Consider the following 54,362-nt stretch of genomic DNA (forward strand, 5'->3'; position numbering starts at 1 on the left):
GTTTCCGACCGGCGGCGTGACCGAGGAACGCGCCGCGCCGGGGTCGATCAGGTCGCCCAACGAAGCCAGGTCGCCCGATCCCGGTTGGCGCTTCGCCTGCTGCAGGGCCAGGGTCCAGGCGGCGTCGCGGCGCTGATAGCGATCACGGTCGACGGCGGTGATGACACGGCGCCAGTCGCTGAGCACCGCGCCGCCGGGCGCGCCGGCGACGGTCGAAGGCGGCGGAGGCGGAGGGGGCGGCGGCGTGGTCGCGCACGCCGTCAGCAGGGCGGTCGCCAACACGCTCAGAATGGGCGCGCTCGGAATCAGGATGCGGGAAGCCGCCGCCATAAAACGCGAATTGCAGGCCGACGAACGTGACATGGGCTTTCCCTCGCACAGGGTCGAAAAGCCCCCCTTGCTAGGAAGCCCTCCCGGCGCGCCGCGTCAACCCCGGGCGAAGACCGCCCCTTCCCCTGACGGGGTCAGGCGGCGCGCGCCGCAGGCGTCGCGCGTCGGCGAAGCCCCCGATCAACCTTCGTCGGCGGCGGGTTCCACCTTGCGACGCGGAGCGCGACGCTTGGGCGCGGGCGCCTCATCCGACGCCGCTTCGTCCGCCGACGGGGCGGACGGACGCGTCAGGAAGCCGGGCAGGCCCATGCCGTCGCTGACGTTGGCGTCGGCCTCGGCGGGCACGCTGCGCTCGGCGCGCGGACGGCGCGGCGCGCGGGCGGGACGAGCGTCGTGTTCTTCGGCCTCGACCGGCGCCGGGCTGGCGGCCGCGTCGTCCGAACCGGCTTCGGGAACATATTCGGCCTCGGCCAGGGCGCGGGCTTCGTCCTCGGGCGTGGCCTCGCCGGCCTCGAAGCGACGGTTGCGTTCCTCGCGGCGACGCTCCCAGCGCTCGCGGCGGGTTTCGCGACGGCCGCCCTCGCGGGTCTCGCCTTCAGCGCGCGGTTCGCGGTCGTCAGCGCGAGGCTCACGCGGTTCGCGCTCGGCGCGGGGTTCGCGCGGTTCCCGATCCCGGTCGCGGTTGTTGTCGCGATCCCGATTGTTGTCGCGGTTGTTGTAGTCGCGGTCGCGGTTCTGCTCGCGTTCGGCGCGCTCGGCCTGACGGCGGGCCTCATCGTCGATCTTCTGCTGTTCGGCCTGAGCGGCGGCGATGATGGCGGCGGCCTGAGCGCCCGACTCGTCCTCGAAGTCGATGTCGAAGCCCTGGCCGGCCAGTTCGCGCTGGGCGATCTCCGAAACCGGACGCTGCGGCTGCAGGGCGCGCAGGACGCGGAAATAGTGTTCGGCGTGCTGGGTGTAGTTCTCGGCCAGCACCCGGTCGCCGGCGGCCGAGGCGTCGCGCGCCAGCTGCATATAACGCTCATAGACCGTCTGGGCGTTGCCGCGGACCTTGATGTTCTCAGGGCCCTGCGAATCCCACGACCGGTTCGGATTGGTGGCGTTGGCGTTGTTGCCGCCGCCGCTACCGGGCTTCCGGTTGCGTCCGCGCTGACGCTTCATGCCCTTGAAATCTCTCATCGGAGCTTACCGTGCTGGTGCGGGCCGCCGTCGGGTGAGGACGGGCAGGACCCAGTTCGTCGTTCCGTTCGGTCGGGGCCAATCCCCGTATCGATGTGCTCGGAAAACCGTTTGCCGCCCTGTGGTCCGCCAGACCAACTAGGCCCGACCGTCACTGGCCCCGACGCGCTTGAGCGAGCAAACCTGCCCGAAAAGGATGCGTATGAGTGGGAGACAAGAAACGACTTAGCGCGCGATGACGCGGTTTCCAAGGCTTTTGTTGCGCGGCTGCATCCGCCTTCCGGTCACGCTTCCGGGATGGGATCGACGCGCGGGTCCGGCCCGTTGGTGACGACACGGTCGCGGTCGCCCAGGTCCTTGACCACCTTGACCCCGGTGAAACCGGCCGCCTCGAACAGGGCCTTGACCTGCGCGCCCTGGTCCCAGCCGATCTCGACGGCGAAAACGCCTTCGGGGCGCAGGATGCGGGCGATCTCGGGGGCCAGGTCGCGATAGGGTTGCAGCCCGTCCGGGCCGCCGTCCAGCGCCAGATGCGGATCGTGCTCGCGCACCTCCGGGTCCAGACCGGCGATGTCCGCCGTCGGGATATAGGGCGGGTTGGACACCACCAGGTCGAAGCTGTGGTCGGCGAAGCCGGTCGCCCATTCAGTGCGGATAAAGGTGCAACGACCGTCCAGGTCGAGGTTTGCGGCGTTCTCGCGCGCCACGGCGATGGCCTCGGTCGAGATGTCGGCGCCCACGCCACGCGCGTTGGGACGCTCGACCAAAGTGGCCAGCAGGATGGCGCCCGAGCCGGTGCCCAGATCGATGAAGTCGAAGGCGCGCTGCGGGGCAAAGGCGCGGACGATGACGTCCAGCAGGGTCTCGGTGTCGGGGCGCGGGCTGAGCACGTCGGGCGTGACGTTCAGCATGATCTTCCAGAAGCCCTTCTTGCCCAGGATGCGAGACACGGGTTCGCGCTTCAGGCGGCGCTCGACCATGGCGTCCAGGGCCGCAGCCTTGTCGGCGTCGATGACGCGGTAGGGATCGGTCAGGATATCGACGCGGCCCGCGCCGGTCGCGGCCTCCAGCAGCAGGCGGGCGTCGATCGACGGGCTGTCGATGCCGGCGGCTTTCAGGCGGGCTTGCGCGCCCTTCCAGGCGGTGAGCAGGGTCGGGGCGGCGGGGGCGTTATCGGACATGACCGCTGATTGGCGCTTGCTGCGGGCGATTTCAAGACGGAACGCAGAGCGAGCGTGGCCGTTGAGGGACGGATGGGGATGCGGAACCTTCTGAAACCGGCGGGGCGGACGCCCGCCAAAGGCGGCGCCGTCTGGCGCTTTCTGGGCGCGGCGGCGGGCGGGCTGGCGGCCGGCGCCACGGCGGCGCATCTGCTCTACACTCAAGGGCACCGCTTCGGCCTCGAACTGCGCCCCAAGCGGCCCGAGCCCCTGCCGCCGCGCGAGCCGACGCCCGAAGACTATGACGCCAAGGAGCCTGGGCGCGGACGACTGGCCCAGCACCCGGCCCATATCCCGCGCAAGGGCTGGATCGACATCATCTGGCGCACGGGCATGGGCTATTTCGGCGACCGGGTCGGCTTCGTCGCCGGGGGCGTGACCTTCTTCATGCTGCTGGCCCTGTTCCCGACGCTGGCCGCCTTCGTCACCATCTATGGCCTGTTCGCCGATCCCGCCGACGCCTGGGGGCGCCTGAGCTTCCTCTATGCGGTGCTGCCGTCCAACGTGGCCCAGTTCCTCGGCGCCGAGATGTCGCGGCTGGCCGGCGATTCCACCGGCCAACTGACCTTCACCCTGGTCTGGACCCTGGCCCTGTCGCTGCTGGCGGCCAACGGCGGGGTGAAGACCCTCTTCTACGGCCTGAATCTCGCCTATCACGAGGTCGAGCGACGCAACATCATCACCTACAACCTGCTGTGCATGGGCTTCACCGTCACGGCGATGGCGGCGGTGCTGATCAGCGCGGCCCTGGTGGTGGGCGTCCCTGTCGTGCTGAAGCTGCTCGGCCTCGAGCAGGAATGGGCCCATCTGGCGCCGCTGCGCTGGCCGCTGCTGTTCCTGGGCTATGTCGGGGCCCTGGCGGTCATCTATCGCCACGGACCGTGCCGGGCGCGGGCGCGCTGGCGCTGGCTGACGCCGGGCGCCCTGTTCGCGGCCAGCCTCAGTCTGCTGGTCTCCTTCCTGTTCAGCTGGTTCCTGAGCCATTTCGTCCGCACCGACTCCTATGGTCCGCTGGCGGCGGCCATGGGCTTCCTGCTGTGGACCTGGTTTTCAGTGCAGGTGATCCTGATGGGCGCGCGGCTGAACGCCGAGATCGAGCATCAGACGGCCATCGACACCACCATCGGCGCGCCCCGGCCGATCGGCGAGCGCGGCGCGGTGATGGCCGATTCCGTCGGGCCGCGCCGGGGCAATCCGGCGGCTCTGGCGTTTACGCTGAAATACGCCGAGGCGCTGGGGGACAAGGTGCTGAGACGGCGAAAATAGTATCCTTCTCCCTCAAGGGGAGAAGGGAAAATCAGCCGAACTCGGCTTCCAGGTCGGCCAGGCGGGCGGCCTGGTCCTCGGCGATCAGGGCGTTCAACAGGGGGTCGATGTCGCCTTCCAGAATCTGCGGCAGGCTGTGCAGGGTCAGGCCGATGCGGTGGTCGGTCACGCGGCCTTGGGGGAAGTTGTAGGTGCGGATGCGTTCGGACCGGTCGCCCGAGCCGACCTGCGACTTGCGCGCGTCCGAGCGGGCGTTGTCCTTCATCTGGCGCTGCATGTCGTAGAGGCGGACGCGCAGATTCTTCATCGCCTTGTCGCGGTTGACGTGCTGCGACTTCTCCGACGACGTCACCACGATGCCCGAGGGGAAGTGGGTGATGCGCACGGCCGAGTCGGTCTTGTTGACGTGCTGGCCGCCCGAACCGGAGGCGCGGAAGGTGTCGATGCGGATGTCCTTGTCCTGAATGTCGATCTCGACATCCTCGACCTCGGGCAGGACAGCGACGGTGGCGGCCGAGGTGTGGATGCGGCCCTGCGTCTCGGTGGTCGGCACCCGCTGGACGCGGTGGACGCCCGACTCGAACTTCAGCCGACCAAAGACGCCCTCCCCGGTGACGGTGGCGATGATTTCCTTGTAGCCGCCGGCCTCGCCCTCGGTCGTGCTGTCGATCTCGACGCGCCAGCCGCGCGTGGAGGCGTAGCGTGAATACATGCGGAACAGGTCGCCGGCGAACAGGGCCGCCTCGTCCCCGCCCGTGCCGGCGCGCACTTCCAGCACGGCCGAGGCGTTCTCGTCGGCGTCGCGCGGGGCCAGCAGCAGGGCGACCTCGCGTTCCAGTTCGGGCAGGCGCGCGTTCAGGACGTCCAGTTCGTCGGCGACCATGGCGGCCATTTCGGGATCGGCGGCCATGGATTGCAGGTCCTCGACCTCGACGCGGGCGCGGGCCAGGGCCTGCACCGCGTCGGCCACCGGCTTCATCTCGGCGTGCTCCTTCGACAGGCGCACGATCTCGGCCCCGTCCGAAGCCGCGCCCATGCGCGCCTCCACCTGGTGGAAGCGGTCAAGTACCTGATCGAGCCGGGCCTGGGGCAGTCGCAAACGACAGTCTCCGAAGGAAGGTCGGCTTCTCTACGGCAGAGAGCCGACCCAAGTCCATCGTCGATCGCCTAGGGCGCGGCCCCGGGAAAGGCGACGACGGCGCGGCCGTAGCGCCCCTGGCCCAGCGGCCGGCCGAGCGCGAAATCCGACATCAGGGCGTAGTAGCCCTCGGTCTGCCGGGTCTCGGTGCGCGTGCCGTCCGCAGTCTGAATGAACTCGGCCATGCCGTGGTCGGTGTCGGGGAATTCGGCCAGGGTGATGGCCTCGCCCTCGGCCTGGAGCGTTGTCAAAAGGGCGCGCGTGGCCTCCGGCGGCGCGTCGCGGTCGGCCCCGGCGAGGACCCACAGGACCGGCACGTCGAGCGCGCGCAGCGGCGGCAGCGGGTCGTGGCGCCAGGTGGTGCCCTTGTCGCGCCGCGGCCCCATGAGCCTCAGCGCCGCTTCGGGGTATCGGGCCAGGTCGCCGGTGAACTCCCCCTTGGCGTGGGCGAACCAGGGCTCCTTGCGCCATTGGCGCTTCAACTGGTTCAGTTCGGCGAAGCCCGAGCGGAAGCCCGAAGCGATCACCTCGCCCGCGGCATCGGCCAGCAGGCCCGCCTTGCGCTGGGCCTCGGCGTCGAAGCCGGCCTCGGCGACGTTCAGCACCGTCTGGGCGCGGTTTTCCTCCAGCGGGCTGACCGCCAGGCCATAGCCGACGATGATAAAGTCTACCGGCGCCTGGGCCGCGGCCAGGGGCGCGACCCAGCCGCCCTGGCTGATGCCGCGCAGGCCGACGCGCCCGGCCCGGTCGCCGGCCAGGCGGCGGGCCTCGCGCACGGCCGCGGCGGCGTCGGCGGCCAGCAGGGCGAAGTCCTGGGTGTAGGTCCCGGTCGACGCCCCCGTGCCGCGCTTGTCGTAGACGAACAGGCCGACACCCGAGGCCGGGTCCAGGTGCTGCATGGCGTTGAAGTCGAGCGCGCTGTAGTCGCCCGAGCCATGCACCTCGACCAAAATGGGCGCGGGATCGACGCCCTGAGGCAGGATCAACCGCCCGGCCAGGGTTTCGCCCGCCCCCTGGAAGCGCGTTTCAATCACGTCAAAGCTGAGCCGCTGGGCGGCCTGGCCGTCGAAGGACGTCAGCCCCTGGGCGCAGTCGCCGAGCTGGAAGGGCGTGGGGTCCGGCTCCTGGGTCCAGCCGCGCGTGGCGCGCGCCTCGGCGCCCGCGCCGCTGATCAGCGCCGTGCGCCCGTCGACGGTGCGCCAGCGCAGCTTGCCGCTGACCGTGCCCCAGACCGAGACGACGCGGCCGTCGGCCAGCCGCGAGACGCCGGCCCCGCAGGCCGTGTCAGGCGAAGCGGCGAGCGCCTGGCCGTCGCCCGCCGGGACGCAGGCCGCTACGCCCGCCAGTGCGCCGGCCAGACCGAGCGCGCGCAAGGAACTCATGATCACGTCGAACCCCTCCCATAATTATGCCGCATTCAGGATAGCGGCGTCATGCGAGGACGAAAAGGGAGCGCTATCGCGATTGTGAGCGGTTCTAACAATGCCGTCAGCACGGTTACGTCGCACCCGCAAAAGCCGTAGCTCGACAGCGGCTGAAACAACATCGGGAACACGACATGGCTTATGACGCCGCGGCTCAAGGCACGTCTGGCGGCGTGTCGGGCGCCCATGTGGAGCGGCTGTGCGCCGCTTACGACTGCCTCCTGGAGCCGAGCGGCGCCGTCTCAGCCGAGGCCGAGCTGGAACTGAAGGCCCTGGCCCGCATCTTCGATCTGGACGCCGACCGGCCGGCCGGCGAGCTGTGGCCTTCCGTGCGCGCCGTGCTGGTGCGCCAGACCCCCGCCGCAGCGCCCGGCGCGGACCCGGCAGCCGCCCCCGCGTTCGAGCCGATGACCATCCTGCTGGTCGAGGACGACGCCATCGCAGCGGCCGACCTGACCGCGGCCCTGGGCGACGCCGGCCATCGGGTGGTCGGCCCCTTCCACAGCGCCGAGGCGGCCGAGGCGGCCACCGCCCTCTATCCCATCGATCTGGCGCTGCTGGACATCAACCTGTCGGGCGAGGCCACGGGCGTCGACCTGGCCCGCAGCCTGAAGGCGCGCTGGGGCGTGCCGGTCATCTTCCTGTCCGGCGATGTGACCGCGGCAGCCCGGAACGCCGAACTGGCCGCCGCCATGGTCATCAAGCCCTATACCGGCCGCGACGTGCTGGACGCCATCGCCCGCATCGGATCGCCCGGCGCGGCCGTCCGCTGACAGGTTCAGATCAGCAGCGTCTTGCGCAGCACGGCGCCGTCGGCCGCGTGGCCCTCCGTGCGCACCAGAACCTGGGTCTCGCGGGCCAGCCAGAAGCGGGCGGGCGGCGTCTTGTCGGTGTTGTAATCCGTCTCGACCACCCAGCAGTCGATCGACCGGCCGTCCGGGGCGGCCAGGGCCTCGACGCCCGTGACCCGCCACAGATAGCGCGCCGCCGTCTGGCTGCCCGGATGGTGGAAGGGGATGGAGACGGCGTAGCCCTCGGCCAGGGGCAGGGTCTGGAGCATCTCCATGTCGGTCTCGAAATTATACATGGGCTCGGGAAAGGCGAAGGAGAGGGCCGCCTGGCTGTTGTCGGCCAGACCTTCCAGGCCGCTGATCCGATCGGGCGCGAAACGGAACCCTTCGACCAGGCGCGCCTCTTCGCGCGTGCTGACGCGCACATGGGTCAGAGGACGGAAACTGCCGACCTCGAACAGGGAATCCCGCTCGACCAGGCCGACCGGCGTGCCCGCGCTGTCCCAGCGCTGGACGATGCGCAGCCGGGGCTGGCCGTCGATGGTCTCGAACCGTGTCTCGCGACGCCAGATGTCGATCGCCGTATGGCGGCCGTCCTTCTCGCGCGAACGCAGATAGGTCCGCACGCCGGGCTTCAGCCAGTCGAACCGCGCCAGAGGCTGACCGACCGCCAGCCGCTGCGGCTCTGCGGCCAGGGCGCGTCCGGCGGCGGCGACCCCGGGGACCGAGGCGAAGGCGCCGACAAGGGCGCGGCGCGAAAGGAGCGGCGGCAAGCGGGCCTCCTGCGGCTGATCGGGACTGAGACCCTAGACCGCAGCCCGCAAAACGCTCCAGTTAAGGTTCGGCAACATTTCCAGCGTCGGCGGCGTTGCGATCTGGGCAGGAGACGGGGCGCACGTGGACAGTATTGAGACCTTTCTTCTCTTCCTGGTCGTCGGCCTGCTGGCCCAGGCGGTCGACGGCGCCCTGGGCATGGCCTACGGCGTCATCTCGTCCTCGGTGCTGCTGGCGCTGGGGGTGCCGCCGGCGACCGCCTCGGCCAGCGTCCATGCCGCCGAGGTCTTCACCACCGCCGCCTCGGCCGGCAGCCACGCCTGGCACCGCAACGTCGAGTGGCGGCTGTTCCTGCCGCTGGCGGTCGCGGGCGTCATCGGCGGCGTGGTCGGCGCCTATGTGCTGACGGGGATCGACGGCAAGGTCATCAAGCCCTTCATCATCGGCTATCTGGCGCTGATCGGGGTGTGGATCCTGTGGCGGGCGGGTCATGACATCAAGCCGCGCCGCCTGCCCACCTGGTTCACCGCGCCTCTCGGCCTCGTCGGCGGCTTCCTGGACGCGGTCGGCGGCGGCGGCTGGGGACCGACGGTCTCCTCGACCATGGTCGGGGCCGGCCACGACCCGCGCAAGGCCATCGGCACGGTCAACACCGCCGAATTCTTCCTGACCGTCGCCGTCTCGGCCACCTTCGTCTGGGCGCTGGTCAGCGGCCACTGGAAAGACGCCGCCGCGCTCCAGAGCCACGCCGCCGCCGTCGGGGGCCTGGTGGTCGGCGGCCTGATCGCCGCGCCGTTCGCGGGCCTGATCGTCAAGAAGATCTCGCGCCGGGTGCTGACCTATGCAGTCGGCGTCCTGCTGCTGTTCCTGGCCGGGTTCCAGGGCCTGCAACTGGCCGGATTGATCGGTCGATAGAACAAGGGCGGGACCGGCCTGCGCCCGTCCCGCCCCTGTGCCTTGATCCCGAGATGGATCAGACCGGGGCGGTCGCGGCGAAGCTGGGGCGTTGCTCCAACGCGGCTTGCAGGGCGACCAGATGGGGGCGACCGGTCTTCCAGTCGTAGTCGGGATGACGGAAATCGAGCCAGCTGACGGCGACGCCCGCCGTCAGAACGCCCATGTCGAAGCGGCCCGCGTCCGGGGCGGCGGATTCCAGGGCGTCCAGCGCGCGCCCCATGTTGACGGTCCAGCGAGAAATCCAGGTCGGCGAACGCTCCTGCTCGGGGCGGCGCTTCTCCAGCACCAGCTTGACGCCCATCTCCAGCGCCGCATTGCCCAGGGTTTCCAGACGCCGCACGCGCAGACGCTCAGGCCCCTCGGCGGGCAGCAGGCGCGGGCCCGAACCGATCGCATCCAGATATTCGCAGATGACCGGGCTGTCGGTCAGCGGCAGACCGTCTTCGGCCACCAGGGTCGGGACCTGCACCACCGGATTGGTCGCCAGCAGTTCGGGCGCGTTGGCGTAAGGGTCGACCGCAACCTCCTCGATCCGCTCGGACAGGCCTTTCTCACGGGCGACGATGCGGACCTTGCGCGCGAAGGGCGACGGGGTGGTGATGTAGAGCTTCATGTTCACTCGGCGGCTTTGCGGGCGGCGTCCAGTTCGGCGGCCTTCTGTTCGACCAGTTCGACGATGTGGTCGATCATGCCGTCATTGGCCTGTTTGCCGGCGATCTTGCCGTTCAGATAGACCATGCCGGCGCCCTTGCCGCCGCCGGTGAAACCGACGTCGGTATAGAGGGCCTCGCCCGGGCCGTTGACGACGCAGCCGATGATCGACAGCGACATCGGCGTGGTCACATGGGCCAGCTTTTCTTCGAGGATGCCCACCGTCTCGATGACGTTGAAGCCCTGACGCGCGCACGACGGGCAGGCGATGATGTTCACCCCCCGGTGGCGCAGGCCCAGCGACTTGAGGATGTCGAAGCCGACCTTGATCTCCTCGACCGGATCGGCCGCCAGCGAGACGCGGATAGTGTCGCCGATGCCCGCCCACAGCATGTTGCCCATGCCGATGGCCGACTTGATCGTGCCGGTGCGCAGCGGCCCCGCCTCGGTCACGCCGAGGTGGAGCGGGCAGTCGATGGCCTCGGCCAGTTGCTGATAGGCGGCCACCGTCAGGAAGGGGTCCGACGCCTTCACCGAGATCTTGAACTCGTGGAAGTCGAGGTCCTGAAGGATGCGGGCGTGGTTCAGCGCGCTCTCGACCATGGCGTCGGGACAGGGCTCGCCGTACTTCTCGAGCAGCTCCTTTTCCAGCGAGCCGGCGTTGACGCCGATGCGCATGGAGCAGCCGTGGTCGCGGGCGGCCTGGACGACCTCTTTCACCCGCTCCATCGAGCCGATGTTGCCCGGATTGATGCGCAGGCAGGCGGCGCCGGCCTCGGCGGCCTCGATGCCGCGCTTGTAGTGGAAGTGGATATCGGCCACGAGCGGCACGCGCGCTTCGCGGGCGATGGTCCTGAAGGCGGCGGTCGAGTCCTCATCGGGGCAGGAGACGCGGACGATGTCGGCCCCGGCCTCCTCCAGCTGACGGATCTGCTCCAGGGTCGCCGCGGCGTCCGAGGTCAGGGTGTTGGTCATCGACTGGACGGTGATCGGGGCGTCGCCGCCGACAGGCACCGAGCCGACCATGATCTGGCGGCTCTTGCGGCGCTCAATGTGGCGCCAGGGACGGACGTGGCCGAGTTCGGAACTATGGTCGCTCATGTCGCACGGACCATAGGCGAGGAACGACGGCAAAACCACGACATCCGGCGGCGTCCGCGACGATTCACCTCGCGGGCGGCGGAGCGGGCGACGTCGGCGCGACCGGCGCAGGGGCGGCGGCCAGCGCCGCAGCCGCCTGGGCGGCGCGGGCGCGGGTCTGGGCTTCGACGGCGGCGGCGGCGCGCGCCTCGGACTGGCGCTCCAGGGTCTGGGCCCGGACGTTCAACTGGCCCAGCGGCGTCTCCTTGGCCGGCAGGACGCCGCTGTGCTCGCCGTTCAGATAGACGTCGATGACGGCGGGGTCGGACACGTCGACCGTAGCCGACAGATTGGGCGGGGCGCGCCAGGCCTCGCCCGCCGCCAGTTGGCGCGCGAACAGGACCCGGCCGTCGCCCTGACGGATCACCAGGCTGGCGGCCTTGCGCGCCTGCAGGATGACCTGGGAGGCGGTGGCCGAGGCGCCGTAGATGGCGCCGCGCGGGTTGAAGGCGGCCTGGACCGGCAGCGCAGGCGGCGGCGCGGCGTTGGGGTCGGCGGGATCGATCCCGGTCAGTTGGGCCTCCAGCCCCGGGGTGACATAGAGTGCCGGGGTGGTCTGGTCCGGCGGGGCGTCGCGCGGCGCCCCCAGATAGAGGGGCCGTTCGGCCTCGGCGTCGGCCTCGACCGCCCAGTTCTTGGGCACGCCCGCCAGGTCGGACGGATGCGGCGGCTCGATGCGGACGACGCGCTGGAAGACGTTCCAGCCGATCACGGCCAGGACCACCGCCGCGACCACGGCCAGAATTTTGGGCGAGCTGCGGCGCATCTGCTGGACGGCGGCGCCGGTCGGGGCCTGAAGCGGCACGGCCGCCTCGGGGAATTCGCGCTTGAACCGCTCGACCGCCGTCAGTTCGTCCAGACCCAGGGCGCCGGCGTAGGCGCGGACATAGCCCATGGAGAAGATGCGCGACGGCAAGACGGCGAACTCGCCCTGCTCCAGCGCCGTCAGATAGCGCGAATGCACCCGCGTCATGGTCGACAGTTGGGCCATGGAACGGCCTGAGGCGAGACGCGCCGCGCGCAGGGCCGCGCCCAGCGTCTCGGCGTCCTCGAGGGACGGCGCGTCGTGCCGATCCTGATCCATGCAGCCGGGGTTCCGTTCGTGCGGACGCAGATGCGCCCTCCCTTTCGCTTAGACGAGGCCTGTCCTGCGGGCAACGCGGGAAAGCGGCTCCGCTTGGATCGGACCGCCGTCAGACGATGACGTTGAGCTTGCGCGCCAGGGACTCGATCTCACCCCGCACCGACCCCGCCGAGGAGCCGAGCAGGACGTTCATCCCACGGCGGGCGGCGGGCAGGTCAGCCGACAGGATCATCCGCTTGACCGGCCCCACCCCGCCGGCCGGCGCCGACAGCCGAGTATAGCCCAGGGTGATGAGGGCGAAGGCCTCCAGCGGACGACCGGCCAGTTCGCCGCAGACCGAGACCGGCGTGGCGCTGTCGGCGCATTTCTGCTGGATCTCGGCCAGAGCCCGCAGGGCGGGCGGCGACAGCGGATCATAGCGGTCCGACACCAGAGGATTGGTCCGGTCGGCCGCGAACATGTACTGCAGCAGGTCGTTGGTGCCGATCGAGACGAAGTCGGTCAGCGGCAGCAGGGCGTCGAGGTGCCACAGCAGGCTGGGGCATTCGACCATGGCCCCGACGCGCAGCAGCGACGGCAGAGGCCGCCCGCGGCGCCGCGCCCAGTCGCACTCGACATCGACCAGTTCACGCGCGGCGCGGAACTCGTCCACCGTGGCGATCATGGGGAACATGACGCGCAGTTCGCGCCCGGCGGCGGCGGTCAGCAGGGCGCGGATCTGCATCCGCAGCAGGGCCGGACGGTCGAGGCCCAGACGGATGGCGCGACGCCCCAGCGCCGGGTTCTCTTCGCGCTCGTTGTCCAGATAGGGCAGGACCTTGTCGCCGCCGATGTCGAGGGTGCGGAAGGTGACGGGCCGGTCACCCGCCGCGTCCAGCACCAGCTTGTAGAGCGCCGTCTGCGCGTCCAGACGCGGCAGCTCGTCCGAGACCATGAACTGGAACTCGGTGCGGAACAGGCCGATGCCCTCGGCCCCGGTCGCGTCCAGGTTTTCCAGATCCACCGCCAGACCGGCGTTGGTCAGCACGGTGATCCGCGTGCCGTCCCTGGTGACGGCGGGCGTATCGCGCAGCAGGTCGAACTCGGCCCGGCGCTGCGCGCGCACGGCCATACGGGTCTGGACCGCGGCCAGCATGTCGGGACGCGGGCGCAGATAGGCTTCGCCGGTCTCGCCATCGACGATGACCTGATCGCCCTCGGACAGGCGGTCGCGCAGACCCTGAAGACGACCGACGCAGGGGATCTGCAACGCGCGGGCGACGATGGCGGCGTGGCTGGCGGCCGAGCCTTCTTCCAGCAGCAGGCCGCGCAGCTTGTGGCGCGGATATTCCAGCAGGTCGGCGGGGCCGAGGTTTCTGGCCACCAGGATGGCGTCGTCGGGCAGGTCGCGATGGCCGGGATTGTCGCCCGCCAGCACCCGCAGCAGCCGGTTGGCCAGGTCCTCAAAGTCGTGCAGCCGCTCGCGGATATAGGGATCGCGGGCGTTGGCGAAGCGGGCGCGGTGCTCGTTGCGCACCCGGTCGACGGCGGCCTCGGCGGTCAGGCCCGAGCGCACCGCCTCCTCCAGCGACCGGTTCCAGCCCCGGTCGTCGGCGAACATGCGATAGGTTTCCAGCACCTCGAACGAGACGCCGCCCAGCTTGGTCTGCCCGCCCTCCAGCATCAGGTCGATGCCGGCCTTGAGCGCCCGCAGGGCCTCGGCCAGACGCTTTTCCTCGGCGGCGGGATCGTCGGACAGCAGTTGTTCGGGGGCCAGGGGCGCCTCGTGCTGGACGACGACGCCATAGGCCAGGCCTTCGGCGAACTTCTGCCCCTTCAGCCGCTCGGGCCGGTGGGGGGCCACCTCGACGTCGCGCAGTTCGTCCTGGGCCAGAAGCTCGCCCGAGGCGACCGTCTCGGCCAGGACCATGGCGATGGTCTGGATGTCCTCGACCTCTTCCTCGTCATAGCGACGAGCGGCGCGGTTCTGGACGACCAGCACGCCGATGGCCCGGCCGCCGCGCAGCAGGGGCGCGCCGAGGAAGGCGTGGAAGGGATCTTCGCCCGTTTCCGGACGATAGGAGAAGCTGGGGTGGGACGGGGCGTCCGACAGGCTGATCGGCTGGGCCAGCCGGGCCACCTCGCCGACCAGACCCTCGCCGGGACGCAGCCGGGTTTTGTGCACGGCCTGAGGGTTCAGGCCCTGGGTGGCGAACAGCTCCAGCTCGCCCGAGGCGCGCCGCAGATAGATGGAGCAGACCTCGGCGACCATCGACTGGGCGATGGTGCGCACCACCATGTCCAGCCGGTCCTGGGCCGGACCGCCGCCGGCCATGGCTTCGCGGATCTGGCGCAGGAGGTTGCGCGGCCCCCTCGTCGTCAATCCGCCCTTCACCATGATCGCTCCCGCCTTGCCGCCCGCTTGGCCGCCCGTCTGGCCTCACCAGATAGGGCGGCGTTGCCGTTCATCCTATAGCGCGTCGAGCCCGTAGGCCGAATGCAGCGCCCGCACCGCCAGTTCGGCGTAGGCGTCGTCGATCAGCACGCTGATCTTGATCTCCGACGTCGAGATGGCCTGGAACTTGACGCCCTTGTCGGCCAGGGCCCGGAACATGGTCTGGGCCACGCCGGCATGGCTGCGCATGCCCACGCCGATGACCGAGATCTTGGCCACGTCGTCGTCGATGCGAAGCTCCTCGAAGCCGATCTCGGCCTTGGCGGCGGTCATCATCTCGGCCGTGCGCTGGGCGTCGCGGCGTCCCGTGGTGAAGGTCAGGTTGACCGCGCCCTCGGTGCGGGCCTGGCTTTGCACGATCATGTCGACATTGACGTTGGCCTCGGCCAGACGCGTGAAGACGTCGGCGGGGGCGTCGGTGCGGTCCGACAGGCCCAACAGCGTGATCCGGGCTTCGTCCCGGCTCATGGTCACGCCGGAAACGATGCGCTTTTCCACGATCTCATCCTCGTCGCAAATCAGGGTGCCGGAGGCTTCCGGCAGAATTCCGTTTTCATCCGGCTCGATGAAGCTGGACAGGACCCGCACGGGGACCTGCTTGGCCATGGCCAGTTCGACCGAGCGGGTCTGCAGCACCTTGGCCCCCAGGGAGGCCATTTCCAGCATCTCCTCGTAGGAGACCTTTTCCAGGCGCCGCGCGCGGCTCTCGATACGCGGGTCGGTCGTATAGACGCCGTCCACGTCGGTGTAGATGTCGCAGGGCGCTCCCAGGGCGGCCGCCACGGCCACCGCCGAGGTGTCGGAGCCGCCGCGGCCCAGGGTGGTGATGCGGCCGTCGCGGGTCACGCCCTGGAAGCCGGGCACAATGGCGATCTGGCCCGTGTCGATGGCGGCGCCCAGGACCTCGCCGGGCACGTCCTCGATGCGGGCGCGGCCGTGGGCGTCGTCGGTCAGGATCGGGATCTGCCAGCCCATCCAGCTGCGGGCATTCAGACCCATGTTGCGCAGGGTCAGGGCCAGGAGCCCCGACGTCACCTGCTCGCCCGAGGCGACCACCACGTCGTATTCGTCGTCAGACAGGGACAGGCCGGCGGCGGCCGGTCCCGCGCCGTCGGTCCAGGCCACCAGCTCATTGGTCTTGCCCGCCATGGCCGAGACTACGACCGCGATCTTCTTGCCCTTGGCGGCTTCGGCGGCGACGATCCGCGCCGCACGGCGGATGCGCTCGAGGTCTCCCATGGAGGTCCCCCCGAACTTCATCACCAGTCGTGTCGTTTCGGGCCGCGTCATCGTGGCGTTTCGTCCCCTGCTTGCATGGGCGGCCAAGGCGGTTCATGCCTGCGGCCATGTCCGCTTCTAACGACAGCCTTGATCCGCGCAAACCCCAAAGCGAAGAGGGTTTTTCACCCTTGGTGACCGATCGTGCCGAGGGGCCCAGCATCGATCCTGCCGACGTGGCGCGCTTTTCCGCCCAGGCGGCGGAGTGGTGGGACCCGAAAGGCCCCTTCGCCCCGCTGCACCGCTTCAACCCGGCGCGGCTGAAATTCGTTCGCGACCGCGCCGCCGAGCATTTCGGCCGCGATATTCGGGCGCGCGCGCCGTTCACGGGCCTCAGCCTGATCGACATCGGCTGCGGCGGCGGGCTGATCGCCGAGCCGATGCGGCGCATGGGCTTCGAGGTCACAGCACTGGACGCCTCGTCCGAGAACATCGGCACGGCCCGCGCCCATGCCGAACAGATGGGCCTCGACATCGCCTATCGCGCCGCCACGGTGGAGCAGATGGTGGAAGCGGGCGCGGGGCCCTTCGACGTGATCCTGACCATGGAGGTGATCGAGCATGTCGCCGATCCCGAGGCCTTCGTCCGCGCCTGTTCCAGGCTGATCAAGCCCGGCGGCCTGATGATCGTCGCCACCCTGAACAGGACCCTGAAGGGCCTGCTGCTGGGCAAGGTCGCCGCCGAATACCTGCTGCGCTGGGTCCCCGCCGGCACCCATGACTGGCGCCAGTTCCTCAAGCCCGAGGAGTTGCGCGCCATGCTGGACGGCGAGCCTCTGACCGTGACCGGCCCCTACGGCCTGGCCTATGACCCGCTCAACGACCGCTGGAGCGAGGGCGACGACGTCGGCATCAACTACATGATGATGGCGACGCGGGACGCCTGATCCTCCGCCCTTCAGAGCGACCGGATCATGTAGCGGGCGTCGGCGCCGTAGCTGGCCAGCTTCTCGGCCATGCCGGGCGGGTTCTGGACCTCGAAGCCGTGACGGCCCCAAAAGGCGGTCGCCTCGTTGACGGCCACCAGGGCGATGTCTCGCCAGCCCGCCGCCTTCGACCGTTCCGCCAGACGCTCGACGATGGGACGGGTGTGACCGCCGCCGCGCGCAGCGGGGTACAGGGCCAGGTCGTGCAGATAGACGACGTCGGCGTCCTCGGGGATCGCGTCGATCAGGGTGTTCAGCGGCGGGGCCGCGTTGCGGCGCCAGGGATAGGCCACCAGATAGCCCATAATCGGCGCATCCTCGCCCCTGGCCTCGCCCGCCAGGACGAAACAGCCGTCGGGGTTGAGGGCCAGACGGTTGGCGAAACAGGCGTAGTCCTCGGGATGATCGGGGAAGGACAGCTTGGCCACCGCAGTCACGCCGTCCAGATCCCACGGCGTCATCGGCCGCCAGTTGAGTTCCGTCATCTAATTGGCCTTGGACGGATCGGGCGGCAGGCTGGGCAGGGGCGCGCAGGGCACGCCGTCGTCCTTCAGCTTCTTGACGTCGGCGGGGGTGGCCTCGCCGTAGATTTCCCGCTTCTCGCTGCGACCTTCGTGGATGTCGCGGGCCTCGCGGGCGAAGGCGTCGCCGACATAGTCGAAATTCTGCTCGACGTGGTCGCGCACCTCGCGCGCCGCCTGCAGCATCATGGCTTGCATCTGTTTCGCCATATCAGGCGCGGGCGCGGCCTTCTTCGTGCCCGAGACGGCCGGGGCCATGATCTGTTTGCGCACGGCGGTCGAGCCGCAGAAGGGGCATTCGACCAGACCGCGCGCCGCCTGATCGTCGTAGTCGGACGAGGAGGCGAACCAGGCCTCGAAGCCGTGGTCGCGGTCGCAGGACAGGGCGTAGCGGATCATTGCGGCCAGTCGAAATCGCGGTCGTGCAGCAGGGAAGGGATCGAAGCGCGCGCCCGCTGGACCGCGCTCAAATCCAGGGTGGCGGCGACGACGCCGGGCTCGTCATGCTCGGCCTTGGCGATGACCTCGCCCCATGGGCCGACGATGGTCGAGCGGCCCCAGGTCTGACGGCCGTCCTCGTGGGTTCCGCCCTGGGCCGGAGCCAGGACGAAGGCGCCGGTCTCGATGGCCCGGGCGCGCAACAGGGTCTCCCAATGGGCCTCGCCGGTCGGGCGGGTGAAGGCGGCGGGCACGGCGATCATCGCCGCGCCCGTCTTGGCCAGGGCGCGATACAGATGCGGGAAACGCACGTCGTAACAGATGCTGAGGCCCAGCCGGCCCCAGGGGGTCTCGGCCGCCGTCGCGCCGACGCCCGGACGGACCGAGGCGCTCTCGCGATAGGTCTCGCCGCCCGGCAGGTCGACGTCGAAGACGTGCAGCTTGTCGTAACGGGCCACCACCGCCCCGGTCGGGTCGATCAGCAGCGAGCGGTTGGCGGCGCGGTCGTCGCCCGCCGCGTCCGAGCGGACGATGGCCGAGCCGATCAGCAGCCAGACGCCCAGGTCGCCCGCCAGACGGCGCAGGCCCAGAACGGCGGCGTCGGCGTCCTCGGTGGACAGGGCGGCGTCGCGCAGACCCCGGCGCTGTTCGAGGAAGTTCGTGCCCTCGGGCGTCAGGATCAGTTTGGCGCCGCCCGCCGCCGCCTCGCGAATCAGCGGCTCGACATGGGCCAGCCCTGCGTCCGCCGTCGCCGGCGTCCGCGTCTGGATCAGCGCGACGTCGAGCCGCTCGACCATCAGGCCGCCAGCAGGGGATCGAGGCCGCCGCGCGCATCCAGGGCGTGGATGTCGTCGGAGCCGCCGATGTGTTTCTCGCCAACGAAGATCTGCGGGAAGGTGGAGGCGCCGTTCGCGCGGGCGACCATCTGGGCCTTGATCTCCGGATCGCGCGAGGCGACAATTTCGGTGAAGTCGACGCCCTTGCGCTTCAGCAGGGCCATGGCCGCGGTGCAATAGGGGCAACCGGGCTTGGTGTAGACGACGACTTCGGCCAACTCAGAGTCTCCTTACTCAGATTAACGCCCTACTTAGGCGGTTCGCGCGCGGTTCGCACCCTCGCGATGACCGCCAGATCTACCGCACGGGCCCCGGCGGACAAAAGGACGCGGGCGCAGGCCTCGGCGGTCGCCCCGGTCGTCAGCACATCGTCGATCAGAAGGATGCGTCGCCCCTTGATCCGGCGACGGCCCGCTTCGGTGACGGCGAAGGCCTTTTTCACGTTCAGGCGGCGGCCCCGCGCCGACTTGCCGCCCTGGCTGGCGGTCGGCGCCGCCCGGATCAGGGCGTCGGGCAGGTAGTCGAGCCCGGCGCTGCGGGCCAGCGGCCGGGCGATCTCGGCGGCCTGATTGAAGCGCCGCGCCAGCAGGCGGGTCCGGTGCAGGGGCACGGGGACCACAGCGTCGGCCTCGGCCGTCACGTCCGCGCCTGCCCGGGCGATCCAGCGGGCGAACAGGGGGGCGAACTGCTGCTGGTCGCCGTGCTTGAACTTCAGGATCAGGCCGCGCGAGGCCTCGTCATAGACGCAGGCCGCGCGGGCGCGGGCGAAGGCGTAGGGCTGGACCTGACAGGCCAGGCAGCGGTCCGAGGCGAAATCGCCGCCGTCGTATTCAAACGCCGCGCCGCAGCCGTCGCAGACCGGCGCCTCAAGGAAGACCACCCGGCTCCAGGCGTCCGGCGACAGGCCGGCCGAGGCGGCGGCCTCGCGGCTGTCGTGGGCCATGGGCGGCAGCAGCAGGTCGAGCAGACCGCGCGCCATTCCGCGCGCCTCCAGCGATATACGCGCCGCGCCATCTTTCAATCCGGCCCGCCAGCCCCCATCCTGAACGGACATGAGCGCCCCCTCCTCCGGTCCCCCTACGATCTTTGACGCCGCCCGCCGCGCCGCGCGCCTGAGCCGCGCCGCCCGGCGTTTCCCCGACGCCGACTTCCTGCACGCCCGCGCCGCCGACAATGCGGTCAACAGCCTGGAAGTCATCCTGCGCGAGTTTCACACCCCCGTCGACCTGTCGCCGCACCCCGGCGTCTTCGCCCGCGCCCTGGCCGACAGTCCGGCGAAGCAGCAGGTGGCCGAGGTTCGCGCCGTCGGATCGATCGCCGAGCGCGCCGCCCCGGGGGCCGGGCCTCTGGGGCTGGAGGACCAATCGGTCGACCTGATCGTCAACCTGCTGGGCCTGCACTGGGCCAACGACCTGCCGGGCGCCCTGAGCCAGATCCGCCGCGCGCTGAAGCCGGACGGTCTGTTCATGGCCAGCCTGTTCGGCGCGGCGACGCTGAAGGAACTGCGCGGCGTGCTGACCGAGGCCGAGTTGGAGGTGAACGGCGGGGCCCAGGCCCGCGTCTCGCCCTTCGCTGACGGCTTCGACGGCGCGGCTCTGCTGCAAAGGGCTGGATTCGCCCTGCCGGTGACGGACGTGGACCGGGTGACGGTGCGCTATGCCGATCCCTTCGCCCTGATGCGCGACCTCAGGGCCATGGGCGAAACGAACGTGCTGGCGGGTCCCATTCGGCCGCTGAGCCGCGCCGTTCTGGCTCGCGCCGCCCAGCTCTACGCCGAACGCCACGCCGAGGCGGACGGGCGGATTCCGGCGACGTTCGAGATGGTGCATCTGGCTGGCTGGGCCCCGCACGACAGCCAGCAGAAGCCGGCCCGGCGCGGCTCGGCGAAAACCCGGCTGGCCGATGCGCTGGGCGTCAGGGAACAGACCGGCGAGTAGGCGGTCTAGCCGATGGCCGTCGTGATGACGGCGCCGATCCAGTCGTACATGGCGCCCGACTTCGAGGTGAAGGCGCCGATGGCGGTGACGATGGCCAGGAAGACCAGGCCCGCGATCAGGCCGTACTCGATGGCGGTGGCGCCGCTGTCGTCGCGATAGAGCCGGCCGATGAAACGTCGCATCCTGGCCCCCTCCCGCGGCGGCTGGTCAGAGCAGGTCGCGCAACCAGGCGACCAGGGGTTCGTCGGCCGGCGGCATGGGATAGTCCGACAGCTTGTTCGGCTTCACCCAGGCCAGACCCGCATGTTCGCGGGCGACGACCACGCCGGACCAACGCCGACACAGATACAGTGGCATCAAGAGATGAAATGAATCGTAAGCGTGACTGGTAAACACGAAGGGGGCCAGGCAGGCCTCGTTGACGTCGATGCCCAGTTCTTCCTTCAACTCGCGGATCAGGGCCTGCTCGGGCCGCTCGCCAGGCTCGACCTTGCCGCCGGGGAATTCCCACAGCCCCGCCAACTGCTTGCCCTCGGGCCGCTTGGCGATCAGCACCCGGCCGTCGGGATCGATCAGGGCGACGGCGACGACGAGAACGGTAGGGACCGCCGCCTCGCTCACGAGCGATAGTCCCCGTTGATCTCGATGTAGCGTTTAGTCAGGTCGCAGGTCCACACCGTGGCCGAGGCCCGGCCCGAACCCACATGCACGGTGATGTCGATCTCGGCGTTCTTCATATAGGCGCTCATCTGGGCCTCGTCGTAGGTCGGCGACGGGGCGCCGTCGACGGCGGCGACGTGGGGGCCGAAATTGATGGCCAGACGGTCGCGGTCCACGGCCTCCTCGGTCTTGCCGACCGCCATGACGATGCGGCCCCAGTTAGCGTCCTCGCCGGCGATGGCGGTTTTCACCAGGGGGCTGTCGGCGATCGACTTGGCCAGCTTGCGCGCCGAGGCGGGCGAGGCTGCGCCGTCCACGGTGATGCGGACAAACTTGGTCGCGCCCTCGCCGTCCTTGACCAGTTGGTGCGCCAGATCGAGCATGACCTTGTCCAGCGCCGCCGAGAATTCCTTCAGACGGCGGTCGCCGACCCGGCCGACGCGCGGCGCGCCCGAGGCGCCCGTGGCGAACAGCAGGGCCGTGTCGTTGGTCGAGGTGTCGCCATCCACCGTCACGCTGTTGAAGGTGGTGCGGACGTGCAGGTTCAGCAGGGCTTTCAGCACCGGCGGGGCGATATCGGCGTCGGTGACAATGAAGGCCAGCATGGTCGCCATGTCGGGCGCGATCATGCCCGAGCCCTTGGCGATGCCGGCGATCTTGACCTTGACCCCCTCGATCTCGCACTCGGCGTAGGAGCCCTTGGGGAAGGTGTCCGTGGTCATGATGCCCAGCCCGGCTTGCGCCCAGGCGTCGGCCTTCAGCCCCGCCTCGATGTCGGCCAGGCGGGCGGTGATCTTGGTCTCGTCCAGCACCACGCCGATGACGCCGGTCGAGGCCAGCATGACGTCGCGTTGGCGGCAATCGAAGCGCTTGGCGACTTCGGCAGCCGTGCGGCGGGCCGCGTCGGCTCCCGCCTTGCCGGTGAAGGCGTTGGCGCAGCCGGCGTTGACGACCAGGGCCTTGACCCCCTCGCCGCCGCCCCTATCGGCTTCCAGCTGGCGCTTGCACCAGTCGACCGGGGCCGAGCCGACCTTGTGACGGGTGAAGACGCCGGCGCAGGACGCCCCCTCGGGGAAGTGGAAGACCACCAGATCGTCGCGCTCGTGCTTGTAGAATCCGGCGCGGGCGGTGGCGATTTCGACCCCGCCGATGGGCGGAATGGTCGGGAAGGGCACGGCCAGGGGCGAGATCATCAGGCCCGGCTTGCCGGGGGAAGCCTTGGCGGCCGACGGCTGGGCGGCGCGCTTCAGGGCCGAGGTCAGCGGGTCCAGCGCCTTTTCGAGGGCGGATTCGATCATCTGGCCGGTCGAGCCGGATTTGGCGGGCGGACGGTTCATGAGGCGACGGTTCCGGCGGGGGTGACAGGCGCGGCCGGGGCCGCAGCGACAGGAGGAAGAGCGACCGACTTGGCGGCCGGTTTGGCGGGATTGAGGAAGACTTCGAGCGAGGCCTTGCCGCGAAGTTGCTCCAGCAGTTGCCGCACGCCCTCATAGGTCAGGTAGCGGACAATAAGAGGGCGGGCCTGATCCAGCGTCGGCGGCGTTTCCAGGCGGCGGTCCTCGACGCGGAGAACGGCCCAGCCGCCCTCGGTCTGGACCGGCCCGACCACGACGCCCGGGGCCTGGCCGCGCACGGCGGCGGCGTAGGCGTCGGGCAGGACGTCGAGCGTCGAATAGCCCAGGTCGCCGCCGGAATAGCGGGTGGCGTCGTCGACCGACCGCTGGGCGGCCACCGCCTCGAAGGCGGCGCCCTGGCCCAGCACCCCGACCACGGCGTCGGCCTGTTCCTTGGTGTGCGACAGGATCAGGCGGACGCGGACCTCTTCGGTCGTCTGCGCCCGGCGCTGCTGCTCCTGATAGAGCCGCTCGACCGCCTGGTCGGACACGGCGCCGCTGACGACGGATTCCACCAGCATGTCGCCGAGGATGCGTTCATGCACCGCCTCCAGCCGCCGCTGGGCCGCAGCGCTCTTGTCCAGACCGCGGCGGCGGGCCTCGGCGGCCAGCAGCTTCTGATCCACCACCTCGTCCAGCACGCGGCGGAACAGTTCTGACTTGATGTCCAGCGGGTCATCGTCGCCGATCAGGCCCTGGGCCACCGCCTCGCGACGCACGTCCGAGGCCCAGACCGAACGGTCCTGAACCCGCGCCACGACCAGATCGTCCTTCTCGGGCGGCGTTTCCACATCGCCGCGCCCGCAGGCGGCCATCAGCGTCAGGGCCAGAAGAGCCGACGCCAGCAGAGGCCGCAGGATTCGAAAGGAGGGACGCGAAAGACGCATCAGGCGCTCCGGGCAGGCGGAAAACGGGGCCGAAAAGCGAGGTCGGAGGGCCTGTCTCGCCAAGCCCATGAAAGCCCCTCGCGTTGACAGGGGTTAGGGCGGTGCTTAAGTCCCGGCTGCGCCCAAGTCGAGGGGTTTTCGATCGTCTGCGCGGCCCCTGCGCGCGTCCCGTATTTCGGGGGTCGCCGGGACCGGCGTCGATCCGGGCCTTCGATCACGACGCTTCCTGTTTCAGAGCCTTCAGCCGCTCGACCGCCTTTACCGGATCGCCCATGCTCGGCTTCGCCAAGAAAATCCTCGGCTCCTCCAACGACCGCAAGGTCAAGGCCTTCCAGGCCCAGGCGCAGAAGATCAACGCCCTGGAATCCAAGTTCGAGGCCTTCTCGGACGACGAACTGCGCATGATGACGCAGACCTTCAAGGACCGGATCGAAGCCGGCGAGAGCCTGGACAAGATCCAGAACGAAGCCTTCGCCGTGGTGCGCGAGGCGTCCAAGCGGGTCCTGGGCCAGCGTCAGTACGACGTGCAACTGGCCGGCGGCATGATCCTGCATGAAGGCGGCATCGCCGAAATGCGGACCGGCGAAGGCAAGACCCTGGTGGCCGTGGCCCCGGTCTATCTGAACGCCCTGGCGGGCAAGGGCGTCCACGTCATTACCGTCAACGACTATCTGGCGCGCCGCGACGCCGAGACCATGGGCCGCGTCTATCGCTTCCTGGGCCTCGAAGTCGGCGTCATCGTCAATGGCCTGTCGCAGGGCCAGCGTCAGGCGGCCTACAACGCCGACATCACCTACGGCACCAACAACGAATTCGGCTTCGACTATCTGCGCGACAACCTGGTCTATGACCGGCGCGAGATGGTGCAGCGGACCCACCATTTCGCCATCGTCGACGAGGTCGACTCCATCCTGATCGACGAGGCGCGCACGCCTCTGATCATCTCGGGACCGACCGAGGATCGTTCGGACCTCTACAAGATCGTCGACGCGATCGTGAAGGAGTTGATCCAGGACAAGGCCACCTACGACCTGGACGAGAAGCAGCGCCAGGCCCTGCTGACCGAGCTCGGCTCGGAACGCATCGAGGAGATGCTGGAGACCGGCGGCCACTTCGCCGAAAACACCAACGACCTGTACGATCCGGCCAACGTCAGCCTGGTCCACCACACCAATCAGGCCCTGCGCGCCAACACCCTGTACCAGCGCGACAAGGACTACATCATCAAGGGCGGCGAGATCGTCCTGATCGACGAATACACTGGCCGCATGATGACGGGCCGTCGCCTGTCCGAAGGTCTTCACCAGGCCATCGAGGCCAAGGAAGACGTCAAGATCATGCCCGAGAACCAGACCCTGGCCTCGGTGACGATCCAGAACTATTTCCGCCTCTACGAAAAGCTGTCCGGCATGACCGGCACGGCGGCGACCGAAGCCCAGGAATTCCTCGACATCTACAAGATGGACGTCCTGGAAGTGCCGACCAACCGGCCGATCCTGCGCAAGGACTACGACGACGAGGTCTATCGCACCTTCGGCGAGAAGAACGCCGCCATCGCCGCCCAGATCGCCGAGTGCCACGTCAAGGGTCAGCCGATCCTGGTCGGCACCGTGTCGATCGAAAAGTCCGAGGAACTGTCCGAAGTCCTCAACACCTATGACTACAAGGTCGAGACCGGCCGCGCCCTCAAGGCCGAATACGCCGGCCGCGAGAAGGAAGCGCAGAAGGTCGGCGACGACGCCTATGACATCACCTACGTCACCGGCCGCGGCATTCCGCACAACGTCCTGAACGCGCGCCAGCACGAGCAGGAAGCCTATATCGTCGCCGACGCCGGCCTGCCGGGCGCGGTGACCATCGCCACCAACATGGCCGGTCGCGGCACCGACATTCAGCTGGGCGGCAACCTGGAAATGCGCCTCCAGCGCTGGACCCAGGAACAGCGCAACATGGGCGTCGAGGTCACGCCCGAGGCGCTGGCCGTGATGGAGGCCGAGTACAAGTCCGAGATCGCGGTGAACCGCGAGACGGCCCTGGCCGCCGGCGGTCTGTTCGTGCTCGGCACCGAGCGCCACGAAAGCCGCCGCATCGACAACCAGCTGCGCGGCCGCACCGGCCGTCAGGGCGACCCCGGCACCTCGAAATTCTACCTGTCGTGCGAAGACGACCTGCTGCGCATCTTCGCCGGCGACCGTCTGGACTCGATCATGCGCAGCTTCGGCGTCGCCGAGGGCGAGGCCATCAGCCACCCCTGGCTGAACCGCGCCGTCGAGACGGCCCAGAAGCGGGTCGAGGCGCGCAACTACGACATGCGCAAGAACGTGCTGAAGTACGACGACGTCGTCAACGACCAGCGCAAGGCCGTGTTCGAACAGCGCCAGGAGTTCATGGACGCCGAGGACCTGTCGGAACTGGTGGCCGATTTCCGCAGCGACGTGATCAACGATCTGGTCGAGCGCTACATGCCGCCCAAGGCCTACGCCGAGCAGTGGGACATGGAAGGGCTGGACGAGAAGGTCCGCTCGACCCTGGGCCTCGAACTGCCGCTGCGCGAATGGGCCGCCGAGGAAGGCGTCTCCAACGAGGAAATCGAAGAGCGGCTGATGGCCGCCGCCGAGGCCCGCGCCGCCGAGCGTCTGGAAATGATCGGCGCCGACCAGACCCGCGGTCTGGAAAAGCAGTTCATGCTGCAGATGATCGACATGCAGTGGCGCGAGCATCTGGTCCATCTGGACCACCTGCGCGGCGTCATCGGCCTGCGTGGTTACGGCCAGCGCGACCCGTTGAACGAATACAAGACCGAAGCCTTCAACCTGTTCGAGACGCTGCTGCACGATCTGCGCCACAACGTCACCCGCTGGCTGATGACCGTCGAGTTCCGCTTCGAGGCCCCGCCAGCCATGGAGATGCCCGAGTTCCAGGAAATCCACCTGAACCCCGGCACGGGCGAGAACGAAATGCTCAACCCGATGGCCCAGAACCCGGAAGGCATGCTGACCGGCGACGACCGCTCCAAGCTGCCGGTCGAGGCCCTGCCCGCCGACTGGGAACGCACCAGCCGCAACGCCGACTGCCCCTGCGGCTCGGGCCGCAAGTTCAAGCACTGCCACGGCAGCTTGATCTAGGAAATACTGAGGCGGGTTCGCGAAAGCGGCCCGCCTTTTTTCTGGGTGCTCTAAATTTCCCGCTCATCCCGGCGGACGCCGGGATGAGCGGTCGAGAGGGATCCCTACCTTTTCACTTGGGCCGATGCGCGATCCGGGTAAGGTCGGAGCATGAGCTACAAGCCCCTCTTCTCGCGTGCGCTGGGCCTCGATCCCGAACGGCTGCATTTCGCCGCCCACAGCCATCACCTGTGGCCCGACGCCTCCTTCGACGCCCAGGTCCAGGCCTGGGCCGAGGCCAACCGCTTCGCCGACCGCAAGTGGGACCTGATCTTCGGCGAGGTCATTCCCGAGGCGCAAGGTCACGTGGCGCGCGAGCTGAACCTGCCCTCGCCCGACAGCCTCGTCTTCGCCCCCAACACCCATGACTTCTTGCTGCGCATCGTCTCAGGGCTCGAGACCAAGCCGGTCCGCATCCTGTCCACCGATGGCGAATTCCACTCCTTCCGCCGCCAGTCGGAACGCTGGGAGGAGGCGGGCGAGGCCGTGGTCACGCGGGTGCCGCTGCACCCCTCCGCCACCTTCGCCGAGCGCTTCGTGGCGGCGGCCCGCGCGGGCGGGCACGACCTGATCCTGGTCAGCCAGGTCTTCTTTCGCACCGGCCAGGTGTTCGACGCGGTCGCCGAACTGGCGGCTCTGGCTGATCCGGCGGGTCCGTGGGTGGTGGTCGACGGCTATCACGGCTTCATGGCCACCCCGACCGATTTGTCGACCGTGGCCGACAAGGTCTTCTATCTGGCGGGCGGCTACAAATACGCCATGGCCGGCGAAGGGGCCTGTTTCCTGCACGCCCCGCCCGGCTTCTGCCCGCGCCCGGTCATCACCGGCTGGTTCGCCGAGTTCGGCCATCTGGAAGGCCCGCCCGGCGGGGTCCAGTACCGCACCGACGGCGGCCGCTTCTGGGGCGCCACCTTCGACGTCAGCGCGCTTTATCGCTTCAACGCCGTGCGCCGGATGCTGGACGAGCAGGGGCTGAGCACCGCCGACATCGCCGCCCATGCCCGCGGGCTGCAAAGCCGGTTCCAGACGGCGGTCAGGGCCCGCGAGGCGGGCGCCCTGTCGCAGGCCGAGATCCTGAACCCGGTCGAAGGCGACGCCCCCCGCGCGCGCTTTCTGGCCCTGCGCTCGGACGAGGCCTCGCGCTGGAAGGCCGACCTGCAGCACATGAACATCGTCACCGACGTGCGCGACGACGTGATCCGCTTCGGCTTCGGCCTGTACCAGAGCGAGGAAGACGTGGAGCGGCTGATCCACGCCTGCGCCCGGCTGACCTGACGCCTCAGAAGAACAGGCTGTCGTCCTGACGCTGCGCCTCGGGCGGGCGGCGCGGCGGGGGCGGTCGCGGCGCGGGATGCGGAGACGCGGCGACAGACGGCGCGGCGGCGGGTTCGACCACATCCTCGCCCGGCACATCCGCGTCGTCGAAGATCGAGCGCCAGATCGAGGTCGCGGCCCTCGCCGGGGTTTCGGCCTGCGCTTGCGGCGGCGGCGACCCCGGCCCCACCGCCGGATAGGGCAGAGGCGACGTCGCCTCATCGCTCGACCGAATGACCGCTTCGGGCGCGGCCGCCAGGGCCGCCGCCTCGCTCTCGGGCATCGACCGGCGCGGATCAGCCGCCTTTCCCAGGACGGCCACGCCGAGCGCCAGCAGGATCAGGCCGATCACGGCGCCGATCAGCGATCCCAGGAGGATGCGCGGCAGGTGGGAAGAGGCGGCGGACGACGACATCGTCTCTCAGGCCTAGCACCGAACAGCCTGACGACAACCCAGGTTCGGATCAGAACGCCGTCCGCATGGCCTCGGTCGTCCAGCGCACCACCACCTTTTCCTCCTGGTCGGCGCCCAGGCGCGCATAGAAGCGCCGCGCCCCGTGGTTGTCCGCCCTGACCTCCCAGCGCGCGGCCAGCCCCTCGGCCGACGCCTCGGCGGCGAAGGTCCGCATCAGCGCCTCGCCAACGCCTGCGCCGCGCGCGGCGGCGGCGACGAACAGGTCGTCGAGGTTGAAATAGTCGCCGCCGCGCCAGATGCCGTAAACCCGCGTCCAGGAGACGAAGCCCACGGCGCGGCCTTCGATTTCCGCCAGCAGAAAGGCGGCGCGCGGCGGCTGGGCCGAAAGGGCCTGGGCCAGACTATCGGGCGTGGCCGCCAGATAGGCCGCATCGCCCTCATGCTCCGCCAGAGCCTGCATCAGGGCGTGCACCCGGGCGGCGTCGTCAGCCGTGGCGCGGCGCACCGTGAGTTCTGACGTCATGATGGTCGATGCCCCAACGTTCCCTTTTTGTTTTCTAGCGTGCGCCTTGCGGCGCGCCAAGCTCAGACCGCGAGGTCGAGCAGGGCGTCGCGCACGATGTCGGGATGGGTCATGGGGAACAGATGCCCGCCGCCCGCGACGGTTTCGACCTGAAGCGGGGGCCCCTTCGAGGCCGTCAGGGCGCAGAGACTGCCGGTCTCGGCCTTGAGGATGCGGACCGCGCCCGGATAGCGCCGCAGGGCGCGCCAGGGATTGTGCGCCTGGGCGGCGTAGTTGGAGGCCTCCCACGCCGGCGTGCAGGTCAGTTCGAAACCACGATCCGTCTCGCCCAGACCGTCGACGAGGTAGTCGGCCAGCATCATGTCCGACCAGCCCTTGAAGGCCCCGCGCCCGCGATAGGCGGCCAGGGCCTGTTTCCGGCTGTCGAACAGGGCGCGTCGCTTGCGCGTTCCGGCCACGATCGGATTGCGCTCGGCCAGCCGCCCCACCAGGGGCAGGTTCATCGCCAGCACCATCTCGCGGCGCCAGATCACCGGGTCCAACAGCAGCAGGCGCGACACCCGCTCGGGCCGCCCGGCCGCCGCCAGCAGGCCGCTGGTTCCGCCGATGGAATGGCCGGCCAGGGCCACGGGCGGGCCGTCGACGGCGTCCAGCAGGGCGATCAGGTCGTCGCGGTGATCCTTCCAACTACGCCGGCCGTCCGGTTGGGCGGGCAGTCGGGTGCGGCCATGGCCGCGCAGGTCGGGCGCCCAGATGCGCAGGGCGCCGGACAGGGGCTGCAGCAGGGCGCGATAGGTCCAGGCGTTGAAGCCGTTGGCGTGGACGAAGACCAGATCGACCGGACGCTTGGGATCGCCGAAGTCGAGCACGGCCATCTCGCCGCCGCCCCAACGGTTGTCGATGGGAACGGTCAGACGACGCGGCGCCGACAGGGCCAGGGCGTCCATGCGCGTCAGGCCGCCACGCGGCAGGCCGGACAGCGGCCGTGGCCCTCGATCGTGGTGCGTTCGATGGCGTAGCCGGCCAGGGACGCCGCCTCGGCGAAGGCCTCGCCGCCGGCCGCCGCGACCTCTTCCGTCGCGCCGCAGCAGTCGCAGATCAGGAAGGCGGCGGCGTGGACGCGGCTGTCGCCGGCGTCGGCGGTGCAGGCCACATAGGCGCTGATCGAGGCGATGCGGTGCACCACGCCCCGACGCTCCAGAAACTCGAGGGCGCGATAGACCGTCGGCGGCTTGGCCGCCTGGCCGTCGGCGCCGAAGCGGGCGATCAGGTCATAGGCCTTGACCGGCTCGCCCGCCGCCAGCAGCAGTTCCAGCACGCGTCGGCGAGGCGCGGTCATGCGCTCGCCTTCGGCGACGCAGCGCGCCTCAACGGAGACAAGCGCCCGCGTGACCTCGGCGGGACCCGGTCGGCTGTCGGCGTGATCGTGATCGCAGGCGGCGCCCATGGCTCACAGCTAAGGGTTCGCCAGCCTCGCCGCAACCGGCCTCGGCGTCGCATGGCGCATCGAGGCGGGCCGGCGTTCGTCGAACGTCCGCGTTTGCCGCGCGCCCGGCCATAGGCTAGAAGGCCCGACCTTTCTGTTCAGAGCCGATCCGAAGCATCATGACCGACACCACGTCCCAAGCGTCCGGCGCCCTGTCCGGCAACGTCCTGTTCTACACCCAGCCGGAGCCGATCTCGATCGAGGCCCACGGCAAGCTGGGCGTGACGCCGGCCGACAAGCCCTACGCCTTCGTCGCCCAGACCAATATCGTGCCGCTGACCGTGACCGAGTTCGCGCCCGCCGCCCTGTCCTATCCGATCGTCTTCGTCGGCGACCTGAAGCAGCCGGTCGTGGCCATGGGCCTGCGCCAGAACGACAACCTGTTCATCGAGAACGGCGACTTCCGCCCGGACGCCTACATTCCGGCCTATGTGCGCCGCTATCCGTTCGTCTTCGCCAACGACGACACGCAGAACCGCATGATCCTGTGCATCGACCGCGCCGCCGCCTTCGTCGGCGAGAACGCCGAGATCCCGCTGTTCGAGGGCGACAAGCCCAGCGACTACGTCAACAACGCGATGGAGTTCTGCAACAATTTCGAGCAGGAGCGCCTGCGCACGGAATCCTTCGTCAAGCTGCTGATCGACCTGGACCTGTTCGAAACCCGCGAAGCCTCCTTCACCCCGCGCAACCCGGACGGTTCGGCCGGCGAAGTGCAGAAGCTGGCCGAGTATTTCGCCGTGTCGGAAGACAAGCTGAAGGCCCTGCCGGCCGACAAGCTGGTCGAACTGCGCGACAACGGCGCCCTGGGCCAGATCTACGCCCACCTGGTGTCGCTGCTGGGCTGGGACCGCCTGATCGCCATGGCCTTCACGCGCGCCGCCGCCGAAACCCCGGTCGCCGCCAACGCCTGATCGGCGTCGGAAAGACTAAAGCAGACGCCCCGCCGGACCTCCGGCGGGGCGTTTTCCGTTGAGCGATCCCTTCTCCCTTGCGGGAGAAGGATTCTTGGGGGGCAAACGCCCTTCGGGCTGCTTGAGCGGCTTCTCCCGCAAGGCAAGAAGGGAAAGTGGTTCTCAGCGTCGCGCGATCAGGCCCCGGGTCAGGCAGGAGAAGACCAGCCGTCCGGCTTCGTCGAGCAGGTCGTGCTGGGCGATGACGATGCCCTTCTCGTCGCCCACCGGATCCTTGCCCATGACCGTCAGGCGGCCGCGCAGCAGTTCGCCCGGCGGCGGATTGCGCAGGAAGCGCAGGCCGTCGACCGCCAGCATCTTGGCCCCGGCCCAGCCGCCGGCCTTCTCGACCGACAACCGGCTCCACAGCGCAAAGACCAGGGCGTCGGGCGCGCCGTAGGCCACGTCCCACCCCGGCGCGAACCGTTCGGCGAAGATGTCCAGCGCCTCGGCGTCCACGGCGCAGGCGCCCAGCGGAACGACCTGGCCGACCTCGAGATCCTCGAAATGGACGTGCAGCGGTTCGGTCATCCGGGGCTTCCTGTCCTGGCGCCTGGCTCAGGCGGCGGGCTCTTCCGACACCCGCACCAGCAGCTTGCCGTCATGGTCGCCGGTGAACAAGCGGTTCAGCGACGTCACCGCTCCTTCCAGGCCGTCGTCGACGTGGACCTTCCACTTGACCTTCCCCTCGGCCAGCCACGGCCCCATCTCCGCGACCATCTCCCTGGCGCGGTGGGCGTAGTCCAGCACCAGGAAGCCCTGGACGTTCAGGCGGTGGGTGATGATGCGGCTGAAGTTCGGCGAGGGCGGCATCCGCGTGGCGTTGTAGCTGGAGATCAGGCCGCAGACCGCCATGCGCGCATGGACGTTCAGCCGGTTCCACACCGCGATCATGATGTCGCCGCCGACGTTCTCGAAATTGAGGTCGACGCCGTTGGGGGCCAGCCGATCCAGCGCCGCGCCCACGTCCTCGTTCTTGTAGTCGACGGCGGCGTCGAAGCCGAGCTCCTCGGTCAGCCAGCGGCATTTGTCGGGGCCGCCGGCGATGCCGATGACGCGCGCGCCGCGCTGCTTGGCCACCTGGCCGGCGATGGAGCCGACCGCGCCCGCCGCCGCCGAGATCACCAGGGTCTCGCCCGCCTTGGCTTTCAGCACGTCGGTGACGCCGAAATAGGCGGTCAGACCGGTCATCCCCAGCACCGACAGATTGGCCGTCAGCGGCAGGCCCGGCGCGCGGTGGACCGGGCGCAGCCCCTGTTCATTGACCACCGCATAGTCGGCCCATCCGCCCGACAGGGGCGTAACCACGTCGCCGACCTTGAACCGTTCGGACTTCGACTGCTCGACCACGCCCAGCGTCAGCCCGCGCATGACCTCGCCCAGACCCACCGGCGGCAGATAGCCTTGAGCGTCGTTCATCCAGGTGCGGTTGGTCGGGTCCAGCGACAGGTAGAGGGTGCGGATCAGGACCTCGGCCTCCTTGAGGTCCGGGACCGGCGTCTCGATCAACTCCAGATCACCGTCCTGGACCAGCCCCTGGGGCCGCTGGCGAAGAACCCACTGACGATTGCGAAGGGCCATGGCGCGTCTCCGATGCGTTTTCTTTAAGAACCCTATAGTGCGGCTCGCCGCGCCCCTGTCGAGGGCCTTCCCAGAAAAAAGCGGACCCTTTCGGATCCGCTTGAGGTGGCATCATCGAGAATGAGGCGTGGAGCCAGCCAACCGGCGAACCGGTCGTAAGTCGGGGGGGCTTTGCCGTCTCCACGCTGACATAACGACGGCATGCGTCGCGGGTTCCACGCGCCGCTCAAATATAATTCCGCGCCCGGCCCCGACCGGAACAGCCGCGCCGCGGCCTGCGTTTCAGAACCAGACCTCTGAACCGGAGAGCGCGATGACCCATGAGGATCCCCACTCCCATTCCGCCGACGCCGTCGAGCACCATGCGCCGATCGAAGCCCAGTATGTCCGTCAGGGCCGCAGCGGCGTGCGCATCCTGTGGCTGCTGATCCTGTCCGGCGGGGCGGCGGCCGTCCTGTTGCTGGGCATGTGGCTGCTGAGCAACGGCGGCTTCCAGACCGTCAACCCCGACGCCGGCGGAACGCGCGAGGATTCCGCCGCCTTCAGCCGGCCGCACGCCTCGACCCCGCCCGCAGGGCCAGCGCCAGCGCCAGCGCCAACGACGGCTCCGGCCGCGCCGCAGCCCTGACAACCTCAGGCCCCGATGGACGCCACCGGGGCGAAGGTCGGGAGACGGCCTCGGCGAGCGTCAGGCGGCCTGTTTCTGGCGCGAGGGGTGGAAGAACAGCGCCTGGCTGATCGCCGCCTTCACCGTCTCGGGCTGGAACGGCTTGGTGATCAGGAAGGTCGGCTCGGGCCGTTCGCCGGTCAGCAGCCGCTCGGGGAAGGCGGTGATGAAGATGACCGGCACGTCGAAGCGTTTCAGGATGTCCTTGACCGCGTCGATGCCCGACGAGCCGTCGGCCAGCTGGATGTCGGCCAGGACCAGGCCGGGGCGATGCCGCGTCACGGCGTCGACCGCTTCGTCATGGGTGGTGGCGGTGCCGGTGACGCGATGGCCCAGTTCCTTCACCAGGCTTTCGATGTCGGCCGAGATGATGGCCTCGTCCTCGATGATCAGGACGTCGGTGGCCAGTTCGGCGTCGATGTCGGTCTGGGCCTCGGCGATCAGGCGTTCGACCGTGCGCGGATCGACGCCGAGAATCTGCGCCGCTTCCGACGGGGTGAAGCCTTCCAGAGCCGTCAGCAGGAAGGCCTGGCGCGACCGCGGCGAAATCCGCATCAGACGGCGCGAGGCGTCGTCGCCGCTCTCCAGGCCGCTGCCGTCCTCGAGCTGGGCGCCCGTCGAGGACCAGATGGCGTGGAAGACGTGATAGAGGGCGACGCGCGGCGTCATGTCGGTCGGCAGCTGACGCTCGCCGGCGGCCAGCGCCTCCAGCGCGACGCGGACATAGTTGTCGCCCGTGCTCTGGTCGCCGGTCAGGGCGCGCGCGTAGCGGCGGACGTAGGGCAGATGCGGCGCAAGCCTAGCCAGAAGACTCATACAAATTTCCCCGACGGTTGAAGCCCTCAATATGAAGGCGCAGCAATCCATTCCAACGTATCAAATCCGCAACGGTTCCCGCCCCTTTCTCAAGCTTGAGCATAAAAATGCGCCACGCTAGGAACTCTTCGACCGAGGCGGCGTTTTCCGCTTCCATGAACGACACCTCAAGGCTTGGGCGGCGGCCGGAACTCCATGATTGATTCAAAAGACACCAGCCCGCGTCCCGACGCGCCCGCGTCGAAGGACCAGGGTCTGGAAGAGGTGCGTCTGCGCCAACAGGCCATCGGCGTGAAGTTGCGCCACATGTTCGACCAGGTGGTCAACGAACCGGTCCCGGACGAGTTCCTGGACATCCTGCGGCGGGCCGACGAACGGTCGTCGGCCAAGGAGGGCCAGTGAGCATCTCGAGCGCGCCGCCCAAGCCGCCGTCGGCCGACGACGCGGCCTTCAAGAAGGAATTGGTGACGCTGATCCCGCATCTGCGGGCCTTCGCGCGCACCCTGACCGGCGACCCCACCTCGGCGGACGACCTGGCCCAGGAAGCGATGATGAAGGCCTGGGACGCCCGGGCCAGCTATCAGATGGGCACCAACATGAAGGCCTGGACCTTCATGATCCTGCGCAACCAGTTCTACTCCGAAAAGCGCCGCTCCTGGCGCCAGACCCAGTTGGATCAGGAAGCCGCCGAACGCACCCTGGTCGCGGTCGACGATCCCGAGGCGCCGGTCGCCCTGGACGAGTTGCGTCAGGCGCTGAAGACCCTGCCCGAAGAGCAGAGGGAAGCCCTGATCCTGGTCGGGGCGGGCGGCTTCGCCTACGAGGAGGCTGCCGAGATCTGCCAGTGCGCCGTCGGCACGGTCAAAAGTCGCGTATCACGGGCGCGCAAGGCGCTGCAGGCGACGCTGGAGCGGGGCGGTTACGGTCGCGACGGCAAGGCCGCGGGCGACGCCATGCGCTCCATCCTGGCGGACGCCGACAGGTTGAGCGGCGCCGGGCGAACCTAGGGTGCTGCGGTTCGGCCGCGCCTGGGCCCGCCGACTGAGTCGCCCCAGCGTTCAGGGCATCCGCTTTCGTCTGGGCCTGGCCATGGCCGCCGCCCTGCTGCCGATCCTGCTGCTCAGCGCGATCCAGACCCAGGCCGAATTCCGACGCCAGGCGGACGAACGCCGCATCGACCTGCAGTTGTCGGCCGAGCGCAGTTCCACGGACGCCAAGGCCCGGATCGACAGCACCGTGGTGCTGCTGCAGGCCCTGGCCCCCGAAGCGGTCGGCTTTTACTGCGAGCCGCGCCTGACGGCGCTGGTCGCCCGGCTGGACGCCATCTCCGCCCTGCACCGCTACAGCGCCACCGGCGAAGAGGTGTGCGCCTCACGGTCGCCCGACCGGGCCGCCGGGCCGAACAACGTCCGCCCGCAGGACTGGTACCAGCGCCTCAGGCTCGGCGAAGACGTGGTCATGGAGCGGGCGCCGAACGACCCCAACTCGCTCATCGTCGCCGTCCGATCGGAACGGCCGCTGGGCGCGTTCCAGGGCGCCGTCGCGGCCGTGATCCCGCTGACGGCGCTTCAGCCCGACATCTTAGATCCAGCCCTGCCGCCGGGCGCCCAGTCGGCCTTGACCGACGCCGAGGGGCGCATCCTCGTCTCGACCGATCCGACCGTCTTCGACCTGACCGACAAGGGCGACGGGGCCCTGACCGACTGGGTGGCCGAGGCTCGCCAGGGGCGGTCCTCGCTGTTCGAAAGCCGCGATACCGCCGGGCGTTCGCATGTCTACGCCGGCACCGCCCTGGCGGGGCGCGATCTCTTCGTGCTGCTGTCGGCCCCGGCGCCCGGCATTCTGTCGTGGGCGCGGCTCAATCCGATCGGCACCCTCCTGCTGCCGCTCGGGGCCTGGGCCCTGGCCTTCGCCGCCGTCATGCTGCTGTCCGAGCGGATCGTGATCCGCTGGCTCGGCTATCTGGAACGCGTCGCCGCCATCTACGCCCGGGGCCGGTTCTCGGTGCGTCCGATCCAGGCCGAGCACGCCCCGGCCGAGATCCGCGTCCTGGCCCGCACCCTGGGGACGCTGGGCGACACCATCACCCGCCGCGACAAGGCCCTGCTCGACTCGCTGGACGAGAAGGACGTGCTGATGCGCGAGATCCACCACCGGGTGAAGAACAACCTTCAGATCATCTCGTCGCTGCTGTCGATGCAGCAGCGGGCGGTGACCGACCTGGCGGCCCGCTCGGCCCTGGGCGACACCCGCCAGCGGATCACCGCCCTGGCCCTGATCTACCGCACCCTCTACCAGAGCGACGACATCCGCGAGGCCGACGCGCGCACCTTCCTGACCGAGTTGGTCGGACAACTGGTGGCCGGCGAGGCCATGCGCGGCCCCCTGGTCACCAGTTCGGTCCAGGCCGACCCCCTGGTGATCGACCCCGACAAGCTGGCGCCCATGGCCCTGTGGCTGGTCGAAGCCGTCTCCAACGCCCAGAAGCACGCCTTCGCCGGGCGCGGCGGCGACCTGCAGGTGCGCTTCCGCGTCCACGGCGACACCAGCGTGCTGGAGGTTCAGGACGACGGCCCCGGCATGGGCGACGCGATCATCGGCGCAGGGGTCGGGCGGACCCTGATGAGCGCCTTCGCCAAACAGCTGCGCGGCCAGGCGGAGATGGTCGAGGCCCCGGGCGGCGGCTCCATCGCCCGCCTCACCTTCGCGACGCCCGACGCCCAGGCCCCGTCGCCGCGGCCAGCTTGAGAGGAACCGCCCCGCTCTGGTCGCGTTGATCCGGCGATGGGCTTTTTGCCCCTTTTCAGGAGCCGACCATGCGCAAATCGTTCATTCTCGTCGCCGCCGCCGCCCTTCTCGCCATCGCCGCCTGCAACACCGTCGCCGGCGCGGGTAAGGACACTCAGGCCGCCGGCCGGGCCGTCGAAGACGCCGCCAAGCATTAACGCCTCAGGCGAACGCCGCGCTCCAGGGCGCGGCCTCGCCGTCTTCATCGCCAGCAGGGGAAGCCGGCTGGCGCGGAGGCCGCGCGGATCGGCGCCGTCGGGTCCCGGGACGCCGCCAGAAACGGACCGCCGCCTCGACGCCGCGACGCAGCCGAGTCTTGACCAGCGGCAGGCGCGCATGGCCGGCGATCAGGCTGACGGCGACGACCACCTCGACATAGGCCAGGACGTCGCCGGCCATCAGCAGCGCCAGTTCGAGCGGCATCAACTGGATCATCAACAGCGCCCCCGCCAGAACCGCAACGGCCCGCAACGCCGACCCGCCGAACGCCACGCCGGTCTTCTCCAGAACAAAAGCCCTGCTGGGCCGATGCCCCGCGCAGGCCAGACCCGCCAGCGCCAGAAACAGGGGCAAAAGCGGAACCCCGCCCGCCGACAGGCCCGGCGCGGCGGTCAGAGCCGCCAGCAGGGCCAGGCTGAGCCACAGCCGATCCGCCTGATCATCGAACATTCCGCACCCCCAAGCTTGGCCATTCAAAATGGGACGGCCGGCGCGCGCGGCAAGACCCTGGCGGAACAGCGTCACGCCGCTGGTCGTTTCGACGGCGCGGGTTTAGCGTTCGCGGGCCCCGCCGGGAGGGCGAGAACTCAGGGACGAAATCCATGCGCGTCGGCGTGCCCCGCGAGATCAAGACCAACGAACACCGGGTCGGGCTGACGCCCACGGCGGTGCGCGAATACGTGGCCCACGGCCATGAGGTCCGCATCGAGACCGGCGCCGGACTGGGCGCGGGCTTCACCGACGTCGACTACGTCAGGGCGGGCGCCAGCATCGTCGCCGACGCCGAAACGGTCTTCGCCGACAGCCAGATGATCGTGAAGGTCAAGGAGCCGCAAGCCCAAGAATGGGCGCGGCTGCGGCCCGACCACATCCTCTTCACCTACCTGCATCTGGCGCCCGATCCCGAACAGACCCAGGGGCTGCTGGCCTCGAACTGCGCCGCCATCGCCTATGAGACAGTGACCGACAGGAACGGCGGCCTGCCGCTGCTGGCGCCCATGTCCGAGGTGGCCGGGCGCATCGCCGTCTTCTCGGCGGCCGAGACCCTGTTGAAGCACAACGGCGGCATGGGTCTGCTGTTCTCCGGCGTGCCGGGCGTGGCGCCGGCAAGGGTTCTGGTGCTGGGCGGCGGGGTCGTGGGGCTGAACGCCGCGCGCATGGCCATGGGGCTGGGGGCCGAGGTGGTGGTGCTGGAGCGCTCCATTCCCCGGATGCGCGAGATCGACGAGCTGACCGGCGGGCGGGTCATCACCCGCTATTCCTCGATCGGGGCCATCGAGGAGGAACTGGTCAAGGCCGACGTGGTGATCGGGGCCGTCTTGGTCCCCGGCGCCGAGGCCCCCACCCTGGTCCGCCGCGACCAGCTGAAGTCGATGAAGCCGGGCAGCGTCCTGATCGACGTCGCCATCGACCAGGGCGGCTGTTTCGAGACGTCGAAGCCGACCACCCACGAGGATCCGACCTATGTCGTCGACGGGGTCGTCCACTACTGCGTCGCCAACATGCCGGGGGCTGCGCCGCGCACCAGTTCCGAAGCCCTGAACAACGCCACCCTGCCCTTCGGCCTGGCCCTGGCGGACAAGGGTCTGGAGGCCCTGAAGCAGGACCCGCATCTGGCGCACGGCCTCAACGTGCTGAAGGGCGAGATCACCTATCCCGCCGTGGCCGAGGCCCTGGGCCTGCCGTGGAGCGATCCGTTCGGGGTGTGGGCGCGGGGCTAGAATTGCGCTTGGCTTTTCACTGGCCTGTAAATCGCCGCTCTCTTCGGCCATAAGGCCGAAATGAAGTTCCTCGACCAGGCCAAGATCTACATCCGTTCGGGCGCTGGCGGCGCCGGCGCCGTCTCGTTCCGCCGCGAGAAATTCATCCCCAACGGCGGCCCCGACGGCGGCGACGGCGGCAAGGGCGGCGACATCTGGGTCGAGGCGGCGGACGGGCTGAACACCCTGATCGACTTCCGCTATCAGCAGCATTTCAAGGCCCAGACCGGCCACCACGGCCAGGGCCGCCAGATGCATGGCGGCAAGGGCGAGGACGTGGTCCTGCGCGTTCCCGTCGGCACCCAGGTGCTGGACGAGGACAAGGAAACGGTCCTGGTCGACATGGACAAGGCGGGTCAGCGGGTGAAACTGCTGTCCGGCGGCAACGGCGGCTGGGGCAACACCCGGTTCAAGGGCCCGACCAATCAGGCCCCGACCCACGCCAACCCGGGGCAAGAGTTCCAGGAACGCTGGATCTGGCTGCGACTCAAACTGATCGCCGACATCGGTCTGGCGGGCCTGCCCAACGCCGGCAAGTCGACCTTCCTGGCGGCCGTCTCGGCGGCCAAGCCCAAGGTGGCCGACTATCCCTTCACCACCCTGACGCCCAACCTCGGCATGGTGGACCTGAGCCCGTCCGAGCGCTTCGTCATCGCCGACATCCCCGGCCTGATCGAAGGCGCCCACGAGGGCGCGGGTCTGGGCACCCGCTTCCTGGGCCACGTCGAGCGTTCGGCCAGTCTGATCCATCTGGTGGACGGCACGCAGGACGACGTGGCCGAGGCCTACCGCATCATTCGCGGCGAGTTGGACGCCTATGGCGAAGGTCTGGCCGACAAGGTCGAAATCCTGGCCCTGAACAAGATCGACGCCCTGACGCCCGAAGTCCGCGAGGAGAAGATCGCCGAGCTGGAGGCCGCCGCGGGCAAGCGTCCGATGCTGGTCTCGGGCGTGTCGGGCGAAGGCGTGCCGGAACTGCTGCGCGCCGCCTGGGCCGAGGTTCGCAAGACCCGCGGCGAGATCACGGTCGAGGGCGCGGCTGTCATCCCCGAGACGCCAGGCGGCTGGCAGCCGTAGGGCGACACCTCACTTCCCGCTCATCCCGGCGGACGCCGGGAACCAGTGAGAACCGCCTGCACCGCCGTCAGAATTCCTGATCGCGGCGCCGAGCGCCAAAGAACTGGATCCCGGCGTCCGCCGGGATGAGCGGAACAGGAATCACATGGATGACGGGGGGCCTCGGCCCCCCTATGTTCGCGCCATGACCGACGCGCCCATCGAATCCGCCGCCCGCCCCCTGACCCAGGACGGACCGCCGCCCCGGCTGTGGCTGATCGACGCCTCGGCCTATATCTTCCGCGCCTATCACGCCCTGCCGCCCCTCACCCGCAAGTCGGACGGCCTGCCCGTCGGCGCGGTGCAGGGCTACTGCAACATGTTGTGGAAGCTGATCCGCGACATGAAGGGCGAGGATGGCCCGACCCATCTGGTCGCCGTCTTCGACCACTCGGACAAGACCTTCCGCAACGATCTCTACGATCAGTACAAGGCCCACCGCCCCCCGGCGCCCGAGGATCTGGTGCCGCAGTTCCCCCTGGTGCGCGAGGCCACCGCCGCCTTCGGCGTGCACGGCATCGAACTGGCCGGCTATGAGGCCGACGACCTGATCGCCACCTATGCCTGCAAGGTCCGCGACCTGGGCGGCGAGGCGGTCATCGTCTCCTCCGACAAGGACCTGATGCAGCTGATCGGCGACGGCGTGGTCATGTACGACCCGATGAAGGACCGGCGGCTGGACGAAGAGGCCGTGTTCGAGAAGTTCGGCGTCACGCCCGACAAGGTGGTCGAGGTTCAGGCCCTGATCGGCGACAGCGTCGACAACGTCCCCGGCGCCCCCGGCATCGGGCCGAAGACGGCGGCCCAGCTGATCCACGAATACGGCGACCTCGACACGCTTCTGGCCCGCGCGGGCGAGATCAAGCAGCCCAAGCGGCGCGAGACCCTGATCGCCTTCGCCGACCAGATCCGCCTGTCGCGAGAGCTTGTGACCCTGACCTGCGACGCCCCGGCGCCCGAGGCGATCGACGACTTCCTGATCCGCGATCCCGACCCGGCGGTGCTGTCGGAGTTCCTGGAGCGGATGGAGTTCCGCTCGCTGCTGCGCCGCGTCGGCGACGGCAAGGCGCCGACCAAGGAAGGCTCGGCCTTCGCCCGCCAGCCCTCGGCCCCGGTCGCCACGCCGCGCTACGGCCAGACCGAGGTCGCCGCGCCGGATCAGGTCCACGACTTCGACCGCAACAAGTATGAGTGCGTGCAGTCGCTGGAGGACCTGGACCGCTGGATCGCCCGCGCCCGCGCCGTCGGCGTCATCGGCTTCGACACCGAGACCGACGCCCTGTCGGCGACCCACGCCGGGCTGTGCGGCGTCTCCATCGCCGTCGGCCCGAACGACGCCTGCTACGTCCCCCTGACCCACGATCATGAGCCGACCGGCGACGCGTCGCTCAGCGGCGGTTTCGACTTCGGTCTGGAACCGGCCCAGGGGGAGACGCGCGAGCCGCTGACCCAGATTCACAAGCCCACCGCGCTGGAGCGGCTGAAGGCCCTGCTGGAAGACCCCGCGGTGCTGAAGGTCGGCCAGAACATCAAATACGACCTCGCCGTCATGGCCCGTCGCGGCATCCGCGTGGCCCCGATCGAGGACACCATGCTGATCTCTTACGTCCTCGAGGGCGGCCTGCACGGGCACGGCATGGACGAACTGGCGCGGCTGCACCTCGGCCACGAGCCCATCCCGTTCAAGAGCGTGGCGGGCGTCGGCAAGAGCCAGAAAAGCTTCAAGCACGTCGAGCTGAAGCCGGCGACCTGCTACGCCGCCGAGGACGCGGACGTGACCCTGCGCCTCTACAAGCTGCTGAAACCGCGTCTGGCGGCCGAGCGCCTGACCACCGTCTATGAGACGCTGGAGCGCGGCATGCCGCCGGTCCTGGCCGACATGGAGCTGAACGGGGTGCGGGTCGATCCCGACCGTCTGCGCTCCCTGTCCTCGACCTTCGGCCAGCGCATGGCCGAGCTGGAGGAGCAGGCGCACAAGCTGGCCGGCCGCCCCTTCAACATCGGCAGCCCGCGTCAGATCGGCGAGATTCTGTTCGGCGAAATGAGCCTGCCCGGCGGCAAGAAGACCGCCAGCGGCCAATGGGGCACCGAGGCCAGCGTGCTGGAAGAACTGGCGCTGACGCATGACCTGCCGCGCGCCATTCTGGACTGGCGCCAGCTGTCCAAGCTGAAGGGCACCTATACCGACGCCCTGGTCGCGGCCTCGGACCCGACGACCCACCGGGTGCACACCTCCTACCAGCTGGCGGCGGCGACGACCGGCAGGCTGGCCTCATCCGACCCCAACCTGCAGAACATCCCGATCCGCACCGAGACCGGCCGCCTGATCCGTCAGGCCTTCATCGCCTCGCCGGGCCATGTGCTGATCAGCGCCGACTACAGCCAGATCGAACTGCGACTGCTGGCCCATATCGGCGACATTCCCGAGCTGAAGCGCGCCTTCAAGGCGGGCCTCGACATTCACGCCGCCACCGCGTCGGAGATGTTCGGCGTGCCGGTCGAGGGCATGCCGTCCGAGACCCGCCGTCGCGCCAAGGCCATCAACTTCGGCATCGTCTATGGCATCTCGGCCTTCGGTCTGGCGGCCCAGCTGGGCATCGATCAGGGCGAGGCCGGGGCCTATATCAAGACCTATTTCGAGCGCTTCCCCGGCATCCGCGCCTACATGGACAAGACCAAGGCCTTCGTGAAAGAGCACGGCTTCGTCACCACGGTCTTCGGCCGCCGCATCCACATCCCGGCCATCCATTCCAAGTCGGGGGCCGAGCGTCAGTTCGGCGAGCGCGCCGCCATCAACGCCCCGATCCAGGGCGCCGCCGCCGACATCATCCGCCGCGCCATGATCCGCATGCCCGCCGCCCTGACCGAGGCGGGCCTCAAGACCCGCATGCTGCTGCAGGTCCACGATGAACTGATCTTCGAAGCCCCCGAGGCCGAGGCCGAACGCGCCCTGGCCGTGGTGCGCCAGATCATGGAAGGCGCCGCCGACCCCGCCGTGGCCCTGACCGTCCCCCTGGTGGTCGAGGCCAAGGCCGCCGCCAACTGGGACGAGGCGCACTGATGAAGACCGACATGAACCTGGACCCCGACATCCACGACAACGCCGAGGCCCGACGCTACGAGCTGACGGTCGACGGCGAGACCGCCGTGGTCCTCTACAACCCCGTGGCGGGCGGGCTGATGATCACCGAGACCCTCGTGCCGGTCCCGCTGGAGGGGCGCGGCCTCGCCAGCCGGATGGCGAGGCATGTGCTGGCCGACCTGAAGCAACGCGGCCTGGTGATCCTGCCGACCTGCCCCTTCTTCGCCGGCTATCTGAAGAAGCATCCCGAATACGGCGACCTCGTGCATCCGGCCTATCGGACCGCGCTGGGTTTGTAAGGGGGCCTGCAAGGTCGCCTCGGACGCCCGGCCCTGCTAGGGCGAGGCGATGAAGAACCCAGACATCGACGTCCTGATCGTCGGCGCCGGCGCGGCCGGCATGATGTGCGCCATCGAGGCGGGCAAGCGCGGCCGCCGCGTGCGCGTCATCGACCACGCCCGCGCGCCGGGCGAGAAGATCCGCATCTCGGGCGGCGGGCGCTGCAACTTCACCAACCTGGGGACCAGCGGCGCCAATTTCCTCAGCGAGAACCCGCGCTTCGCCCTGTCGGCGCTGAAGCGGTTCACCCAGCACGACTTCCTCAAGATGGTCGAGCGCCACGGCATCGCCTGGCACGAGAAGACCCTGGGCCAGCTGTTCTGCGACGACAGCGCCAAACAGATCATCCGCATGCTGACGGACGAGATGAAGGCGGCCGGCGTGACCCTGTCGCTGGGTCTCGGCGTGACTTCGATCAGCCGCAGCGGCGACCGTTTCGAAGTGGCCCTGGACGACGGGACCCGCGTCTCGGCGGCGTCTCTGGTGGTGGCGACCGGCGGCAAGTCGATCCCCAAGATGGGCGCGACCGGCTGGGGCTATGAGGTGGCGCGTCAGTTCGACCTGCGGCTGACGGAGACGCGGCCCGCGCTGGTGCCGCTGACCTTCGAACCCAACCTGCTGGAGCAGTTGACGCCCTTGGCGGGAGTCGCCGTCAATGCGGTCGTCAAGACGGCCTCAAGCAGCCCGAACGGCGATAGGCCCAAGGAAACAAGCTTCGAAGAAGCCATGCTGTTCACCCATCGCGGCCTGTCGGGGCCGTCGATCCTGCAAATCAGCTCCTACTGGCGCGAGGGCGAAGCCATCACCGTCAACATGGCCCCCGGCGAAGACGTCGCAGCGCGTCTGCTGGCCGCCAAGACCGAGAATGGCAAGCAGGCCGTGCATACGGCGCTGGGCCATATCATCCCGCGCCGTCTGGCCGAGGTCATCTGCGCCCGCGAGGGCCTGGCCGGCAAGTTGGCCGAGGTCGGCGACAAGAAGCTGCGGGCCTTGGCCGAGGCGGTCAACGCCTGGACCGTCAAGCCGGTCGGCTCGGAGGGCTATCGCACCGCCGAGGTGACCCTGGGCGGGGTCGACACCGCCGCTCTGGACCAGCAGACGATGGAGGCCAAATCGGTCCCCGGCCTCTTCTTCATCGGCGAGGTGGTCGATGTGACCGGCTGGCTGGGCGGCTATAATTTCCAGTGGGCCTGGTCGTCGGGCTGGGCGGCGGGACAGAGCTGCTAAGGCCGAGCTCGCCTGTCCCTGCGGCGTCTGCGCACGTTGTGGGGCCGGGGACAGCGCCCTAACCCTTTCCTCAGCGGGACGGGCCCCTCTGGCGCGGCGAAAGCGGCGTGATGTCGGACCGCATTCTTCGACCCTGAGGATCCCATGCCCCTATTGATGTGCCCCAACGACAACGCCGCCATGCAGACGCTGGACCGCCACGGCGTCCAGTTCGACATGTGCCCGACCTGCCGCGGCGTCTGGCTGGATCGCGGCGAGCTGGAAAAGCTGATGGCCGTGGCCGCCGACGAAGGCCGCGCCTCGGCTCCTCAAGCCGCGCCCGCCGCGCCGCCGACTTATCCGCCGTCGACCCCGCAGCCCTGGGGCGCACAGCCGCGGGTCTATCGCGAGCCGCCCCGCTACCAGGACGATCGTCATCGCGACGACGGCTACCGCAAGAAAAAGAAGCGGATGGACATCTTCGACATCTTCGACTGACGCCTTGAACGCGATCTAGGCGGCGAGGCCGACCGCCTTCATCAGCGGACGCAGCGTCTGCACCGCCTCGGGCGCCGCGCTCAGGGCGGTGCGAACCTCGGGCGCGCGGAACAGTTTGACCGCCTCCGCCCTGGCGCGATCGGCCACGGGGCCGGTCGGTCCGGTCTCGCCGGCGGCCAGCCGCAGCAGGGCGGCCAGCTTCTGCGGCGCCGGCGCGGGCGCGCGAACGATCTGGGCGGTCAGTTTGGCGTCCGCCTCGACCGAACCGCCGACCACGCCCAGGGCGGCGACCACCGCATCGCGATCCCGCTCGGACAGGGCGGCGTTGCGCACCGCGCGCTGCAAGGTCGCCAGCGCCAGCAGCTTCTGGCCCGGGGTCTGGCCCGAGGCCCGCATCTCGGTTTCGAACCGCAGCGAGGTGACGCAGGCGTCCAGCCAGCGCGCCGCCGAGCGCTTGTTGCCCCCGCCGGTGACGTTTTCGCACAGCCGCGTCAGCCGTTCGACCTCGCACAGCACATTGGCGCAGTCCTTGACGTAGGCGGCGACGAAATCGGCGGTGACCAGGCTTTTCGAACGCTCGACGAAGGCGGTCTGCACCTCCTCCAGCGTCAGCAGTCGTCCGGCCGTGGCGGTCAGGGTCATGGCCAGCGCGCGCAGGATGTCGATCTCGCCCTCGGGATCGCCGGGCCGCAGGCGGCGCTGACTCATCAGTTCGCGCACCACCATCCGCGCCAGCGACGCCGCCAGCAGCGGAAACTCGCCCGCCGCCAGCCGCTCGCCCAGACGCGCCGGACCGCCTTCGACCGGCGGGACCAGGACCGCCAATTTGGGATCGCGCGCGATCAGGGCGCCGATCTCGCGCGGGGCGACCATCCGCACCACGGCCGCCAGGCTGGACCCCTGATCCAGCGCCGGGCCGACGATCTGGGCCAGACTGGCGCGCGCGCCCAGCAGCTCGCACAGCAATTGTTCGACGGGCACCAGGACCAGGGCGCGCGGCGGCCCGTCCATCGGAGCCCGGTCGCACAGGTCCATCAGCCGGTCCAGCCGCGCCCGCGCGCCCTTGACGCCCTTCAGCGCCCCGGCGACCACCCCGCCCATGATGAAGGCGCGGTCCGGCGACCCGTTCAGCCGATGGGCCACGTCGGCGACCGACCGTTCGGCCAGGCTGGGAAACTGATTGCGTCGCCCGGCCTGAAGCAGCCGCTCGATCGCCTGTTCGCTGAGCCGCTGATAGTGGCGCACCAGGTCGTGGACGGCCTGGCCGGTGTTCTGGCTTTCGGGCACGGCGACCTTCTGGATCGCGTGCTGCAGTTCGACGCCCGAGGCCTCCAGCCGTTCGGCCAGATCAGGCCGGTGCAGCAGTTCGAAAGCCGTCGCCCCCTGTCGGTTCAGCCAGTCCTCCAGCACCCGGCCGATCAGGTCGCGGGCGTGGGGGGCATAGAGATCCTGAACGCCGCGGCAGTTGGGGCCGGCCTGCTCCTCGCTGACCGGACGCTTGCGTTTCACCTCGGGCGCGCCGCGGTTCAGGACGACCACGCTGGCGAATTCCATCGTGTCCGGGTCCAGCGTCTCCTTGGTCACACGCACGGCGCAGGCGCGGCCGTCCTTGAGCAGGTCCTCGGCCGTCTCGACGGCCTGCTTGCGGTCCTCGGTCGCCATCGCCAGCGCCCAGGACGCGGGCGGCGTCTTGCGGATGTAGATTTCGTAGTGAACCGGACCGGCCATGGCGTCTTTCAGGCGGATTGACCCGCCACCCTGCGCCATGAGGATTTAAGGCGAGGTTTCGCCCTTTCGCGGCCAAGGTTGCAAGACAGGCTCTGGCGAACCATTTGCTGTGGCCGTAATGTCACCACGATAGAATAGAACGGTTACGCTTGTCGCGCGTTGAGCCATCGACCCGCGACGGGCGATCGAGACGTCCGCCGCCGCCCGCACTTAGGAGAAGCCCTTGGCCAACATCACCCTGGTCGACGACGACGAAAACATCGTCGCCTCCGTCTCCCTGGCCCTGGAAAGCCATGGCCACAAGGTCACGGCCTATCACGACGGCGCCTCGGGCCTGGAGGCGCTGGAGAGCACGCCGCCGGATCTGGCGATCCTGGACGTGAAGATGCCGCGCATGGACGGCATGGAGGTGCTGCGCCGCCTGCGCCAGACCTCGCAGATTCCGGTCATTATGCTGACGTCCAAGGACGAGGAGATCGACGAGATTCTCGGCTTCAACCTCGGCGCCGACGACTATATCCACAAGCCCTTCAGCCAGCGCCTGCTGATCGAACGGGTCAAGGCCCTGCTGCGCCGCACCGGCGCCGACGGCGGCGAGATGGAAACCGCAGCGGAGGCCGCCGGCAAGGCGATCAAGCGCGGCAAGCTGTCGATGGACCCGGCGCGCCACGAGAGCACCTGGGAGGGCCGGCCGGTCAAGCTGACGGTCACAGAGTTCCTGCTGCTCCAGGCCCTGGCCCAGCGCCCCGGTTTCGTGAAGAGCCGCGACAGTCTGATGGACGCCGCCTACGACGATCAGGTCTATGTCGACGATCGCACCATCGACAGCCACGTCAAACGGATGCGAAAGAAGTTCCGGGTGGTCGATCCCGAGTTCGACGCGATCGAGACCCTGTATGGCGTCGGTTACCGCTACCGCGAAAGCTGAGATCGAGGACGCCCCGGCGCGGCGTCGGTTCCGCTTCGGCGGATCGCGTCTGGGCGGCTTCATTCTCGCGCTCAATCTTCTCAGCCTGCTGATCCTGTTCGGCGGGGCGCTGTTGCTGAACGAATGGCGACGCGGCCTGATCGAGGCGCGCCAGGAATCCCTGTCGGTCCAGGCCGAGCTTCTGGCCAATGTGCTGGGCGAACTGGGCATCACCCGCGGCGAGCCCTATCCGGCGCTGGACCCCGGCGCAGCGGGCCTGTGGCTGCGCGACAACTTCATTCCCGAGGGTCAGCGCGCGCGCCTGTATGATCAGGACGGCCTGCTGGTGTCCGACAGCTTCGCCGTCACCGACGCCATCCCGGGCCAGCCCTTGCCGCCCGCCCACCCCGCCGGAACCCCGGTCGAATCCAGCGAACCGACGCGGCGCGAGGAAACCCGCCTGACCCGCGCCAACGCCGAACTGTCAGCCGAGGTCGAACGCGCCCTGCAGGGCGCGCCTCAGGCCGGTGTGCGCCGCAACGAGAACGGCGACCGGGTCGTTTCCGTCTCCCTGCCCGTCCGCCACGTCCAGCAGGTGCTGGGCGTGCTGACCCTGGAGGCCGGCGACGTGGATCAGACCCTGGCCGCCCAGCGCCGGGCCCTGACCCCCTTCGCCCTGGTGGCCCTGGCGGTGAACCTGCTGGCCTCGCTGGTGCTGCATCTGTTCGTGGCCCGTCCGGTGATGCGCCTGTCGGCGGCGGCGGATCAGGTGCGTCTGCAGCGCGCCCGCGCCATCTCCCTGCCCGACCTCGAAGACCGCAAGGACGAGATCGGCGACCTGGCCCGCGCCCTGGAATCCATGACCGACACCCTGTCGACGCGCATGGACGCCATCGAACGCTTCGCCGCCGACGTCAGCCACGAGATCAAGAACCCCCTGACATCGATCCGCTCGGCGCTGGAGACCCTGCCCCTGGTCAAGACCGACGAGCAGCGGCAGCGGCTGACCAATCTGCTGCAACAGGACGTGCGTCGTCTGGACCGGCTGATCACCGACATCGCCAACGCCTCGCGTCTGGACGCCGAACTGTCGCGCGACCGGCCCCGTCTCATCGACCTCAACGAACTGCTGGGCGACATCGTCGCCGTCTATCAAGGCGGCCACAAGCCCGGCGAAGCCAACGTGCGCTTCGCCTCCACCGCCGAGGCCGCGCGGGTGATGGGCCGCGACATTCCCCTGGGCCAGGTGTTCCGCAACCTGATCGACAACGCCCGCTCGTTCAGCCCGGCCGACGGCGAGGTCCGCGTGCGGCTGGAGCGCGACGACAGTCACCCCGACCTGCCGCTGCGCATCCGGGTCGAGGACGACGGCCCCGGCATCCCGCCCGAAAACCTCGAGACGGTGTTCGAACGCTTCTACACCTCGCGGCCCAAGGGCACGGCCTTCGGCGCCAACTCGGGCCTGGGCCTGTCCATCGTGCGCCAGATCGTCGACGCCCACGGCGGTCGGGTCCGCGCCGAGAACCGCGTGGATGAAAGCGGAGCCGTCGTCGGCGCGCGCTTCGAAATCCTCCTCCCCCTGGCTGGACGGCGCCCATGAGCGCGCCCTTGCAGCCGATCCACGCCACCGCCGTGGCCCGCATGACGCCCCACGGCTGGCGCGGTGTGCTGATCCAGGGGCCGTCCGGCGTCGGCAAGAGCGATCTGGCCCTGCGCCTGATCGGCCAGGGCTGGCGTCTGATCGCCGACGACTGGACGCATCTCTGGGCCTCCGACGGCGCGCTCTACGCCACGGCGCCGGCCACGATCGCCGGCCGGATCGAGGTGCGCGGCCTGGGCATCGTCGCCGCCCCCCTACGCCCCCTGGCCCGCATCGTCCTGGCCGTGGCCTGCGTCCACGAGGCCGTCGAGCGCCTGCCCGAGCCCGCCGCCTGGACCTGGGGGGGCGTGGCGATTCCGCAACTGCGCCTCGACCCCCGCCCGGCTTCTGCGGGTCAGGTCGTCGCAACCGCGCTCGCCGCCCTTTGAACCGGCGCGCGATTGGCCTATGAAGGCCGGCTTGCAGATCAGTCCGGGCGCCCAAGGGCGTTCGCTGAGGACAGCAGCGCGGGGCGGATTGTCTTGGTGAAGCCTTCATGATCGGGCTGGTGATCGTCACCCACGGGGGCCTGGCCTCTGAATTTCTGGCGGCGATGGAGCACGTGGTCGGCCCGCAAAGGGGCGTGGCCGCGATCTGCATCGGCCCCGAGGACGACATGGAGCGGCGCCGCCGCGACATCGTCGACGCAGCCGCCGCCGTGAACGACGGCGACGGCGTCATCCTGCTGACGGACATGTTCGGCGGCACGCCCTCCAACCTGGCCATTTCGGTGATGGAGCAGACCCACGCCGAGGTCATCGCCGGGCTGAACCTGCCCATGCTGATCAAGCTGGCCAGCGTGCGCGGGCGCGAAAGCCTGGAGACCTGCGTCGCCCATGCCCAGGACGCGGGACGCAAATACATCTCCGTGGCGTCGTGGGTGCTGGCGGGCGAAAAATGAGCGACGCCCCGGTCCAGACCCCCGTTCGGGCCACGGTCAACATCTGCAACCAGCGCGGCCTGCACGCCCGCGCCTCGGCCAAGTTCGTCAAGCTGGCCTCGGGCTTCGAATCCGAAATCCGTGTCACGCGCGACGGCGTCACCGTCGACGCCCGCTCGATCATGGGCCTGCTGATGCTGGGCGCCGGCATCGGCTGCGGCGTCGAGATCGAGGCCGAGGGTCCCGACGCGGCCGAAGCCCTCGAAGCGCTCAGCGACCTGGTCGCCCGCCGCTTCGACGAGGACCAGTAGCCCCGATCAAGGGCTCCGGCTCGCGGTTTCAGGGCGTCTCGGTGATCAGCAGGGTCGCGTTGGCCGTGCCGCCGCCGAAGGTGCCGATCCAGATGTCGTAGGCGCCGCTGCGCGGCTTGTCGAAACGCACCTGGGCGTCGCCGTCGCCATAGCTGTCGTCGTCGCAGAACCAGTTTCCATCCGGCCCGTTGACGATCAGGGTCGTGTCCACCGACGACAGGGTGCGGAACACCAGCGGCCGCCGCCCCGCCTCATAGGTCACTTCGAAATCCGGCGCGTCCGCGACATCGCCGACGCAGGTCGCCGGCAGCGGCGTATCCGCATAGGCGTCGATCGCGCCCCCCGCCGTCACCGCGACGCGGTAGGGATCCGGGGTGAACCCGACCCGCAGGACGATCTCGCCATAGGCGGCGGTCTTGCTGGAATCCTGAGGCGCAGCGCCCGGCGAGGCGGACATAAGCGCGAGCCCGGCCGCGCCCGCGAACAGCAGGTTTCTCATGACCTTCTCCCGTCCCGGCCAGGCCGGGCTCCACGGCGCCACTGCTGCGCCGCGCCCCGTTACCGTCAAGACGCCGCTAACCGAACACGGAAAAGTCATATTTTAGCCCGGATTGACGCCGCGTCGGGGCCGCCGCGCCCGGTGCGCGCGGAAACAGGCCGGCTTCGCAGCCGGCCTGTCGGGCGCCGCCGTCAGACGTCGACGGCGGCGTCCAGGGCGTTTTCCTGGATGAATTCGCGGCGCGGTTCGACCACGTCGCCCATCAGCTTGGCGAACAGGTCGTCGGCGTCGTCGGCGTGGTCGACCTTGACCTGCAGCAGGGTGCGGGCGTTGACGTCCAGCGTCGTCTCCCACAGCTGTTCGGGGTTCATCTCGCCCAGGCCCTTGTAGCGCTGGATGGCGATGCCCTTCTTGCCCGCGTCCAGCACGGCGGTCAGCAGGTCCAGCGGACCGCGGATGGTGATGGATTTGTCCTTGCGGCGATAGACGGCGGGCTTGTCGAACAGGCCGTCGAAGGCCGCCGCGCGCTCGGCCAGGCGACGCGCGTCCAGCGAGCGGCCCAGTTGTTCGTCCAGAACGATCGTCTCGCTGACGGCGCGACGGACGCGGCTGAAGACCACCCCGCCCTGCTCGGCGCGACCGCCCGACCAGGGGCCGTCGCCTTCCTCGGCGTAGAGATTCAGACGCTCGGCGGTCTCGGCGGCGCGCGCTTCCAGTTCGCCCGCGCTCTCGGTGAACAGACCCGCCAGGGCGCCCTGCTCGATAGCGAAGGCGGGGGCGCGCGGCGACAGCCGGTCGACCAGACCCTTGAAGGCCTTGGCCTCGCGCACCAGGGCCTGGAGGTCCAGCCCCATGCGGCGCTCGCCCGACGCCAGGTCCAACTCGGCGTCGGCGCAGCCTTCCTCGATGAGGTAGGCGTCCATCTCGGACTGGTCCTTGATGTAGCGGCTCTGCTTGCCCTTGGAGACCTTATAGAGCGGCGGCTGGGCGATGTAGACGTGGCCGCGCTCGATCAGCTCGGGCATCTGCCGATAGAAGAAGGTCAACAGCAGAGTGCGGATGTGGGCGCCGTCGACGTCGGCGTCGGCCATCAGGATGATCTTGTGATAGCGCAGCTTGTCGGCGTTGAAGTCGTCGCGGCCGATGCCGGTGCCCAGGGCCAGGATCAGAGTGCCGATCGTCTCCGACGACAGCATCCGGTCAAAGCGCGCGCGCTCGACGTTCAGGATCTTGCCGCGCAGGGGCAGGACGGCCTGGTTCTCGCGGTTGCGCGCCTGTTTGGCCGAGCCGCCGGCGCTGTCGCCCTCGACGATGAACAATTCGGACTTGGCCGGATCGCGTTCCTGACAGTCGGCCAGCTTGCCCGGCAGGCTCGAGATCTCCAGGGCCGACTTGCGCCGCGTCAGGTCGCGCGCCTTGCGGGCGGCCTCACGCGCCGAGGCGGCTTCGATGATCTTGCCGACGACCACCTTGGCCTCGACCGGGTGTTCCTCGAACCATTGGGCCAGGCCTTCCGAACACAGGTTCTCGACCGCCGGGCGCACCTCGGACGAGACCAGCTTGTCCTTGGTCTGGCTGGAGAATTTGGGATCCGGCACCTTGACCGACAGAACGCAGGTCAGGCCTTCGCGGGCGTCTTCGCCAGAGACGGAGACCTTCTCCTTCTTGCCGGCGCCCGAGCTCTCGATATAGGCGCCCATGACGCGGGTCAGGCTGGCGCGGAAGGCCGACAGGTGAGTGCCCCCGTCCCGCTGCGGGATGTTGTTGGTGAAGCACAACATGGTCTCGTGGTAGCTGTCGTTCCACCACAGGGCGAGATCCAGCTCGATCCCTTCCTTCTTGCCGCGAATGACGATGACGTCCTTCAGGATCGGCGTCTTGGACTTGTCGAGGTGGCGCACGAAGGCTTCGACGCCGCCCTCATAGTGCAGCATGATCTCGACCGGCTCGGCGCCGCGATGATCGGCCAGCTTGATGACCACGCCCGAGTTCAGGAAGGCCAGCTCGCGAAGCCGGTGTTCCAGCGTCTTCAGGTCGAAGTCGATGTGGCTGAAGGTGGTGACCGATGGATAGAAGGTGACCTCGGTGCCGCTCAGCGGCTGACCGGCCTTGTCGCCGTCGGTGCGGATCGGCGCGTCGCCGGTGACGACCAGCGACTTGACCGTGTCGCCGCGCTCGAAGCGCATCTGGTGCGCCTTGCCGTCGCGATAGATCTTCAGTTCCAGCCAGTCGGACAGGGCGTTGACGACCGAGACGCCCACGCCATGCAGACCGCCCGACACCTTGTAGGAGTTCTGGTCGAACTTACCGCCGGCGTGCAGCTGGGTCATGATGACCTCGGCCGCCGAGACGCCTTCGCCCTCGTGGATGCCGGTCGGAATGCCGCGACCGTTGTCGGTCACGGTGACCGAGCCGTCCTCGTTCAGGATGACCTGGACCAGGTCGGCGTGACCAGCCAGGGCCTCGTCGATGGCGTTGTCGACCACCTCATAGACCATGTGGTGCAGGCCGGAGCCGTCGTCGGTGTCGCCGATATACATGCCGGGGCGCTTGCGCACCGCGTCCAGGCCTTTGAGAACCTTGATGGAATCAGCGCCGTATTCCGGCGAGGCGTCAGTCTGGTCGGTCATGAAAACGTCGGCTCAGGGTCCGCGGACGGACAGGGAAAAGACGGCCTCTCAGCCGTCCGCATCAGGTCGCAATTCAACGCGCCCCGATGACGATAACATATAGGAAATTTGGAGAGAAAAGCCACTCTTTGTCCTTCTCCCCTTGCGGGAGAAGGTGGGCGCCGAAGGCGCTCGGATGAGGGGTCTCTCAACGCGATTTTACGGGCGACCGAACGACGCGCTCTGAGGACCTCCGAACGCGCCGTCACCCCTCATCCGTCTCGCTGCGCGAGCCACCTTCTCCCTCAAGGGGAGAAGGGGACCAAAGCGCCCCGCCTTCCACCGAAACGAACTGCGCCCGGCCTTCCAGCGCGGCGAACAGACTGCGCTCCGTCCCTGTCATGAAGGCCTGCAGCCGCAGGGCCTCGATCTCGTCGAACAGGGCGGCGCGACGAACCTCGTCGAGGTGGGCCGGGGCCTCGTCCAGCAGCAGGACGGGCTGCGCGCTCTGCCCAAATTCAGGACGGGCCAGCCGCCCGACCTGGGCCAGGATCAGGTTCAGCACCAGGGCCTTCTGCTCGCCGGACGAGCCCTCGGC

General features: G+C 69.3%; 57 protein-coding genes (2 of these 57 running past the window's edge). 24 read left to right on the forward strand and 33 right to left on the reverse strand.

Going from position 1 to position 54,362, the window contains the following annotated elements; genetic code table 11:
• From AC1DJ5_RS12060 to prmC, 3 genes are all read right to left on the reverse strand, one after another.
• A protein-coding gene (locus AC1DJ5_RS12060; RefSeq protein WP_477020753.1) for a DUF4893 domain-containing protein crosses the window boundary here: on the reverse strand, window positions 1-363 show its 5' portion. The gene continues 360 nt to the left of window position 1, outside the view; only the first 363 of its 723 coding nucleotides appear in the window; the start codon lies at window positions 361-363; its stop codon lies beyond the left edge, outside the window.
• A gap of 147 nt (window positions 364-510) precedes the next feature.
• Window positions 511-1,509, reverse strand: coding sequence for a DUF4167 domain-containing protein (locus AC1DJ5_RS12065; protein WP_441454693.1), 999 nt, complete (start codon window positions 1,507-1,509; stop codon window positions 511-513).
• 284 nt (window positions 1,510-1,793) lie between these two features.
• Window positions 1,794-2,690, reverse strand: a complete 897-nt coding sequence (gene prmC / locus AC1DJ5_RS12070) for a peptide chain release factor N(5)-glutamine methyltransferase (protein ID WP_477020754.1) — start codon at window positions 2,688-2,690, stop codon at window positions 1,794-1,796.
• A gap of 78 nt (window positions 2,691-2,768) precedes the next feature.
• Here prmC and AC1DJ5_RS12075 point away from each other — a divergent pair, with 78 nt between their 5' ends.
• Entirely contained in the window at window positions 2,769-3,995 is a 1,227-nt protein-coding gene (locus AC1DJ5_RS12075; protein ID WP_441454695.1) for a YihY/virulence factor BrkB family protein, read from the forward strand.
• A 31-nt stretch (window positions 3,996-4,026) separates the two neighbouring features.
• On the opposite strand, the gene prfA is transcribed toward AC1DJ5_RS12075, so the two are convergent.
• Both prfA and AC1DJ5_RS12085 read right to left on the reverse strand, forming a co-directional pair.
• Window positions 4,027-5,094, reverse strand: a complete 1,068-nt coding sequence (gene prfA / locus AC1DJ5_RS12080; RefSeq protein WP_477020755.1) for a peptide chain release factor 1 — start codon at window positions 5,092-5,094, stop codon at window positions 4,027-4,029.
• 68 nt (window positions 5,095-5,162) lie between these two features.
• Complete coding sequence (locus AC1DJ5_RS12085; RefSeq protein WP_477020756.1) at window positions 5,163-6,515, reverse strand: alpha/beta hydrolase family protein; 1,353 nt, start codon at window positions 6,513-6,515, stop codon at window positions 5,163-5,165.
• 176 nt (window positions 6,516-6,691) lie between these two features.
• Between AC1DJ5_RS12085 and AC1DJ5_RS12090 the strand changes: the two genes are divergently transcribed.
• Window positions 6,692-7,330: a response regulator gene (locus tag AC1DJ5_RS12090; RefSeq protein WP_477020757.1), complete on the forward strand. Its 639-nt coding sequence runs from the start codon at window positions 6,692-6,694 to the stop codon at window positions 7,328-7,330.
• 5 nt (window positions 7,331-7,335) lie between these two features.
• On the opposite strand, the gene AC1DJ5_RS12095 is transcribed toward AC1DJ5_RS12090, so the two are convergent.
• The gene (locus tag AC1DJ5_RS12095) at window positions 7,336-8,121 is read right to left on the reverse strand and encodes a DUF3108 domain-containing protein (protein ID WP_477020758.1); all 786 of its coding nucleotides are present in this window, start codon (window positions 8,119-8,121) and stop codon (window positions 7,336-7,338) included.
• Window positions 8,122-8,245: 124 nt separating this feature from the next.
• On the opposite strand from AC1DJ5_RS12095, the gene AC1DJ5_RS12100 reads away from it, so the two are divergent.
• On the forward strand, window positions 8,246-9,037 hold the full coding sequence (locus tag AC1DJ5_RS12100) for a sulfite exporter TauE/SafE family protein (protein ID WP_477020759.1): 792 nt from the start codon (window positions 8,246-8,248) through the stop codon (window positions 9,035-9,037).
• A gap of 58 nt (window positions 9,038-9,095) precedes the next feature.
• On the opposite strand, the gene AC1DJ5_RS12105 is transcribed toward AC1DJ5_RS12100, so the two are convergent.
• From AC1DJ5_RS12105 to AC1DJ5_RS12125, 5 genes are all read right to left on the reverse strand, one after another.
• Window positions 9,096-9,692: a glutathione S-transferase N-terminal domain-containing protein gene (locus AC1DJ5_RS12105; RefSeq protein ID WP_477020760.1), complete on the reverse strand. Its 597-nt coding sequence runs from the start codon at window positions 9,690-9,692 to the stop codon at window positions 9,096-9,098.
• A 2-nt stretch (window positions 9,693-9,694) separates the two neighbouring features.
• Window positions 9,695-10,831, reverse strand: a complete 1,137-nt coding sequence (ispG, locus tag AC1DJ5_RS12110; protein ID WP_477020761.1) for a flavodoxin-dependent (E)-4-hydroxy-3-methylbut-2-enyl-diphosphate synthase — start codon at window positions 10,829-10,831, stop codon at window positions 9,695-9,697.
• 64 nt (window positions 10,832-10,895) lie between these two features.
• Window positions 10,896-11,954 (reverse strand): helix-turn-helix domain-containing protein, encoded by a 1,059-nt coding sequence (locus AC1DJ5_RS12115; RefSeq protein WP_441454703.1) that lies wholly within the window; start codon window positions 11,952-11,954, stop codon window positions 10,896-10,898.
• A 109-nt stretch (window positions 11,955-12,063) separates the two neighbouring features.
• On the reverse strand, window positions 12,064-14,268 hold the full coding sequence (gene ptsP, locus AC1DJ5_RS12120) for a phosphoenolpyruvate--protein phosphotransferase (protein ID WP_477020789.1): 2,205 nt from the start codon (window positions 14,266-14,268) through the stop codon (window positions 12,064-12,066).
• Between the two features lie 135 nt (window positions 14,269-14,403).
• Window positions 14,404-15,678, reverse strand: a complete 1,275-nt coding sequence (locus tag AC1DJ5_RS12125; protein WP_477020762.1) for an aspartate kinase — start codon at window positions 15,676-15,678, stop codon at window positions 14,404-14,406.
• Window positions 15,679-15,734: 56 nt separating this feature from the next.
• Here AC1DJ5_RS12125 and ubiG point away from each other — a divergent pair, with 56 nt between their 5' ends.
• Window positions 15,735-16,553, forward strand: coding sequence for a bifunctional 2-polyprenyl-6-hydroxyphenol methylase/3-demethylubiquinol 3-O-methyltransferase UbiG (gene ubiG / locus AC1DJ5_RS12130; RefSeq protein WP_441454705.1), 819 nt, complete (start codon window positions 15,735-15,737; stop codon window positions 16,551-16,553).
• Between the two features lie 11 nt (window positions 16,554-16,564).
• On the opposite strand, the gene AC1DJ5_RS12135 is transcribed toward ubiG, so the two are convergent.
• From AC1DJ5_RS12135 to AC1DJ5_RS12155, 5 genes are read right to left on the reverse strand one after another with little or no spacing between them, the layout of a single operon-like run.
• On the reverse strand, window positions 16,565-17,077 hold the full coding sequence (locus AC1DJ5_RS12135; protein WP_477020763.1) for a GNAT family N-acetyltransferase: 513 nt from the start codon (window positions 17,075-17,077) through the stop codon (window positions 16,565-16,567).
• Window positions 17,078-17,512, reverse strand: coding sequence for a DUF1178 family protein (locus tag AC1DJ5_RS12140; protein ID WP_477020764.1), 435 nt, complete (start codon window positions 17,510-17,512; stop codon window positions 17,078-17,080). It lies immediately after the preceding gene.
• Window positions 17,509-18,348 carry a carbon-nitrogen hydrolase family protein gene (locus AC1DJ5_RS12145; protein WP_477020765.1) on the reverse strand — a complete coding sequence of 280 codons (840 nt, stop codon included), beginning with the start codon at window positions 18,346-18,348 and terminating at the stop codon, window positions 17,509-17,511. The genes AC1DJ5_RS12140 and AC1DJ5_RS12145 overlap by 4 nt, the downstream gene beginning before the upstream one ends.
• Window positions 18,348-18,605: a glutaredoxin 3 gene (gene grxC / locus AC1DJ5_RS12150; protein ID WP_441454709.1), complete on the reverse strand. Its 258-nt coding sequence runs from the start codon at window positions 18,603-18,605 to the stop codon at window positions 18,348-18,350. Before grxC ends, AC1DJ5_RS12145 begins: the two co-directional genes overlap by 1 nt.
• Window positions 18,606-18,634: 29 nt before the next feature.
• Window positions 18,635-19,441, reverse strand: a complete 807-nt coding sequence (locus AC1DJ5_RS12155) for a phosphoribosyltransferase family protein (RefSeq protein WP_477020766.1) — start codon at window positions 19,439-19,441, stop codon at window positions 18,635-18,637.
• Between AC1DJ5_RS12155 and AC1DJ5_RS12160 the strand changes: the two genes are divergently transcribed.
• Entirely contained in the window at window positions 19,440-20,324 is an 885-nt protein-coding gene (locus AC1DJ5_RS12160; protein ID WP_477020767.1) for a methyltransferase domain-containing protein, read from the forward strand. The genes AC1DJ5_RS12155 and AC1DJ5_RS12160 overlap by 2 nt on opposite strands.
• Window positions 20,325-20,329: 5 nt before the next feature.
• On the opposite strand, the gene AC1DJ5_RS12165 is transcribed toward AC1DJ5_RS12160, so the two are convergent.
• From AC1DJ5_RS12165 to AC1DJ5_RS12180, 4 genes are read right to left on the reverse strand one after another with little or no spacing between them, the layout of a single operon-like run.
• Window positions 20,330-20,506 (reverse strand): Flp family type IVb pilin, encoded by a 177-nt coding sequence (locus AC1DJ5_RS12165; protein ID WP_441454712.1) that lies wholly within the window; start codon window positions 20,504-20,506, stop codon window positions 20,330-20,332.
• Window positions 20,507-20,531: 25 nt separating this feature from the next.
• On the reverse strand, window positions 20,532-20,945 hold the full coding sequence (locus AC1DJ5_RS12170; protein WP_477020768.1) for a (deoxy)nucleoside triphosphate pyrophosphohydrolase: 414 nt from the start codon (window positions 20,943-20,945) through the stop codon (window positions 20,532-20,534).
• Window positions 20,942-22,321, reverse strand: coding sequence for a bifunctional glutamate N-acetyltransferase/amino-acid acetyltransferase ArgJ (gene argJ / locus AC1DJ5_RS12175; RefSeq protein ID WP_441454714.1), 1,380 nt, complete (start codon window positions 22,319-22,321; stop codon window positions 20,942-20,944). Before argJ ends, AC1DJ5_RS12170 begins: the two co-directional genes overlap by 4 nt.
• Window positions 22,318-23,265 (reverse strand): peptidylprolyl isomerase, encoded by a 948-nt coding sequence (locus AC1DJ5_RS12180; RefSeq protein ID WP_477020769.1) that lies wholly within the window; start codon window positions 23,263-23,265, stop codon window positions 22,318-22,320. Before AC1DJ5_RS12180 ends, argJ begins: the two co-directional genes overlap by 4 nt.
• A 272-nt stretch (window positions 23,266-23,537) precedes the next feature.
• Here AC1DJ5_RS12180 and secA point away from each other — a divergent pair, with 272 nt between their 5' ends.
• Window positions 23,538-26,390, forward strand: coding sequence for a preprotein translocase subunit SecA (gene secA / locus AC1DJ5_RS12185; RefSeq protein WP_477020770.1), 2,853 nt, complete (start codon window positions 23,538-23,540; stop codon window positions 26,388-26,390).
• Between the two features lie 150 nt (window positions 26,391-26,540).
• The gene (locus AC1DJ5_RS12190) at window positions 26,541-27,704 is read left to right on the forward strand and encodes an aminotransferase class V-fold PLP-dependent enzyme (RefSeq protein WP_477020771.1); all 1,164 of its coding nucleotides are present in this window, start codon (window positions 26,541-26,543) and stop codon (window positions 27,702-27,704) included.
• Between the two features lie 4 nt (window positions 27,705-27,708).
• Here the strand turns inward: AC1DJ5_RS12190 and AC1DJ5_RS12195 are convergent, their stop codons facing one another.
• The 4 genes from AC1DJ5_RS12195 to AC1DJ5_RS12210 form a co-directional block, all read right to left on the reverse strand.
• A complete protein-coding gene (locus AC1DJ5_RS12195) occupies window positions 27,709-28,158 on the reverse strand; it encodes a hypothetical protein (RefSeq protein WP_477020772.1) in 450 nt (149 codons plus the stop codon).
• A 49-nt stretch (window positions 28,159-28,207) separates the two neighbouring features.
• Window positions 28,208-28,681 carry an N-acetyltransferase family protein gene (locus AC1DJ5_RS12200; RefSeq protein ID WP_477020773.1) on the reverse strand — a complete coding sequence of 158 codons (474 nt, stop codon included), beginning with the start codon at window positions 28,679-28,681 and terminating at the stop codon, window positions 28,208-28,210.
• Window positions 28,682-28,743: 62 nt separating this feature from the next.
• Window positions 28,744-29,628 (reverse strand): alpha/beta fold hydrolase, encoded by an 885-nt coding sequence (locus AC1DJ5_RS12205; RefSeq protein WP_477020774.1) that lies wholly within the window; start codon window positions 29,626-29,628, stop codon window positions 28,744-28,746.
• 5 nt (window positions 29,629-29,633) lie between these two features.
• Window positions 29,634-30,128 (reverse strand): Fur family transcriptional regulator, encoded by a 495-nt coding sequence (locus AC1DJ5_RS12210; protein ID WP_441454721.1) that lies wholly within the window; start codon window positions 30,126-30,128, stop codon window positions 29,634-29,636.
• 158 nt (window positions 30,129-30,286) lie between these two features.
• On the opposite strand from AC1DJ5_RS12210, the gene AC1DJ5_RS12215 reads away from it, so the two are divergent.
• On the forward strand, window positions 30,287-31,081 hold the full coding sequence (locus tag AC1DJ5_RS12215; protein WP_477020775.1) for a SapC family protein: 795 nt from the start codon (window positions 30,287-30,289) through the stop codon (window positions 31,079-31,081).
• A gap of 162 nt (window positions 31,082-31,243) precedes the next feature.
• Here AC1DJ5_RS12215 and AC1DJ5_RS12220 read toward each other — a convergent pair whose 3' ends face one another.
• Both AC1DJ5_RS12220 and AC1DJ5_RS12225 read right to left on the reverse strand, forming a co-directional pair.
• Window positions 31,244-31,651: a MaoC family dehydratase gene (locus tag AC1DJ5_RS12220; protein ID WP_441454723.1), complete on the reverse strand. Its 408-nt coding sequence runs from the start codon at window positions 31,649-31,651 to the stop codon at window positions 31,244-31,246.
• Window positions 31,652-31,678: 27 nt separating this feature from the next.
• The gene (locus AC1DJ5_RS12225) at window positions 31,679-32,701 is read right to left on the reverse strand and encodes an NADP-dependent oxidoreductase (protein WP_477020776.1); all 1,023 of its coding nucleotides are present in this window, start codon (window positions 32,699-32,701) and stop codon (window positions 31,679-31,681) included.
• A 313-nt stretch (window positions 32,702-33,014) separates the two neighbouring features.
• On the opposite strand from AC1DJ5_RS12225, the gene AC1DJ5_RS12230 reads away from it, so the two are divergent.
• A complete protein-coding gene (locus AC1DJ5_RS12230; RefSeq protein ID WP_477020777.1) occupies window positions 33,015-33,329 on the forward strand; it encodes a hypothetical protein in 315 nt (104 codons plus the stop codon).
• A 60-nt stretch (window positions 33,330-33,389) separates the two neighbouring features.
• Here the strand turns inward: AC1DJ5_RS12230 and phyR are convergent, their stop codons facing one another.
• Complete coding sequence (phyR, locus tag AC1DJ5_RS12235) at window positions 33,390-34,184, reverse strand: anti-anti sigma factor/receiver protein PhyR (RefSeq protein WP_441454726.1); 795 nt, start codon at window positions 34,182-34,184, stop codon at window positions 33,390-33,392.
• On the reverse strand, window positions 34,168-34,341 hold the full coding sequence (locus AC1DJ5_RS12240; RefSeq protein WP_477020778.1) for a hypothetical protein: 174 nt from the start codon (window positions 34,339-34,341) through the stop codon (window positions 34,168-34,170). The genes phyR and AC1DJ5_RS12240 overlap by 17 nt, the downstream gene beginning before the upstream one ends.
• Window positions 34,342-34,379: 38 nt before the next feature.
• Between AC1DJ5_RS12240 and nepR the strand changes: the two genes are divergently transcribed.
• The 4 genes from nepR (at window position 34,380) to AC1DJ5_RS12260 (ending at window position 37,129) form a co-directional block, all read left to right on the forward strand.
• The gene (gene nepR, locus AC1DJ5_RS12245; protein WP_441454727.1) at window positions 34,380-34,586 is read left to right on the forward strand and encodes an anti-sigma T factor NepR; all 207 of its coding nucleotides are present in this window, start codon (window positions 34,380-34,382) and stop codon (window positions 34,584-34,586) included.
• The gene (locus AC1DJ5_RS12250; RefSeq protein ID WP_441454728.1) at window positions 34,583-35,191 is read left to right on the forward strand and encodes a sigma-70 family RNA polymerase sigma factor; all 609 of its coding nucleotides are present in this window, start codon (window positions 34,583-34,585) and stop codon (window positions 35,189-35,191) included. The genes nepR and AC1DJ5_RS12250 overlap by 4 nt, the downstream gene beginning before the upstream one ends.
• A gap of 82 nt (window positions 35,192-35,273) precedes the next feature.
• The gene (gene phyK / locus AC1DJ5_RS12255) at window positions 35,274-36,932 is read left to right on the forward strand and encodes a sensor histidine kinase PhyK (RefSeq protein ID WP_441454762.1); all 1,659 of its coding nucleotides are present in this window, start codon (window positions 35,274-35,276) and stop codon (window positions 36,930-36,932) included.
• Window positions 36,933-37,000: 68 nt separating this feature from the next.
• A complete protein-coding gene (locus tag AC1DJ5_RS12260; RefSeq protein ID WP_441454729.1) occupies window positions 37,001-37,129 on the forward strand; it encodes an entericidin A/B family lipoprotein in 129 nt (42 codons plus the stop codon).
• A gap of 4 nt (window positions 37,130-37,133) precedes the next feature.
• On the opposite strand, the gene AC1DJ5_RS12265 is transcribed toward AC1DJ5_RS12260, so the two are convergent.
• Entirely contained in the window at window positions 37,134-37,640 is a 507-nt protein-coding gene (locus AC1DJ5_RS12265; RefSeq protein WP_441454730.1) for a hypothetical protein, read from the reverse strand.
• Window positions 37,641-37,792: 152 nt separating this feature from the next.
• Here AC1DJ5_RS12265 and ald point away from each other — a divergent pair, with 152 nt between their 5' ends.
• The 6 genes from ald (at window position 37,793) to AC1DJ5_RS12295 (ending at window position 45,191) form a co-directional block, all read left to right on the forward strand.
• Window positions 37,793-38,911 carry an alanine dehydrogenase gene (ald, locus tag AC1DJ5_RS12270; protein WP_477020779.1) on the forward strand — a complete coding sequence of 373 codons (1,119 nt, stop codon included), beginning with the start codon at window positions 37,793-37,795 and terminating at the stop codon, window positions 38,909-38,911.
• 60 nt (window positions 38,912-38,971) lie between these two features.
• Entirely contained in the window at window positions 38,972-40,027 is a 1,056-nt protein-coding gene (obgE, locus tag AC1DJ5_RS12275; RefSeq protein WP_441454732.1) for a GTPase ObgE, read from the forward strand.
• Window positions 40,028-40,211: 184 nt separating this feature from the next.
• Window positions 40,212-43,127 (forward strand): DNA polymerase I, encoded by a 2,916-nt coding sequence (gene polA / locus AC1DJ5_RS12280; protein ID WP_477020780.1) that lies wholly within the window; start codon window positions 40,212-40,214, stop codon window positions 43,125-43,127.
• Window positions 43,127-43,447, forward strand: a complete 321-nt coding sequence (locus AC1DJ5_RS12285) for a GNAT family N-acetyltransferase (RefSeq protein WP_477020781.1) — start codon at window positions 43,127-43,129, stop codon at window positions 43,445-43,447. Before polA ends, AC1DJ5_RS12285 begins: the two co-directional genes overlap by 1 nt.
• Window positions 43,448-43,496: 49 nt before the next feature.
• A complete protein-coding gene (locus tag AC1DJ5_RS12290; RefSeq protein ID WP_477020782.1) occupies window positions 43,497-44,714 on the forward strand; it encodes a BaiN/RdsA family NAD(P)/FAD-dependent oxidoreductase in 1,218 nt (405 codons plus the stop codon).
• Between the two features lie 144 nt (window positions 44,715-44,858).
• Window positions 44,859-45,191, forward strand: coding sequence for a TFIIB-type zinc ribbon-containing protein (locus AC1DJ5_RS12295; RefSeq protein ID WP_441454736.1), 333 nt, complete (start codon window positions 44,859-44,861; stop codon window positions 45,189-45,191).
• A 15-nt stretch (window positions 45,192-45,206) separates the two neighbouring features.
• On the opposite strand, the gene AC1DJ5_RS12300 is transcribed toward AC1DJ5_RS12295, so the two are convergent.
• On the reverse strand, window positions 45,207-46,919 hold the full coding sequence (locus AC1DJ5_RS12300) for a hypothetical protein (RefSeq protein WP_477020783.1): 1,713 nt from the start codon (window positions 46,917-46,919) through the stop codon (window positions 45,207-45,209).
• A 223-nt stretch (window positions 46,920-47,142) separates the two neighbouring features.
• Between AC1DJ5_RS12300 and AC1DJ5_RS12305 the strand changes: the two genes are divergently transcribed.
• From AC1DJ5_RS12305 to AC1DJ5_RS12325, 5 genes are all read left to right on the forward strand, one after another.
• Window positions 47,143-47,847, forward strand: coding sequence for a response regulator transcription factor (locus AC1DJ5_RS12305; RefSeq protein WP_441454738.1), 705 nt, complete (start codon window positions 47,143-47,145; stop codon window positions 47,845-47,847).
• Window positions 47,816-49,426 carry a stimulus-sensing domain-containing protein gene (locus AC1DJ5_RS12310; protein WP_441454739.1) on the forward strand — a complete coding sequence of 537 codons (1,611 nt, stop codon included), beginning with the start codon at window positions 47,816-47,818 and terminating at the stop codon, window positions 49,424-49,426. Before AC1DJ5_RS12305 ends, AC1DJ5_RS12310 begins: the two co-directional genes overlap by 32 nt.
• Window positions 49,423-49,854, forward strand: coding sequence for an HPr kinase/phosphorylase (locus AC1DJ5_RS12315; protein WP_441454740.1), 432 nt, complete (start codon window positions 49,423-49,425; stop codon window positions 49,852-49,854). Before AC1DJ5_RS12310 ends, AC1DJ5_RS12315 begins: the two co-directional genes overlap by 4 nt.
• Window positions 49,855-49,961: 107 nt before the next feature.
• Window positions 49,962-50,366 (forward strand): PTS sugar transporter subunit IIA, encoded by a 405-nt coding sequence (locus tag AC1DJ5_RS12320; protein WP_292035039.1) that lies wholly within the window; start codon window positions 49,962-49,964, stop codon window positions 50,364-50,366.
• Window positions 50,363-50,656, forward strand: a complete 294-nt coding sequence (locus AC1DJ5_RS12325) for an HPr family phosphocarrier protein (RefSeq protein WP_441454741.1) — start codon at window positions 50,363-50,365, stop codon at window positions 50,654-50,656. Before AC1DJ5_RS12320 ends, AC1DJ5_RS12325 begins: the two co-directional genes overlap by 4 nt.
• Window positions 50,657-50,684: 28 nt before the next feature.
• On the opposite strand, the gene AC1DJ5_RS12330 is transcribed toward AC1DJ5_RS12325, so the two are convergent.
• The 3 genes from AC1DJ5_RS12330 to recF form a co-directional block, all read right to left on the reverse strand.
• The gene (locus tag AC1DJ5_RS12330) at window positions 50,685-51,155 is read right to left on the reverse strand and encodes a peptidase S1 (RefSeq protein WP_441454742.1); all 471 of its coding nucleotides are present in this window, start codon (window positions 51,153-51,155) and stop codon (window positions 50,685-50,687) included.
• Window positions 51,156-51,346: 191 nt separating this feature from the next.
• The gene (gene gyrB, locus AC1DJ5_RS12335) at window positions 51,347-53,785 is read right to left on the reverse strand and encodes a DNA topoisomerase (ATP-hydrolyzing) subunit B (RefSeq protein ID WP_441454743.1); all 2,439 of its coding nucleotides are present in this window, start codon (window positions 53,783-53,785) and stop codon (window positions 51,347-51,349) included.
• A 244-nt stretch (window positions 53,786-54,029) separates the two neighbouring features.
• Window positions 54,030-54,362, reverse strand: the final stretch of a protein-coding gene (gene recF / locus AC1DJ5_RS12340; protein ID WP_477020784.1) for a DNA replication/repair protein RecF. Its footprint extends 858 nt past the window's final position; the window shows 333 of its 1,191 coding nt (coding positions 859-1,191); the start codon falls outside the window, past its right edge; the stop codon is at window positions 54,030-54,032.

This window comes from Brevundimonas sp. 01N35 (assembly GCF_056399785.1).

Coding starts and splice junctions, on each gene's coding strand:
- AC1DJ5_RS12065 (WP_441454693.1), bottom strand. CDS start 1,509: ATGAGAGATTTCAAGGGCATGAAGCGTCAGCGCGGACGCAACCGGAAG.
- prmC (WP_477020754.1), bottom strand. CDS start 2,690: ATGTCCGATAACGCCCCCGCCGCCCCGACCCTGCTCACCGCCTGGAAG.
- AC1DJ5_RS12075 (WP_441454695.1), top strand. CDS start 2,769: ATGCGGAACCTTCTGAAACCGGCGGGGCGGACGCCCGCCAAAGGCGGC.
- AC1DJ5_RS12085 (WP_477020756.1), bottom strand. CDS start 6,515: ATGAGTTCCTTGCGCGCGCTCGGTCTGGCCGGCGCACTGGCGGGCGTA.
- AC1DJ5_RS12090 (WP_477020757.1), top strand. CDS start 6,692: ATGGCTTATGACGCCGCGGCTCAAGGCACGTCTGGCGGCGTGTCGGGC.
- AC1DJ5_RS12105 (WP_477020760.1), bottom strand. CDS start 9,692: ATGAAGCTCTACATCACCACCCCGTCGCCCTTCGCGCGCAAGGTCCGC.
- ispG (WP_477020761.1), bottom strand. CDS start 10,831: ATGAGCGACCATAGTTCCGAACTCGGCCACGTCCGTCCCTGGCGCCAC.
- AC1DJ5_RS12115 (WP_441454703.1), bottom strand. CDS start 11,954: ATGGATCAGGATCGGCACGACGCGCCGTCCCTCGAGGACGCCGAGACG.
- ptsP (WP_477020789.1), bottom strand. CDS start 14,268: ATGGCCGGCGGCGGTCCGGCCCAGGACCGGCTGGACATGGTGGTGCGC.
- AC1DJ5_RS12125 (WP_477020762.1), bottom strand. CDS start 15,678: ATGACGCGGCCCGAAACGACACGACTGGTGATGAAGTTCGGGGGGACC.
- ubiG (WP_441454705.1), top strand. CDS start 15,735: ATGTCCGCTTCTAACGACAGCCTTGATCCGCGCAAACCCCAAAGCGAA.
- AC1DJ5_RS12135 (WP_477020763.1), bottom strand. CDS start 17,077: ATGACGGAACTCAACTGGCGGCCGATGACGCCGTGGGATCTGGACGGC.
- AC1DJ5_RS12140 (WP_477020764.1), bottom strand. CDS start 17,512: ATGATCCGCTACGCCCTGTCCTGCGACCGCGACCACGGCTTCGAGGCC.
- AC1DJ5_RS12145 (WP_477020765.1), bottom strand. CDS start 18,348: ATGGTCGAGCGGCTCGACGTCGCGCTGATCCAGACGCGGACGCCGGCG.
- AC1DJ5_RS12160 (WP_477020767.1), top strand. CDS start 19,440: ATGAGCGCCCCCTCCTCCGGTCCCCCTACGATCTTTGACGCCGCCCGC.
- AC1DJ5_RS12155 (WP_477020766.1), bottom strand. CDS start 19,441: ATGTCCGTTCAGGATGGGGGCTGGCGGGCCGGATTGAAAGATGGCGCG.
- AC1DJ5_RS12165 (WP_441454712.1), bottom strand. CDS start 20,506: ATGCGACGTTTCATCGGCCGGCTCTATCGCGACGACAGCGGCGCCACC.
- argJ (WP_441454714.1), bottom strand. CDS start 22,321: ATGAACCGTCCGCCCGCCAAATCCGGCTCGACCGGCCAGATGATCGAA.
- AC1DJ5_RS12180 (WP_477020769.1), bottom strand. CDS start 23,265: ATGCGTCTTTCGCGTCCCTCCTTTCGAATCCTGCGGCCTCTGCTGGCG.
- secA (WP_477020770.1), top strand. CDS start 23,538: ATGCTCGGCTTCGCCAAGAAAATCCTCGGCTCCTCCAACGACCGCAAG.
- AC1DJ5_RS12190 (WP_477020771.1), top strand. CDS start 26,541: ATGAGCTACAAGCCCCTCTTCTCGCGTGCGCTGGGCCTCGATCCCGAA.
- AC1DJ5_RS12195 (WP_477020772.1), bottom strand. CDS start 28,158: ATGTCGTCGTCCGCCGCCTCTTCCCACCTGCCGCGCATCCTCCTGGGA.
- AC1DJ5_RS12200 (WP_477020773.1), bottom strand. CDS start 28,681: ATGACGTCAGAACTCACGGTGCGCCGCGCCACGGCTGACGACGCCGCC.
- AC1DJ5_RS12205 (WP_477020774.1), bottom strand. CDS start 29,628: ATGGACGCCCTGGCCCTGTCGGCGCCGCGTCGTCTGACCGTTCCCATC.
- AC1DJ5_RS12210 (WP_441454721.1), bottom strand. CDS start 30,128: ATGGGCGCCGCCTGCGATCACGATCACGCCGACAGCCGACCGGGTCCC.
- AC1DJ5_RS12215 (WP_477020775.1), top strand. CDS start 30,287: ATGACCGACACCACGTCCCAAGCGTCCGGCGCCCTGTCCGGCAACGTC.
- AC1DJ5_RS12220 (WP_441454723.1), bottom strand. CDS start 31,651: ATGACCGAACCGCTGCACGTCCATTTCGAGGATCTCGAGGTCGGCCAG.
- AC1DJ5_RS12225 (WP_477020776.1), bottom strand. CDS start 32,701: ATGGCCCTTCGCAATCGTCAGTGGGTTCTTCGCCAGCGGCCCCAGGGG.
- AC1DJ5_RS12230 (WP_477020777.1), top strand. CDS start 33,015: ATGACCCATGAGGATCCCCACTCCCATTCCGCCGACGCCGTCGAGCAC.
- phyR (WP_441454726.1), bottom strand. CDS start 34,184: ATGAGTCTTCTGGCTAGGCTTGCGCCGCATCTGCCCTACGTCCGCCGC.
- AC1DJ5_RS12240 (WP_477020778.1), bottom strand. CDS start 34,341: ATGGAAGCGGAAAACGCCGCCTCGGTCGAAGAGTTCCTAGCGTGGCGC.
- nepR (WP_441454727.1), top strand. CDS start 34,380: ATGATTGATTCAAAAGACACCAGCCCGCGTCCCGACGCGCCCGCGTCG.
- phyK (WP_441454762.1), top strand. CDS start 35,274: ATGGCCGCCGCCCTGCTGCCGATCCTGCTGCTCAGCGCGATCCAGACC.
- AC1DJ5_RS12260 (WP_441454729.1), top strand. CDS start 37,001: ATGCGCAAATCGTTCATTCTCGTCGCCGCCGCCGCCCTTCTCGCCATC.
- AC1DJ5_RS12265 (WP_441454730.1), bottom strand. CDS start 37,640: ATGTTCGATGATCAGGCGGATCGGCTGTGGCTCAGCCTGGCCCTGCTG.
- ald (WP_477020779.1), top strand. CDS start 37,793: ATGCGCGTCGGCGTGCCCCGCGAGATCAAGACCAACGAACACCGGGTC.
- obgE (WP_441454732.1), top strand. CDS start 38,972: ATGAAGTTCCTCGACCAGGCCAAGATCTACATCCGTTCGGGCGCTGGC.
- polA (WP_477020780.1), top strand. CDS start 40,212: ATGACCGACGCGCCCATCGAATCCGCCGCCCGCCCCCTGACCCAGGAC.
- AC1DJ5_RS12285 (WP_477020781.1), top strand. CDS start 43,127: ATGAAGACCGACATGAACCTGGACCCCGACATCCACGACAACGCCGAG.
- AC1DJ5_RS12290 (WP_477020782.1), top strand. CDS start 43,497: ATGAAGAACCCAGACATCGACGTCCTGATCGTCGGCGCCGGCGCGGCC.
- AC1DJ5_RS12295 (WP_441454736.1), top strand. CDS start 44,859: ATGCCCCTATTGATGTGCCCCAACGACAACGCCGCCATGCAGACGCTG.
- AC1DJ5_RS12300 (WP_477020783.1), bottom strand. CDS start 46,919: ATGGCCGGTCCGGTTCACTACGAAATCTACATCCGCAAGACGCCGCCC.
- AC1DJ5_RS12310 (WP_441454739.1), top strand. CDS start 47,816: ATGGCGTCGGTTACCGCTACCGCGAAAGCTGAGATCGAGGACGCCCCG.
- AC1DJ5_RS12315 (WP_441454740.1), top strand. CDS start 49,423: ATGAGCGCGCCCTTGCAGCCGATCCACGCCACCGCCGTGGCCCGCATG.
- AC1DJ5_RS12320 (WP_292035039.1), top strand. CDS start 49,962: ATGATCGGGCTGGTGATCGTCACCCACGGGGGCCTGGCCTCTGAATTT.
- AC1DJ5_RS12325 (WP_441454741.1), top strand. CDS start 50,363: ATGAGCGACGCCCCGGTCCAGACCCCCGTTCGGGCCACGGTCAACATC.
- AC1DJ5_RS12330 (WP_441454742.1), bottom strand. CDS start 51,155: ATGAGAAACCTGCTGTTCGCGGGCGCGGCCGGGCTCGCGCTTATGTCC.
- gyrB (WP_441454743.1), bottom strand. CDS start 53,785: ATGACCGACCAGACTGACGCCTCGCCGGAATACGGCGCTGATTCCATC.